This window comes from Bacillus cereus group sp. BceL220, from assembly GCF_051776965.1.
Classification (GTDB): domain Bacteria; phylum Bacillota; class Bacilli; order Bacillales; family Bacillaceae_G; genus Bacillus_A; species Bacillus_A cereus.
In genome coordinates, this window is the sequence record NZ_JBPWBC010000010.1 from 1 (window position 1) to 57,671 (window position 57,671).

Sequence of the window (57,671 nt, forward strand, 5' to 3'; positions counted from 1 at the left end):
AAAATATAATTAAAATACCCATGAAAATCAATAATAAAATTATTTTTTGAAAAATTTCTAATAATTAACCAAGTAAATATTTATTTTAATTTTCTAATTATTGATTTATACTAAGTTAGTATTATTATATTTATATATAAGGAGTGCATTCGTATGGAGAAGATTAGTAAAAGCGATATTATTCGTACTGTTCCGCAAAGCGGTTTTTTCGGACACCCTAAGGGGCTGTTTACCCTATTCTTTACAGAGTTTTGGGAGCGATTCTCTTACTATGGGATGAGAGCAATATTACTTTACTATATGTATTATTCAATCTCACAAGGTGGTTTAGGGATGGATCATGCGACCGCAGCGTCAATTATGGCCATCTATGGATCTCTCGTTTACATGTCTGGCATTATTGGTGGCTGGATTGCAGATCGTCTACTAGGTTCAAGTAGAACAATTTTTTGGGGTGGAGTTTTAATTATGATAGGTCACCTGATTTTAGCACTACCAGGAACTATAAGTACTTTATTCATATCTATGGTGTTTTTAGTACTTGGTACAGGTTTATTAAAACCTAATGTATCTAGCATTGTTGGTGATTTATATAGTGAAACAGATACTCGACGTGACTCAGGTTTCAGTATTTTCTATATGGGTATTAATTTAGGTGCACTTTTATCCCCTTTTGTTATAGGAACACTTGGTCAAAAGTATAACTTCCACCTAGGTTTTGGTGTCGCTGCAATTGGTATGCTATTAGGCTTAATTATTTTCGTTCTTACAAAAAAGAAAAACCTTGGTTTAGCAGGAACACAAGTACCTAATCCTTTAACAGACATCGAAAGAAAAAAAGTTATTATACAGTTTAGTATTGGTACAATAGCTATAGTACTATTTTGTATTTTAACGATACCAACAGGTATTTTAACTATTAATCGATTCACTTTATTAGTAAGTATCTTAGGTATTCTCATTCCAACTGGTTACTTTATTTTTATGTATCGTAGTCCGAAAACTACAAAAATTGAAAAGTCTCGTTTAATTGCTTACATACCATTATTTATCGCTGCTACAATGTTTTGGGCCATTCAAGAACAAGGAGCTATCATTTTAGCTTCATATGCTGATCAGCGTACTCAATTAAAGTTGGCCGGTTTTGAACTTCAATCTTCATGGTTTCAATCATTAAACCCTATTTATATTGTTTTGTTAGCACCAGTATTTGCTTGGTTATGGGTAAAGCTTAATTCACGTCAACCAAGTACAGCTAATAAATTTGCTATTGGTTTATTATTTGCTGGTTTATCCTTCTTAGTTATGATTATCCCTGCATATATACATGGTACAGAATCCCTTGTAAGCCCTATGTGGTTAGCGATTAGCTTCCTGTTAGTAGTAATCGGGGAACTTTGTTTATCGCCTGTAGGTTTATCAATTACAACAAAATTAGCACCAGCTGCGTTCTCTGCTCAAACAATGAGTCTGTGGTTCTTAACTAGTGCAGCTGCACAAGCTATAAATGCTCAAATAGTTCGATTATATAATCCTGAAACAGAAATTATTTATTTCGGTGTAATTGGTGGCCTTTCAATCATTTTAAGTGTAATTTTATATTTTATGGCCCCAAAGATTCAAGTTTTAATGAAAGGCATAAAATAAAAAAAATTGTGCTAAAAACTTGTTATAATGCAAGTTTTTATGCACAGTTTTTTTGAATAACCATTAATTATTTATATATTTTTTGTATGCTAGTTCATAATCATATTGATTATGTAAATAGCTTATCTAATAACTTTGAACGTCCTCTACTGTATATTCTATCCTTTTATTTACTTTTGAGAGAGAAAAAATTAACCGAGAACTCACTATAAATTAAGCTCGTCACTTGAATTATAAAGATGAGATTATATCCTATAATTTTTTCAGACTATTTCATATTCCATTTCTGAAAAAAGTGCTCTGCTTTACTGAAAGTGTTTGTAAAAAAAATCACCTTTTTATTTATGACAAAATAAATTTTTTATATAAAAGACACACAACCAAACAAACATAACTACATATGATATATTGTATCCTCTCTTTTTAGATTGTATAGTCGTTACAAAAGAGCACTTTTCTAAGTGCTCTTCAAATTACTTACCAAATAGTGTTTTGTTTAAAGTATAAAAATAAAAACATATTTAGTTAAACCACTCATATACTTTTATAGTGTTGTTATTGGCGTCATGGAGTGCTCTTCAGGCACTCCTATTTTTATGCTTACTAAATAACTACTTTGTTAAAATCAATATTTACTTACTTTATTTTTTGCATATAAAAGGTTAAGGAGTTGCATATATTCATCTTCTTGTCCAATATCAAATCGTTTCCCTTTAATCATTTTTCCATATACTTTTTTAGTCATAATTAAAGAATGTATCGCATCTGTTAATTGATATTCCCCCCCAACACCAGGTTGAAGATTTTTTAATAATGGAAAGATATCCGGTGTGAAAACATATCTACCTATTACTGCAAGATTAGATGGAGGATTTACTTTTGGTTTTTCAACAATATTTGTAACATCTATACAATCTCCTTTTACAATATCCCCTGCAATAATACCATACTTTTCTACACATTCATTTGGTACCCTATGAATGCCTATTACACTATTTTTCTTCTCTTTATAAATTTTAATTAACTGGCTTAAAGCGGTTTCTTTATCAGAAACTACAATATCATCTGGTAAGAGTACAGCAAAAGGTTCATTACCAATAAATGTTTCACCTAATTTTATCGCTTCACCAAGCCCTTTCGCATATGGCTGTCTTATATAATGAATTTGAATTTTAGGGACAGTAAGCTCTTTTAACAGATGCGATTTTTTCTCTTTTTCCAAAAAAGCCTCCAATTCTAATGATTGATCAAAGTAATCAACTATTAAATCCTTTCTGCTAGAAAGTACAATTAATATTTGCTCAACACCTGACTTCACAGCCTCTTCCACAATATAATGAATTGCCGGTTTATTACCTATAGGAAACATTTCTTTTGGAATTACCTTTGTAATTGGAAGGCTCCTCGTGCCGTAACCAGCTGCTGGAATAATTGCTTTTTTAATCACTAATCTTCTCTCCTTCAACTGTTTATAACAATGTATTCAGCACCCTCTGTACCTGCGCATAATGAAATTAAAAGAGGCCTTTACCTTCTGCCTACTTTCATTGCTTATATGAATAGGCCCTTTTACTTGTCACCAATTTAACTTGTCCATCAATATACTGTTACAACTAGTACTAAGTTTAGAAAGGTGATTAGCATATGAAGATATGTATTATAGGCTCTGGTTATGTTGGTATTACATCAGCAGCAGTATTAGCAGACTTAGGTCATGATGTGATATGCGTAGATAAAGATCAAGATAAAATTTACTCTCTCCAAAAGGGAGAATGCCCCATTTATGAACCAGATTTAAAAGAACTTATTCATAAAAATCGAAAACGATTACAATTTAGTTGTGATATTGATAGTACTATTCGACAATCGTCCATTATTTTTATTGCTGTAGGGACTCCTTCTACATCAAGTGGAAAGACGGATTTAAAATATATCTATTCTGTTATCGATCTACTAGTTCCAGCTATAACATCATATAAAACTATTATTACCAAAAGTACAGTTCCACCAGGTACAAATCAGCAAATATGTGAAAAGCTTATTAAATCTGGTGTTTCATCATCCCTATTCAATATTGTTTCTAATCCTGAATTTCTTCGTGAAGGTTCTGCTGTTCGTGATATGCTCAACCCAGATAGAACTATTATAGGAACCCAAAAAGGTGACAAAAAGTCGTTAAAAATTATGCAGAATATATATAAAGGAATTAGTGCTCCTTTCGTTTGTACTGGTCTAAATGAAGCAGAGATGATTAAATATACATCCAATGCATTTTTAGCTACAAAAATATCATTTATAAATGAAATCGCTCGGATTTGTGATGCATATAACATTGACATTGTTGAGGTGGCAAAAGGAATTGGCCATGACTTTCGAATTAACCCTCATTTTCTTCAGGCGGGAATGGGATATGGAGGATCATGCTTTCCAAAAGATTTACATTCACTCATCTATACAGCAAGTGATAAGCACGTAGCGGTTCCTATTTTACAAGCTGTACAATCCATTAACTCCACACAAATAGATCTCTATGTTGAAAAGATTCAAAAAGCTATAAAAAATCCCTTTTCAAAAAAAATAACGGTGTTAGGAATTGCATTTAAGCCAAATACGGATGATATTCGTAGCTCCCTTGCCGTAATACTTCTTGAAAAATTAATTCCTCATGGCTATGATCTACATGCTTATGACCCCAAAGCTCTTCTTCCTCCACATTTAAAAAGACAAGTTACACAGCATGATAACCTAGAATCTTCAATCACAAATTCCGATTGCATTATTATCGCAACGGAATGGGATGAATTTAAAACACTTAATTGGAAACAAGTCAAACAAGTTATGAAGGGACGCACAATCGTAGATGGACGCAATTGCATTGAAAAAGATGAAATAGAAAAATACGGATTACAATATATTGGAGTGGGTCGGTCATGAAAATACTTGTAACAGGAGCCGCTGGTTTCATTGGCTCACATTTGTGTCAAGCGTTACTTAAAAATAGTGCATATCATGTAGTTGGAATTGATCATTTCATCGGTCCTACTCCAGCCACTTTAAAGACAGATAATATACAATCTCTCGAATTGAATTCACGTTTTCAATTCATACAAGAAGATATTTTAAATATAGATTTATCAAAACTATTACAAGATATAGATGTTGTTTATCATCTAGCTGCTATTCCTGGTGTGAGAACAAGTTGGGGAAAAGATTTTCAGTCTTATGTTTCAAATAATATAATAGTTACACAGCAGTTGCTAGAATCCTGTAAACACATAAAATTAGATAAATTTATTCATATATCAACATCTTCTGTTTATGGTGAAAAATCTGGCGCAGTTTCTGAAGATTTATTACCTACCCCCCTATCTCCATACGGTGTTACCAAATTAAGTGGTGAACACTTATGTCATGTTTATCGCAAAAATTTTCATATACCAATTGTTATTTTAAGATATTTCACAGTTTATGGGCCAAGACAACGTCCTGATATGGCATTTCATAGATTAATTAAACAACTGTTAGAAGATAAACCTCTCACAATATTTGGTGATGGAACACAAACACGCGATTTCACCTATATTGATGACTGTATACGAGGAACGGTGGCAGCTTTAGAGACAAAAAAAAGTATAATAGGTGAAGTTATCAATATCGGTGGAAAAGAACAAGCTTCCATTTTAGACATCATTTCTATTTTAGAAAAAATATCAGGAAAATCAGCAACCAAAAAATTTCTAAAATCAGTTCCTGGGGAACCGAAGCAAACATGGGCAGATATATCTAAGGCCAATACATTACTGCAATATTCTCCAACAGTTTCTCTATCCGATGGGTTGGAAGCAGAATTTCATTATGTAAAACAACTATACAAAGGAGATTAGTTTATGAAAATTGCATATATATGTACAGAAAAATTACCATCTCCAGCAATTAAAGGTGGAGCAATTCAAATGATGATTGATGGGGTGTCCCCCTATATAAGTCAAGATTATGAACTTACTATTTTTTCTATTTCAGATCCAAATCTTCCAAATCAAAAAACACAAGATAATGTCAATTACGTGTATTTACCTCAAAAAGAATATGAACAACATGTTATAAGAACACTCCAAACCAATACCTTTGATATTATACATGTCTTTAATCGACCTAAAAATATTCCTCTATATAAACAAGCTTCCCCACACAGTAAATTTGTATTAGGTCTTCATAACGATATGTTTGCTGAGCATAAACTATCCATTTATGAAGGCAATCTTATTCTTGAAATGGTTACCGCCATTGTGACCGTTAGCAATTATATTAAACAAACTGTGATTGAAAGATTTCCACAAGCTGAAGAAAAGATTTCTATTGTCTACTCTGGTGTAAATTTAAAACAATCCCCCTCCATCTGGACACCAACAGGACAAAAGATAAGAAATGCATATCGTACAAAATACGGTATCCAAGATAAAAAGGTAATTCTATTTGTTGGCCGATTATGCAAAAATAAAGGACCTGACTTACTTATTCATGCTATGAAGAAAATTATTCAAACACATAAGGATACGGTACTTGTAATTGTTGGTGGTAAATGGTTTAGTGATAACCGAGTAAATAAATATGTTAAAAGGCTATATAAAATGGCTAGGCCAATTAAAGAACACGTAATTTTCACCAAATTTATTCCTGCAGATCAAATTCATAATATTTTTCTAATGGGGGATATATTTATATGTAGCTCACAATGGAACGAACCATTGGCACGTGTTCATTATGAAGCAATGGCTGCTGGAATCCCAATTATTACAACAAACCGTGGGGGAAATGCTGAAGTTATAACAGATGAATATAACGGCTGCCTAATAGAACAGTATAATAATCCAATGGAGTTTTCCAGACTTGTCCACGCTTTGCTATCCCAACGAGAATTTGCAAAATGGATTGCTGAAAACGGAAGAAAGGTTGTAGAAGAAAACTTTACATTTAAACATACAGCCACAAAACTTGATCAGGTATATAAACAAGTCGCAGAATCTACAAATCAACCTTCTAAAAACTTATTACGCCCTCTCAAAATTCAAATCATTTAAAATACGATTATTATCCATTTTGTGCAGGTCTACAAAATTTAGACATAGAGCTAAATAGAATTAAATATTTTTGATACAAATACAATTTTCTTTCCGTACAAAATTTTTTATAGGATAAACTCGACGGAGTAAGAATGCTGCGTTAATCTTTTCCTCGTTTCTTTAACGAGATGATTTAATATAGCAAGGAAACAATTAAATACAAAATGACTACAAATAATTGTTCTCGCAATTAAGATTTTTTATCCTTGATTCGGCCAAATGCAAATTTCTATACCTTATCGATTAATATGGATTGCATCTCGTTTCTTTGTGAAATTTCTGTACTATAAAATAAAAATATAGGCTAATACCTACCTAGGGTCAACCTATTCCTATATTTAGAAGTTCACATTTTCACCTATTATATATGTAGAGAGCAAAAAACGCTTGGGGAAACCAAGCGTTTTTAAGTATCAATTATTTTATGCGTCTTCTTCTTCGCCCTCCTCGTCTTCTTCGTCTTCATCTTCTTCGTCTTCATCTTCTTCGTCTTCTTCATCTTCTTCGTCTTCTTCATCTTCTTCGTCTTCTTCGTCTTCTTCGTCTTCTTCGTCTTCTTCGTCTTCTTCGTCTTCTTCATCTTCTTCGTCTTCTTCGTCTTCTTCATCTTCTTCGTCTTCTTCGTCTTCTTCGTCTTCTTCGTCTTCTTCTTCGCCCTCCTCGTCTTCTTCGTCTTCTTCGTCTTCTTCGTCTTCTTCGTCTTCTTCATCTTCTTCGTCTTCTTCGTCTTCTTCGTCTTCTTCGTCTTCTTCGTCTTCTTCATCTTCTTCGTCTTCTTCGTCTTCTTCGTCTTCTTCGTCTTCTTCATCTTCTTCGTCTTCTTCATCTTCTTCTTCTTCTTCTTCGTCTTCTTCGTCTTCTTCGTCTTCTTCTTCTTCTTCTTCGTCTTCTTCGTCTTCTTCTTCGCCTTCTTCTTCGTCTTCTTCTTCTTCTTCTTCTTCGTCTTCTTCTTCCTCTTCTTCTTCGGCTTCTTCTTCCTCTTCTTCTTCGGCTTCTTCTTCCTCTTCTTCGTCGCCTTCTTCTTCCTCTTCTTCGTCGCCTTCTTCTTCCTCTTCTTCTTCGCCTTCTTCTTCCTCTTCTTCGTCTGTAAAAGTAATTTCTGTTTCATCAACATATTGAATTTCAACCTCTACACCATTATGCGTGCCTGATTGTATTACTTCAGCTAGAGACTTTAGAACTTCTTGTAAATCATCACCAGGATTAACACTAAAGCCATTCTCAACATCTAGTTTTATTTTTGCTCTTTTCACATCAGCCATTTACCTAACTCCTTTCATATAGATTTATATATACTATGTTGAAAGAGTATAAAAAGATTAATATATTTGCGGAAGTTTCATTAACCGTTCCCCTTAGCATTATTTACCAATTTTGATACCCATGGACCTTTTAATGGATGATCCGGAGTAATAATAGTGACTTTTATTTTTGGCTTTTCTATTTGCGTTAAAACGATCTCATTTAATTCCTCAATTTGTTCTTCCAGCTCTATTACATCTTGAATCTCTTTATCTTGTACTTCATCAATCATTGTAGTTTTTGGTGGTAACTTCTCTTCTAAATCTAGCAATCCGATTTTGGGTAACTCCTCTAATTCCACTTCCTTAATAATCGCTAAATTCTCTAGCACCGAAGATTCATTTAGTACAATATTTTTTTGCTGCTCATACTCTGACAATTCCCATCCCATTGGCCCAGGTGGAGAAAATACAAATTTCTCTAAATCTAAAATAGGGATTACTATCTCTTCTTGTTCTGAACCCATTTTATTTCCCCCCACTATTGCTCTTGATTTCATGATAAATATCAGAAAAATTTCGTAAAAATTCTTCCTTAGAATCTTCAAGTGCAATAATATTTTGCAATGCCCAAATATACTTTTCGTCAGACCACGAACGCTTTTGTCCTAAATAGTATTTATGTGCAATTGAACAGAATAAGTGAGGAAACGATAAATCAGTCCAAAGAACACGAAATTGTTTTTCTGAAAAGGAATTTTCCGAATTATATGCACTCAACATATGAATAGCTAAATTAGTATCCCAAACTGACATTTTTTTCATTACTTTATTTAAAATAATACGTAGGTCCCTCACTGGTAAATCACTTGTAATAGAATGTAGCTCTTTCATAAACATAGTATCATCTATTTCTGTAAACCTCGCTAAGGTAAAATCTTGCTGACAAAAACTATTAGATGCAATAACTTCTTTTGTCCATTGATCATAATATGGATCATTTAGTTCTTGTAATGCTTTCTTTCCACGTGCTAACATCTTATCAACATACTCTAAAAACATAGTTGAAAATACATCATCTGGAAATGAAAGTGCAATTCTTTTGTTTCCTTCTAACTCTTGTAATTTCCATCTGTATAATTTATGCCATTTTCCCAATCGACTCCGAATTTTACTTTCTTTCATCGGAATATACCCCTCCGATGCTTGATGGAATTTACCTGCATATATTAGTACCTTCTCTAATTGTTCTTTATTATAATAAATGACTTCTTTTCCTTGATACTTATCATATAGTACATATGCATACTCATTAGATCCAATACAAAAGCCACCTCTTTTTGTTTTATGAATCTTTGTAATTGGCAATCCATTTTGAAGGAGATGTAAATGTGCTCCAGCAATAAATAGCATCCTTTTGGGGTGCATTTGTGCTTGTTTTAATATTTTTAATCCTTCTTCTGTTTCAACTTCCCACATTGTTCTCCCGCTTCTGCTTGATTGTAAAGAAATATTACTTATTTCAAATGGATAAAAGCTAAGGACCTTTTTTAAATGTTCACTCTCTAATCCAGTTGTTTCTTCCACCTTTGATCATCCCCTTCTTAAAATTTATAAGGTTTCCCTATACACTTTCATTAAATCCATAGCAACTCGGTTCCAATTAAATTCTTTTTCAACCTTACTACGTCCATATTTCCCTAACTGTTTTCTTTTATTTTCGTTATTTAAAAGATTAATTATCTTTTCTGCATATGCATCAGGGTTTTCAAAGTCATTGACAATATATCCATTTTTTCCTTCTTCAATTACTTCAGGATTGCCACCTCGGTTACTCGTAATTATTGGTAAACCTGCTGCCATTGCTTCGTAATGCACCCTAGCAAGGGGCTCTTGCCACTGTGAAGAGCAAACAAAAATATCTGACATAGCATAAAGTGTTGAAATATCCTTTGGCTTAACAAATTTAATAAAGACTACATGTTCTGGGAACATAGCGCCTAAGGTATATAAGTGTTTTACATAATTATTTACATTGTTATCTCCAAACCATTTTGAACCAATAAAAACCATTACAATGTCTGGATTTTCCTCAATTATTTTAGGAAGAGCTTGTAGCAAAATATGAGGACCTTTTACTTTACTCAAGCGTCCAACAAATAAAACTATTTTTTTATTTTGTAAATCCAACTGTTTTTGCACATGACTTTTAACTTTTGTTCCATTCACAGTCCACGAAGGATAGTACTCATTTACATCTACACCAGAATATACTGTTCTCGTCTTTGCTTTTGCAGCTTGAAAGCGCGAGGTAATTGTTCTACCTATATAATCACTAACTGTTACAATTTTTGAAACAGCTGCAATACATGCTTCTCCCTCTTCATCACTTATCTTTTCATATGCAAACATTTCATTATGCACACTTAACACGAATTTCGTCTGTGGTGCTGCCTCACTTAAAATGGTAATCCAATTTGGACGATTGCATAAATGAACTACATCATATCTTTCCTGTTTCAAATGTTTAATAACATAAGGGAGATATTCCTCTTCTGGAAACCGTATATACCTTACGCCTTTGTTTTTTTCTTCTGGTTTCAAATTTGGATCTGTTATAGAAATAACTGTCACATTTTTTCCATTTGAAGCAATAATGGAAGCAACAGAATCTATATAAATTTGAATAGCTCCACCTCGTACAGCTGGTACAGGTAGCTTTTCAGTCGAAATTATGGCTATTTTCATTAAAGCGCCTCCCTGTTTCATAAAAATACAACCTTCTTCATATGTTACGAAAAAAACTTTGTGTTTGTGATTTATCGACCATTTTTTCATCCTTTATTATGAAAATTAGTCAATAGTACTTTTTCTTCTTAAAGGCAAATGGCTAGAACAAAAATGGTCATGTACCATACAGTAATAAGAGAGTATAAAAGGATGGTGATATATGTGGAGAATAATAACGAAGAAGCGGTGTATACATTATCGCCCGAAGAGGAACAAAAACTAGTAGAATTGGCAGCGACAATGATTCAGCATTGGGATATTCAAGCAACTACAATCGAATTAATACAAGGTGGACAACTGGCCTTAGTATGGAAAATTCAAACTGCAGATGGACCATTTTGCTTAAAGAGAATTCATCGCCCCGAAAAAAAAGCTCTATTTTCCATTCATGCTCAAGATTATCTAGCCAACAAAGGCATGCGTGTTCCGAGCATAATCCCAAGCAAATTGAATCAGTTGTATACAAAGCACGGTCCATTTTTATTTGTTGTTTATGATTGGATTGAGGGAAGACCATTTGAGCTTACAATGCAAGAAGATCTTGAAATGATTATGAAAGGATTAGCAGATTTCCATGTAGCCTCTATTGGCTATAAGCCCCCACCAGGCATACCTATATTTACCAAACTAGGACGTTGGCCCAATCATTACATTAAAAGATTTCAACAGATGGAGATTTGGAAAACTTTATCCGCAACTATGCCAGATGATCCATTTTCACAGCTATATTTGGCCGAAATTGATGCGTTTATTTTAGAAGCAAAACAAACGCACCAAAGACTATTGGAATCTGAATATACTAAATGGACTGATGAATTACAAACATCCCCCAATTTATGTCATCAAGATTATGGAACAGGAAATTCCTTATTAGACCCAAGTAATCAAATTTGGGTAATTGATTTAGATACGGTTTCTTACGATTTACCTATTCGAGACTTGCGTAAAATGATTATTCCTCTATTAGATACAACTGGTGTTTGGAATGAAAACCAATTTAAAATTATGATTAACGCATATGAGTCAGTTTCTCCTTTAACAGCTGAGCAGAAGAAAATTATGTTTATTGATATGTTATTTCCATACGAATTGTATGATGTAATTCGCGAAAGATATGTTAGAAAGTCGCCTTTACTTGCTGATGAACTTGCTGGGGCTATGGAATATGAAAGAATTAAGTCAAAAGCTTTAAATATATTAATAGAGGAACTTTAATACGCAATACCAAGAGTTCTAGTGTGAAAATTACCATTATTATTAATAAAGAAAATAGTTTTGTTGCATGCATCATTTTATAGTGACATAGAACTTATAAAGACGGTTCTGGTGCAAAAAGAAAATAAAGCGCATAGATTCCTAACGTTGTTCTTAACTCTTTCGGAAGAACAATCCGCCCTAATTCATCTATTCTTCTTGTAACACCTGTTGACTTCATGTTAATACCATCCTTTTATTTTTAGTTACTACTCACATATGAACAAGCGGATTAAATGATGTTTTTCCGGTATCATCTGCATGCAATACTACAATTAAGCCTTTGTGTAACACATGGAACCAAATCACGCTATAAGCATTAGCGGACATTAAAAACGGCGAAAATGACTAAAATTATATAGATTTTTGGGTACACAAATGATTTTTGACCGCACGCTTCTCGTTTTTTGATTTCAGAATGTCCTATAAGTATCATTAGCGGACATCATAACACTCAAAATCGGTCTTTTATATCCACTAATATACGAAATGAATATTCGCTAATACTTAATGTAAGTTTTGGTTCCGTTGCTACACAGACAACTATATCCTATCTAATGACTGTGGTTGCAATGTCAAACACTGAAATTATAATATCCATTTATATCGTTTTAATAATTTAATTTCCTCGTATTCCCTCATTCTCTTGTAAAATGTCGCTTTCTTCATGCCCGCCTTGTCCATGTACTCAACAGCGTTGATCTTTCCTACCTTTCATTCCTTGCTATCCTCTTGCATGTACCAAACATTAGAATTGAAATCTTTGAGATTACTGTTTCCTTAACTACAAAGAAAACGCTAAACTTCATATATACTTCTGAGGATGTTATGTAATACTAATTGGTTTTTATGATAATTATTCGTAAGTGGATAATTCACTACGTGCCTCGTCTATTGTATCCCTAGCAATTCTTAACGCTTTTAAACATTTTCCTAATTTCGCTAAATCTGTTTGGCTCGCAGCATTTCCATAGGTTGTCTATAACAAATTGCAAGTTATCCATCGCCTTTAAAATAGATGAATGTAGACTCTTTAATTCTGTTGGGGGTTCTACATATCGTACACTTGAGATGAGATAAGACATTTTATAGAAAACATCGCCTACATCTAAAACCCATGATTGGTTTATAGTACGCTTAATTTCTGCATCAGCCTCTAACATGCTAAATCGGGTCGCCACATCAGATAGGTCCTTTAAATAATCATCCATTACCCATGCATAATGCTGCTTGTCTAAATGTTTATAATCACTTGTTTCGGCTCCTTGCTTTACTTCCTTTTGATTTCCTATATTTTTTTATCTGCGGTTAATTCCTCAACTGCTGCTGTAATAGCCTTTATGCCTTTTTTGCTACCAACAAGAGCGTCGATAATTAAAATACTACAGATAAAAATCACAAGAATGGCAATCCACTTAGCTCATTTCGGCACAAAAAAAACTCCTTATTTGGTATATTTCTCCTAAATTACAAAACAGGATTAACGACCATTATAAACACTATGTCCCTTTACCTAATACCTTACCTTCTTTTTCCAAAAATCGGCATCTATTAATAGTGTATTTTGTTACATATCACCTTTACATCCGGCACAGGAGAGTTTGTTCAGTATTAATTGCATCATGAGTATACACACGTTATAATAGGCACCTAATTACATATAAAGAGGTGCAAAAAATGAATAAGACAGAACTAACAAAAGTAGTAGCAGAAAAAGCAGAACTTACACAAAAGGATGCAGCTGCAGCAACACAAGCCGTATTAGATACAATAACAAGTGCACTAACTAATGAAGAGAAAGTACAAATCCTTGGATTTGGTACATTTGAAGTACGCGAAAGATCTGCTCGTACAGGACGTAACCCACAAACAGGTGAAGAAATGCAAATTGCGGCTTCAAAAGCACCTGCTTTTAAGGCTGGAAAAGAATTAAAAGAGGCAGTGAAATAATTATAGATAGTCAAAAGGGTTTGATATTCTTATCAGCCCTTTTTCAATATCCTTGTTATGCATAAAACAAAAAAGTATCAATCGAAAAATACATCCGAATACACATAAATCATTATATATAAGCAATCGAATTAACGTTATACTAAAATTAACCTAGAAGCATCCAACGATCTTTGATTAATCACTACATTTTCTTTAGGGATATATCAACATAAAAGAAGAGACACTGTATAGTGTCTCTTCTTTTATGTTTCGTACCTTTAATCAATAATAAGAGGATATATATCTATTCCCTCTTATTGCTGATTGGTGTTAGAATTGCTGCTCCCACAAGCAGCATATCTGAAAAACACTCGTAGGGGTAGCACCACACCGCTATCAAGCTAAGAAAATACAACTACCCCTGAACAAGATTTTGTGCTAATTTGTAATAAAAAAGCTCATTTTTTCGTTTTGGGGCTGTTTTAATTTCTTAAGTTGATGGGCATGCGGACAAACATCCAAACTGATTTTTTTGGATTGAATATAAATAATTATATCTATTCCAAAAAAGGAAGTGAATTATTTTGGACCATTTTTTTAAATCGAAGAGTTGCGGTTGTTGTGATAAGTTCCTCCCTCCTGCACCTGTTATTCACCCAACTATGGTGTTTTCACCAGCTTATCGTAACTTCTGGCAAAATACATTTGTAACCATACCTAACGGACAAGACATCCCATTTAATAACCAAAGTGTAGCCGAAGCAGGAGGAATTGTTTTATTGCCCCCTGCGACGATATTCATTCCGCTAGCTGGAGATTATGAAATTAGCTATGTAATTACAAGCGTTGTTTTTGAAACAGCAAATCAAGAACAGCAAGTAACTGCTATTCTAAATGGGAATCCAGTTCCTGGTTTCCAAACATCTTTTGGAGTAAGAACTGCGACAGGGGAATCGTGTGACCAATTTTCAGGAACGGCTATTTTAAGAATACCTGCTAAATCAACTTTTTCACTAAGAAATACAAGCCTCTTTGGAAATTCTATATCTTTGTGTAATCTAGTTGAAAGTGGTGCAGCACTAATCATTAAAAAATTAAGTTAAAAGCATTAGAAAAAAGGACAAGGTGTCTTACCTTGTCCTTTTAAGTTTAAGTGTGTGAAATTGTGAATTATTTATAGGACAAACTAACCAATCATTTGTTTTTGCCAAGAATATTATGTAGTGATTATAACTGCAATGCTTTGTGCAATGCAATTCCAAGCAGTTTAGCTTTAGGTAACGCGCTAAATACGGCTGGAGAAAACTTTCACCTACAATTAAATTATAATTTGAGCCCAACTGACACAGTAATACTTGTCGTTAAAAGTGTTAATCTTCAGACTTTCACAAATCAAGGAACAGAGCTAGGAACTACAAATAATATAACAGTAAGCTGTGATTTTGCATTTGCTAATTTTGTAGACTTGCAAGTAACTTCTGAACCAACCCTATAATACTAACTAAAAAGACCGTCCCCCACCCTCGTTTTACAATTAATACTCCTTAGTAACTTTTTATTAAAAGAGTATATTGCAACAATTTTTCATTTGGAAATTAATTTATCAATGACTAGGTAAAGATAATTTCTCTATAATTTCTCTCCACTCAAACTCATAAGCCTCTGGACTTCTTATAACATTAATTGGAATGTTTATACTATTCATATTTTTAATATTAAAAGTAAATCTTATAACGTTTAATGGTAACAATTTATTATCAATACTTTTCATTATTTCTTGTATAGAAAAATCCGGAAACTCAATCGTAATATACTCTAAGTTTGGAGTATATTCTTCTTTTGTTATCTTTTTATATCCATACTTGCTATCATACACATTAATAATTGAATGTAAAAATGAGATAGCTTCTTCCTTTTTCTTAGAATTCATATCATATAAATAATAGACTTGATTATCTATATAAACCCTTGCAAGATACTTCTGTTCTAATAAATTTTCTCCAGTAAAATAAAAATTTGGGTTATTTTTTAAATCACTTATTAACTCCTCACATTTAGGAATCTGATGAAGCCAAGAACTACATACTACAATACTCTCATCGATTATTTGCGCAGTAATATTCATACAGCGTAATTTATTTAATGCCAAGATACGATGTGTTCCATCTAAAACAAGATATTTGTTTGATTCAATTCTCATAACAATTGGTAGGTTACTCAAGGCTTTTTGAGCATCAATATTACTTTTAATTTTAATTAATTGTTCCTCATTATATTCTTCAAAAAAAATTAATTCTTCATATGGAATAAATTTGATTTCATAGACCATGATTTTAGCACCTCTCTTAATTTCCTAAACTTCAATGTTTGTTATCAACGATAAAAATCTTATTTTTAGGGGATACAATATTAAAGCCAAACTTCTAAGCAAGTATTAATCAAATAAAGGAACTGTAATTAAGACCGTTTACAGTTCCTCTTGATAAAAAAGCTTAATATAAGCTTAGCACTTTTCCTAATCCCTCTTGTTTCGCCTTCTCATAAATGGCATGAGCACATGCAATATCTTCAATAGCCATTCCCATAGGATTTAATATAATAATTTCTTCATCGGTCACTCTTCCTAATTTTTTACCAGTTATAATATCGCCAAGTTCTGCATGGAGCATTTCTTTTGAGAATTTCCCTTCTACAACAAGCTGATTAATTACCTTCTTTTCTCTATTTGCTTGATCCCAATCATCTACAATTACCTTATCAGCCTTTAAAAAAGCTTCTTTTTCTATATCCATTATAGAGATATTACTTACAAAAGTTCCTTTTTGTATCCAATCTGCTTCTATATATGGAGTGTCTGCTACCGTGCATGTTACAAGTACCTCAGCTTGTTCTACCGCATTTTTTGCTGATTCTTTTACCTGAAAATCGACATGACTATAACGTTCTTTCATTTCTTGAGCAAAAGCTTTCGCTTTTACATTATCCAAATCAAATAGATTAATTTGTCTAATATGATTAAACTGTTCTAGTAAAGAATTTATGTGCATTTTAGAAATTAATCCGCAACCGATAATTGATACATTTTGAAATCCTTTTTTCGCCAAATATTTTGCTGCAACTACAGTAACAGCTGCTGTTCTCATAGAACTAATAACACTACCTTCTAAAATGGCAATTGGAAAATTTGTTTCTGGATCATTTAAAATAATTAGTGCACTAGCTCTTTCCATATTTTTTTTGGTGGGATTATCAAACTTACTTCCGATCCATTTAATCCCTGAAATAGAAGGTTCTCCAAGATACGCTGGCATAGCAATAATTCTATCTGCGATATGCTCTCCTTCTTTATTAGTCTTTAAATAAGGCTTTAAAGGTTGACTAAAGTTCCTTTCTGAATGTAATGTTAGTGCTTGTGTAATAGCTTGCACATAAATGTTGGCCTTATAACCACCTAAATCAATAATATTCTGTTTACTAAGATAAATTAATTCTGGTTTTGTTTCTAATAACATAATTAACACTCCCTTAAAATAATATCTATTTTTTTTAAACTAAAATGGAATCATTAATTGATTGTGGTAATTCAATATCATGTTCAACTAACCATTCATCTGAAAATATAGTATTATAATATCGATCACCTCTATCTGGTAATATCGCTAATACTTTTTTAGACTTTGGTAGTTTATCTATTAGTCTTAGAGCAGCACATACAACTGCACCAGAAGATCCACCAACTAATATCCCTTCTTTTGATACAAGCTCTCGTGTTATAAAAAAGGCATCTGCATCATTAACGTAACTTAGATCATCATAAAGACTTCGATTCACATTTCCAGGGACAATCGCATTTCCTATCCCCAAAAGCCTTCTTACCCCAGGCTTTCCTCCGAATATAACTGATCCCACAGCATCGACAGCCATAACTTTTACAGATGGATTTAATTTTTTCATTCCTTTTGCAACACCCGTAATTAATCCAGCAGTACCTACAGGACATACAATCCAATCTAAAGTATCATTAAAATCATCATAAATTTCTTGAACTAAAGTATGCACGTAGGCCTCCGGATTTTCAGGATTGTTATATTGATTAGGCCAATAAGCTCCATCAATAGAATTCGCTAAATCTTGTGCTATTACGAGTCTTGCTTTTAAGTAGTTTCCGTGTTCATCTGATACATCAACCATATGGACTTGGGCACCATATGATTTAATAAGATTCAGATTCACTTTACTTATTTTAGGGTCAACTACACAAATCATTTTATATCCTTTCATCTTTGCTACTAACGCTAAACCAATTGCAAGATTCCCAGAAGAGGATTCAACAATTGTTCCTCCTGGCTTTAACTGTCCACTATTTTCAGCATATTCAATTACTCGCTTTGCAACTCTATCTTTCGAACTTCCTCCAGGATTAAATCCTTCTAATTTTACATATAGTTGAGCACTCTCAGGTGGGACCAGCTTATTAATTTTTACAATAGGTGTATCTCCTATTAATGAAAGAACGTCATCATGAATCATGTTTTTGCCCCTTTTCACATTAATTAGCTCATTTAATTTTTATAAAAAACCAATACCCTTATTCCAATCTTTTTTAACTTAAACTTCACATAATAAGACGGGATCAGTATACAACCTGATTGATTTTCCCCATAATTCCAACAGTTCATTCCAATCCTCCTCTACAAAATCTTCTCGGATTAGAAAACTTAACGGAATGTTTAAATTCAAAATACGTCCACAATTTAATTTAAATTTAGTTACACCTGCAGGTAGTAGTAAATTCGACTCTACTAATTGTTTGATTTGATACAACTCTAGCAAAGTATAGCTAAACACTATGCCGTCTGAAGGAATTAATTCGTCATTTGTTATTCTAGTAAACGGATATTTATTTGTATAAGCATTAACAATTTCTTTCCAAATTCTAATTTTTATTTCCATATCTTTTTCCATTTCTGGATTAATTGCTAGATCATACTTTATTCCATTAACAAACACTGTTGCAATTAAATTTTCACTTTCAATATTTTCACTTAAAAAAATATTAGAATTACTTTTTAATACCTCTAATACTCCCTCACTATCTGATATATGATGTGACCATGCTCCAATTGATAAATAATCTGCTTTAACGACCTGAACAACCATCCTTTTACAATTTAATTGCTTCAAAGATAACGTCCTATGTGCTCCATCAAGGATTAGATATTTATCTTCAGCTAATTGTAAAGCGATTGGGGGATTCTTTAAAACCTGTTCATTTTTAATCTTATGACTTAACTTTTTTAACCTTTCATGTTCATATTCTTCATGTAAATATATTTGCTCCGTTGGAATAACTTTTAAGTCATTTAGCATACCATTTCCTCCTGGAAACTATTATCATCATTTAAGATAAAGTTTTATATAAATCTATTAATTTTTTAAGAAGAATTTCTTTAATACTAAATGTATATTTTTTATTTTTTGAACATTTTAAAGCAACTGAGACAATATAATCAGGATCTAATAAAAAGGAATTATATAAAAAATCACCTCCTTTAATAATCCCGCTATTTTCTGATACAGAAATAGATACAGGATGTGTGTAAAACCCTGTTCCTTTGGCTTTTAACACAGCTTCCTTCCTTGTCCAAATTCTAAAAAACATCTCTTTCTTATCTGTAGACTTTATCTGATCTAATACTAATTTAATTTCTCTTTCACAAAAAACTACATCCATAACATCTAAATAATTTCTATTGGTCTTTTCAACATCTATCCCAATATATTTTTCTTTAGCAATTCCACAAACAATCATCTGGCTTGTATGTAATAAATTAAAATACATAGAATTTTGTTGTTTATTGAACTCCCAATTTACATATGGCTTTCCAAAACTATTTTTTTTCAACAAAATATCATTTACTAACAAATTTAATTTTTGTGCAAATAGAGACTTCACCAGCAACCTTCCAAGTAAGAACTCAAGTTTTTTATGCTCTACCAGAGAACTGTAAAATTCTACCTGTTATTCTACATCTAAAACATTCAAACACTAATTAAAATCTGATATTTTTATATTTTCAGGTATTTTCAAATATAAAACGGATACTCTTTCTTGCATTATTCTTCCTCACAATAATATTTCATTTATCATCCATATTTTTAAATAAATTCATTTATTTGTTTTCTAATAATTCCTTAGAAATTAAATATAGCAACTCTTTTTCAACTTCTTTTAAATAGAAATGATTTCCTGGTAACATCTGAACTTTAAATGCTTTACTAGTGTGTTTCTCCCACTGTTTTAGATGCTCTAAACGAACTCTACTATCCTCTGTTCCACCATACGCCACAATAGGACAATTTAATTTATTTCTTTCTTTATATACATACTTTTCACACACTTCAAAGTCCGCACGTATAGTAGGTATAATTAATTCCATTAACTCTTGATTACTTAATATTTCTTCAGATGTTCCTCCCATTTCTTTTAATTTCTCAATAAATATAGGTACAGATAAATCATGTATATTATTTGTTATTGGCGATAGATGCGGTGCCCTAAAACTCGAAATAATTAACTTTTCTGGAGATGTTGAAAAATTTTCTTTTAGATACCATGACATTTCATAACTTAATAATGCCCCCATACTATGTCCAAAAAATACATAAGGCTTATCTAATAAAGGAAGAATCTCTACTGCTAATTCACATATAATAGATTGGATATTATTGAATGGTTTCTCCATAATTCTATTTTCTCTACCTGGTAATTGAACAGCAATTACCTCAACCTGTTCCGGTAATTTAGTTGCCCATTTTTTAAAATTACTGGCACTTCCTCCTGCATAATGAAAACAAAATAATCTCATACTAGTTGGAAAAGAATTTACCTTATTATATTTTTTGAAATATAGCGATGGTGAATAAATATTATTCATATCAAACACACCTTTAAAAATTAATTTAAATTAGAACTAGAATTGTATAATTTTTTACTTATCTCTTCTAAGAATATATCAATATGATATGCAATATCTTCAGCATGCGCAGACTGCATCATACTATAATGAGTTGCGTTTAGTTCTATAACTTTTAATTCTTTTTGCACATATTTCCCCCAAAATAAGGTATCATCTTCTGCATGATTATTTTCTTTATGTGAATGATTTGCAGTAAAAAGCAATATATCTTGATCCAATTTTTCCGGTTGATAACTCCGATAAGCATTAAGATTTGTTTGAAATACCTGAATCATCTTTTCTAGATCTTCAACTTGTATATCTTGCTTAAACTTTGAATGATTTTTCAAATAACTTATTACATAGCGAATACGTTCATCTTGCATACTTAAATTTTTGTATCCTAATATTAATTCTTCGGATACTTCTAGGTTATATTGCTTCATTAAATCATTCATAAATACGGCTAAGTCATCCCATTCTGATGAATCATTATATATATCTGGTGCCCATGTATCTAGCAATATAATGGCTTCAACCTTTATTCCTTTCTCAACTAATTGTCTCGCCATTTCAAAAGCTACAACCCCACCAAAAGACCATCCACCAATAATATAAGGACCCTCTTCCTGAACATTCTGCATTTCCTTAATATAAAAATTAGCCATTTCTTTTATATTTGTTAATATTGTTTCTTCACTCTCTAATCCTAGCGACTGAAAAGCATAAAAAGGACGCTTAACCCCTAAATATTTAGCTAATTCAAAATAACTTATAATATGTCCACCAATAGGATGAACAAAGAAAATAGGTCTCTTATTCCCCTTTGGTTGAAGAGGTACTATTGAATTATTAACTTTATAAATTTTATTTCTATCTATTTGTTTCGCTAATGCAGCAATTGTTCCACTTTGAAAAATAACAGTTAACGGAATTTTCACATTAAAAGTCTTTTTAATTTTTGACATTAATTGAACAGCCAATAGAGAGTGCCCACCAATTCCGAAAAAATTGTCATATACAGAAATCCCAGAATAACCTAGTAGCTCTTCCCAGATTTCAACTAATTTTTTTTCAATATCTGTTTTGGGTTCGATATATTCTGTTCGTTTAATTAAGGACATATCTGGAGCAGGCAATGCCTCCTTGTCTACTTTTCCATTAATTGTTAAAGGTATTTTTTCTAACAACACAAAAGCACTCGGTACCATGTAATCCGGCAACTGCTCTGACATATAATTGCTAAGTTTCTCAACCTCATCAGCTGTAAGATCATCTCCAATAATGTACCCAACTAGTCTTTTGTCACCTGGAATGTCTTCTCGAACTAAAACAATACCCTCACGTATTTTAGAATATTGATTAAGTATAGTTTCAATCTCTCCTAATTCAATTCTAAATCCTCTCAATTTAACTTGTTGATCTATGCGGTCAATATACTCAAGATTTCCATTTGGTAAATAACGTACTATATCTCCAGTTTTATACAATTCCTGTTCCTCATTACTATCGAATGGAGAATTAATAAATCTTTCCGCAGTTAATTCCGGGCGTTTATAATACCCTTTTGCTAATCCCACTCCTCCAATATACAGTTCTCCATGAACACCAATAGGTACGGGTTGTAAAGAGGTATCTAATACATACATTTCAGTATTAAAAATAGGCTTTCCTATAGGTATGGATTTACTATAATTCTCTCCTGGTTTTACTATATAATTAGTACATCCAACTACTGCTTCAGTCGGTCCATATTCATTTATTATGACTGTATTTGGAGCATGCTTTACCCAAAAATCAACATGTTTTGCGAGTAGAGGCTCCCCTCCTACTACAAAAGTATCTGTACAAAAAGCAGCATCTTCTTCAGAAACTTGATGAGATAATAACTCTAAATGAGCTGGTGTTAGCTTTATAACACTATATTTTCTTTTCCGAACCCATCTTCCTAATTCTTCTAAATCTAATCCCTCAGGAAATAAAACTACTGTTTCTCCTATACATAATGGAGAAAGCATCCCTGTAATTGTTAAGTCAAAAGATATTGATGACAGAACTAATGAACCTTGTCCACCATTCCCTTTATAATAATTTTGAGTGCACCAATTTAAATAATTTGTTAATCCTCGATGTGGGACCATGACTCCTTTTGGTTTTCCAGTAGATCCTGAAGTATAAATTACATAAGCTAGATTATGCACTTGAACTTCCCCTATTAAATCCGAAGTCCTCATTTTTTCAATTTCATTCCAATCCGTATCTAAACAAATAACCTTCACTTTATCTTTATGAATTCTATTAGATAAGCCCTGATGGGAAAGAACAATTGGTACCATAGAGTCTTCTAACATATAATGAATTCTTGCTGATGGAGCATTTGGATCAATTGGTACATATGCTCCACCTGCCTTTAAAACCCCAAAAATTCCTATAATTAGATCTAAAGAACGTTCCATGGAAATACCTACCATAACTTCTGGACCTACCCCTTGACCTTTTAAATAATGAGCTAACTGATTAGATTTTTTATTTAATTCATCATAAGTTAATGAAGCATCCCCATATTGTACTGCTATATTGTTCGGTACTTTTTTGACCTGTTCTTCAAATAGTTCAGGTAGAGTAGTATCTATCTGTAAATTATTTATTACATTATGTTTTCTTTTAATTATTTGATTCAATTCTTCTTTGTTTATTAATGATAATTGGTTTAATTTTATGTTGGGATTTTCAATTACCTGTTCTAATATAGACAGATAATGTTTAGAAATACGTTGAATGGTACTTTTTCTAAATAAACTAGTGTTGTAGTTAAAAGTTCCAGATACCTTATCTTCCTCCTCAATCATAGATAAGGTCAAATCAAACTTTGCAACATTAATATTTAATTTCTCAGGCCTAACTTTTACACCTGACATTTCAATTATATTTTGTGTTTGTTTCTCTAAAGCAAAAACAGTTTGAAAAAGTACAGAGCTATTACTCTGACGTTCTGGTACAATTTCTGCAACAATATTTTCAAATGGAATATCTTGATTCGAATATGCTCCTAGGCATGTTTGTTTTACTTCTTGTAATAGTTCCCTAAAACACATATCTTTTCTCACTCTAGTACGCAATGCTAACGTATTTACAAAAAAACCTATTAATGGTTCAATTTCTAAATGATTTCGATTTGCAATTGGTGTACCCACAATAATATCTTCTTGTTTACTATATTTATATAACAAAATATTATACGCCGCTAATAACAGCATATACAATGTACCACCCTCCTGTTGGGATAAGGTTCTTAATTTCTCTACTAATCCTTTAGGAATTGTGATATATTCTTCGTCTCCATTATATGTTGCTTTATTAGGTCTTGAAAAATCTCTTGGTAAATCAAGCACAGGTAGATTGTCACTCAATTGTTTTTTCCAATAATTCAATTGTTCTTGTTGCTTGGAACCTTTTAACCATCCCTTTTGCCAAATAGAAAAATCAGCATATTGCATTGTTAATGGTAATAAAGGAGAATTGTCTCCTTTTATAAATGCATTATAAACTTTCGAAATTTCTTGGATTAAAATTCCAACAGACCATCCATCTCCAACAATATGATGCATATTTAGCAACATCCAATATTCTTTTCCTTCTACTTGCCAAATATTTGCACGTACAAGGGGACCTATCTCAAGATTAAAAGGTTTTTTTGCAAACTTTTTTATCTGTTCATCAGACATTTTTTGTCTTTCCTCTTTAGAATACGCCCGTAGATCAACATATTTAACTTTTATTGATAAATTCGGATTTACAATTTGGATTGGCTGCTCGTCCATTAATAAAAAAGTAGTGCGTAAAATTTCATGTCTTTGTATAATTTCATTTAAACTTTTTTCAAAAATATCAATATCAAAGTCTCCTACTATATTCAGAAGAAACGGCATATTATACGTTGAAGAACCGGGTTCTAATTGATCAAAAAACCAAAGTCTTTGCTGAGCAAATGATAGAACAGGAAGGTCACTTTCCCTCCTCTTTTTCATAATATTTTTAGGACTATTCCGTTTTAATCGATCCATTAAAAATTTTTTCTTCTCTGGGGATAATGATTCTAATTTTGCAAGTAGATCTTCCTCTCTTTCCATAAACGCACCTCCATTATTAAAAAGTATATTTCGTAATATAAAACTCTTCTGAAATTAATAAATTATCTACTCTTGATGATTTATTAATATTGATAATACTTTATCTGACATCATTTCATCTGTATCCTCTAAATCTTTTAGTAAATCTATCAACTCTTTATCTTGCTCCAGCTCTAGTTCTTGTTTCACAATCAAAACAAATTCCTCTAAGGTAGTAACTTCAAATATTATCTTTAATGGTAATTCTATTTTCAATTTGTTTCTTACTAGCGAAATAAATTTTGTTGCTAGTAAAGATTCCCCACCACTTTTAAAGAAATTATCTTTCATGCTAACCTTCTTATATCCCAATACTTCGCCCCAAATCATTGCAATTTCTTTCTCCAAATCAGTTATTGGTTCTACAAATTTCTGGTCATCCCCACTAAATATTGGTTTTGGTAATCGTCTTCTATCAATTTTCCCATTTGGAGTTAATGGAAGTTTTTCTAATACTACAAACTTTGCTGGTATCATATAATCTGGTACATGTTTTTTCATATATTCATAAAGAAAATCCCATTGCATCATGTGTTTATATTTTGGTACAACATATGCTATTAATTTTTTATTCTCATTTTCCTCATAAACATTAACAACTACACTTGAAATTGCATCGTGATTACTTAAAATACTTTCAATTTCTCCTAATTCAATTCTAAATCCTCTCAATTTAACTTGTTGATCTATGCGTTCAATATACTCAAGATTTCCATTTGGTAAATAACGCACTATATCTCCAGTTTTATACAATTTTTGTTCCTCATTACTATTGAATGGAGAAGTAATAAATCTTTCCGCAGTTAATTCTGGTCGTTTATAATACCCTTTTGCTAATCCCTCTCCTCCAATATATAGTTCTCCATGAACACCAATAGGTACAGGTTGTAAAGAGGTATCTAATACATACATTTCAGTATTAAAAATAGGCTTTCCTATAGGTATGGATTTACTATAATTCTCTCCTGGTTTTACTATATAATTAGTACATCCAACTACTGCTTCAGTCGGTCCATATTCATTTATTATGACTGTATTTGGAGCATGCTTTACCCAAAAATCAACATGTTTTGCGAGTAGAGGCTCTCCTCCTACTACAAAAGTATCTGTACAAAAAGCAGCATCTTCTTCAGAAACTTGATGAGATAATAACTCTAAATGGGCTGGTGTTAGCTTTATAACACTATATTTTCTTTTCCGAACCCATCTTCCTAATTCTTCTAAATCTAATCCCTCAGGAAATAAAACTACTGTTTCTCCTATACATAATGGAGAAAGCATTCCCGTAATTGTTAAGTCAAAAGATATTGATGACAGAACTAATGAACCTTGTCCACCATTCCCTTTATAATAATTTTGAGTGCACCAATTTAAATAATTTGTTAATCCTCGATGTGGAACCATGACTCCTTTTGGCTTTCCGGTAGAACCAGAAGTATAAATCATATATGCTAAATCATCTAAATCTACAAAATGGTCAAGATTTATAGTATCTTCCTCACTAAACTCTTGATTTCCATCCATTTGCACTACATTATCAACTCTAAATTCATTAAACTTAGACATAAAACTTTTCTGAGTAAGTAATATATCAAGTTGAGATTCTTCTAATATGTAAGACAGCCTTTCCATTGGATAAGAAGGGTCTAACGGGATATAAGCTCCCCCAGCTTTAAGTATTCCCAATATTGAAATCATTAACTCCGAACAACGCTCTAAGCAAATTCCAACATATCTTCCCGAACTGACTCCATTTCTCCGCAAGTAATGCGCAACTTGATTTGCTCTATTATTTAATTCACGATAAGTTAATGATTCATTTTCACAGATTAAAGCTATAGCATCAGGGGTTTTTGTTACTTGTAATTCAAATTTTTCTTGTATACACATACTACTTAAGTTTTCTTTATTGTTATTCCACCCATTTAAAATTTTTCTTTTTTCTTCATCATCTAATAATGAAATTTCACTTAATTGAACATTCGGATTTTCTATAATAACTTTTAATATAGTTACAAAATGTTTTGCCATCTGTTGTATACTGCTTTTCATAAATAAATCTGTACTATAGTTAAACGTGCAAATAAGTTCATCATCATGTTCATTAATTATTAAACTTAAATGGAATTTTGCTGTATCGGTTTCGAATCTTTCAAAATCCATATTTACATTTGCAAGATTGAGAGATTTTTTAATATTCTGTTCTAGTGAAAACATCGTTTGAAACAAAACTGAATTATTTGCTGTTCGTTCTGAATTTAATTCACCCACAATCGCTTCAAAAGGTATATCTTGATTTGAATATGCTCCTAAGCATATTTCTTTTACTTTATTAATCAGTTCACGAAAAGCTACATCTCTTTTTGAATTAATACGTAAAGCTAATGTATTTACAAAAAATCCAATGAGAGGCTCTATCTCTCTATGATTCCTATTTGCAATTGGTGATCCTATGATAATATCTTCCTGATTGGTATACTTTAGAAGAAGGGTATAATATGCTGCAAGCAAAGTCATATATAATGTACAACCTTCACTTTTACCTAATTCTTTTAATCTCTGCACAGTTTCATATGAAATTTTAACAAGTTCATTACTACCCTTGTATGATAATTTACTTGGTCTGGAAAAATCAGTGGGTAAATCTAGTACTGGTAAGACATCTTTAAATTGTTTCTTCCAATAGTCTAATTGTGTTTGAAATTTAGAACCTGTTAACCAATTCTTTTGCCAAATTGAGAAATCTGCATATTGTATCTTCAAAGGTGATAAATTAGCACCATCCGCTTTCAAAAAATTATTATATAAAATAGATAGTTCCTCAATTAATATAGCCATTGACCAACCATCCCCAATAATATGATGCATATTTACTAAAACCAAAAATTCATCGTCTGTTATCTGCCAAATACTTGTATGTAGTAACGGACCCATTTCCAAATTAAAAGGTTCGATTGCTTTCCTTTTCATTTGTGACGAACAAATATCTTCAGCAGTGTCCTTGGAATAGGAACACAAATTATGAACTTCAAAATCTATTTCCATAAATGGATGTATTTTTTGACGTAAATTTCCATCTAACGATAAAAATGTAGTACGAAGAATTTCATGCCTGCATATAATTTCATTTAAACAACGTTTAAAGACACTAATATTAAATTCTCCCTTTATTTTCACTAAAAACGGCATATTGTATATAGAAGACCCAGGCTCTAATTGTTCAAGAAACCACATTCTTTGTTGTGCAAATGATAAAATTGTAGGTTCATTAGTTTTTCGAGAAGGAATTATACTTGATTCATTTTTATTCAATTGTTTCTCTAAAAATATTCTTTGTTCAGGAGATAATTTAGCTAACCTAGCCATAAGCTTTTCTTTACTCATTTTTTCTGATCCTCCTAATATCATAAATTGGTGGTGGGAATAGACTTTTAATATTCCCACCTACCTCATTATTTACAACTTATTATTGACCATCTTTTAAAATTAAATTTATTTCCTCTTCAGATAGTCCTTGAAGATCACTAATTAAATCTTGAATTTCCTGATTCTGTTTTAAATCTAATTCAGATTTAACAGCTAAAACTAATCCTTCTACAGTTGTTACCTCAAAAAGAGTACGTAACGACATATCTATTTGAAATTCTTTTCTAATTAAAGAAATCAATCTTGTTGCAATTAAAGATTCTCCCCCATTTTCAAAAAAGTCATCTCTCATACTAACCGATTGATATCCAAGTACATTTCCCCAAATCTTTGCAATTTTTTTCTCTAAATCTGTTTTAGGTTCAACAAAATTATCCTCATTAAGATTAAACATAGGATCAGGTAGATTTTTTCTATCTAACTTTCCAGTTGAAGTAATTGGGAATTCATCTAAAAAGACAAAGAAAGAAGGAATCATATGAGCTGGAACTAGTTCCTTCATATAATTACGTAATTCTTTTGTTGTTAAATTTGAATTCTTTTCAAGTGTTAAATAAGCTATTAATCTTTTATTCCCTGAAGAATCCGTATGCGCTAAAGCAACGACTTGTATAATATCTGGGTGTTTACTTAATATTGCCTCTACTTCGCCTAGCTCAATTCGGAAACCACGAATTTTCACTTGATAATCTATGCGCCCTAAAAATTCAACTGCACCATCATTACGTAAACGAACTAAATCTCCAGTCTTATATAGACGTTCATTTTTATCATTAGTAAACGGGTTTTTCCTAAAAGATTTTTCAGTTTTTTCTTTATCATTAAGATAACCACGTCCTACACAAACACCACCATAACATAATTCCCCAGGTACCCCTATAGGTACTGGATTCATAAATTGATCTAAAATATATACCGTACAATTCGGAATTACCTTTCCTATTGATATAAAGTTTTCTTCTAAAGCTGGCGGCTCTAAAATATAATGATGATTAACATCATCTGAACTCTCCGTTGCTCCACAAGCATTAATCATCGGAATATCTGGATAATACTTAAACCATTGACGGCAAAGTTCAGGTGGTAAAGTTTCCCCATTTAACACTACCCATCGTAAGGAACTAAAGCTCGGTCTTTTTTCTTCATTTAAAGAAATTCTTTCTAAGGTTGATTGAAGTACCGTAGGTACAGTTTCAAATACTGTTAAATTTGCTTTTTCCATTTCATTCAGTTGCACTTCTGGATCAAGTTCAGCTTCATCAGGTAATATATATGTCTGTCCGCCAACTAATAATGCGGATAGTAATTGCCAAACTGATACATCAAAACATTGAGTAGCATTTTGTGCTACTATATCTGATTCTTTAATATCAATTACATCTATTTTTGCAAATAAATGATTAATCATACCTTTATGCTCCACCATTACACCTTTAGGAACTCCTGTAGAACCTGAGGTATAAATGATATATGCTAAATCATTTAAAGTTACTTCATTATGTTGATATAATATATTTTGACTTTCAATTTGCTCCCTACTACTATCTAAGGAAACTATTTTTAATTTATCTTTTGGTATTCTATCAGTAAATTTTTCATATGTTAGTAATACATCCATACCTGAATGTTCAATCAAATACTCAATACGACTTTCAGGATATTTAGGGTCTAGAGGTATATAAACTGCACCAGCTTTAAAAATACCAATCACTGTTATAGCCCAATCTATATTTCTTTCTCCAAAGTAACCAACAAACATACCTGGTTTAACATCAATGGACTTCAAATAATTAGCCAAGCAATTAGAACGTTTTTGAAGCTCTTGATAAGTAATTACCTGATTTTGAAATACTATTGCTTTATTATCTGGTGTTTTCTTCACTTGCTTATCAAAAAGGATATGGAAGCACTCATCAACGCTAAAGTCTACCTCATCATCATTTTTTAAAGTTACTTGGTCGATTTCTTCATTTGATAATAAACAATTTTCATGATGATTAACTGAGGAGCCTTGAGCTATTAATTCTAAAGTTTTTACATAATAACCTGATATATAATTAATTTGTTCCTCATTTATATCTTCTGGATAATAGTCTAATACACACATCAACTGAGATGTTTGAGGATCAATAGAAAATTGTACTGTAAGTGGTACATAAGCTGATTCACGATGCTCTCCATTCAATATTTCAATACCAGCTTTTTTTCCAATATCTTGATAAGCATGGAAATGAGTATAGTTAAAAATAGTTTCAAACATACGTTTTCCGCCACTATACTTTCTTTGTAAATCTACTAATGGATAGCGACGGTATGGATGAGCTTCCCTCTCTGCGTCAAAAGTTTTACAAACCAACTCTTCCCAAGAACAGTTACCAATATCTAAACGAAACGGCATCGTATTTATCATCGAACCAAGTACTTTTTCTGCATCTGGTTCCTCTGGCCTTCCACCGGCTACTACCCCTGTAACAACATCAGTTTGACCAGTAAGTAAGCTAACCACTTTTAAATGTGCTGCTAATACTACATCTTTAAGAGGTACCGATACTTTTCTAGAAAGGCGTATTAGTCCTTCAGAAACTTGCTGCGAAATTGGAAGCATCAACCTATTGTTTTCAGTTACTTTCGAAGCAGACGTTTTTAACCAACGTGGTACCTGCATAGTCGATACATCCTGTAGTTTGCTCTCCCAGAATTCATTGGCTTCTTTCGATTCTTTTGTCTGTTGTTCTAATTGTACATAGCGATTGAATTTAGCATTTAATTTTTTAGATTCTAATGTATTAGGGTTTTCTGTCAAATCCCTATAATTGGTTAACAGTTCTGTAACCGTCGATGCAACACTCCAACCATCCAGTATAGGCTCACACATTGTAAATTGGAAAATTTCATCAGATAATAAGTGAACATGAAAACGGAATAATCCTGGTTTAGACCAATCAAATTTTGTGTGTTCCTCCTTACTCACAAAATCTTTTAAATACTTTTCTTGTTCTTCTCCATTCATATGACGAAGGTCTTGGACATTTAATTTTAATTCTGTATTCTCATGAACTAATTGTAGTGGTTTACTATAACTAGAAATATCAAATGAAGTTCTAAAAATTTCATGTCTTTTTACTAATCGATTAATTGCTTCGTTAAAAATCTCTTCATTAAAATCAGCACGTAAACGATACGTTTCTAGATAAGATCTATACACTTCATTAACTTCACTGTGATAATAAATTGTCATTTGTATTGCTGGGATAGGATATGCATCCTCAATTCCATTAGGAATTATCCTTCTATCTTCTTCTGAGATTAACGAAAACGGTGGGACTGTTACGTCCTTATCTTCTATGCTGTTCTGCATATCTACTACTTTAGATAAATCTCTAATTGTTTGATATTTAAAAATTTGTTCTAAAGAAATATTTAGCCCTCTTTCTTTTGCAAGCGAACATATTTTAATACTTCTAATAGAGTCACCACCAATTAAAAAGAAATTATCATCTATTCCTATCTCTTGTATCCCCAATACTTCTTCCCAAGTATCAGCTAAAATTTTCTCTATTTGTGTTTCAGGTTCAATATATTTCGCTCTTTCAACCGCAAACATGTCTGGAGCAGGTAATACCTTTTTATCTACTTTTCCGTTAATTGTTAATGGGAATTTATCCAATAATACAAAAGCACTTGGTACCATATACTCTGGTAGCTGTCCTGACATATAATTTCTTAGCTCGCCAATTGCAGTAGGCATCAAATTATCTCCAACAATGTAAGCTATTAGTTTTTTATCACCAGGAACATCTTCACGAACTAACACTATACCTTCACGAACTTTCGAGTATTGATTCAGAATAGCCTCAATCTCACCTAGTTCAATCCTAAATCCACGAATTTTTACTTGATCATCAATACGCCCTAAGTACTCAATATCTCCATTTGGTAAATAACGTGCTAAATCACCTGATTTGTATACTAGCCCTGCTTGCTCTAAAGATGGTATTTTCACAAAACGTTCTTCAGTTAACTCTTGTTTATTTAAATATCCTCTTGCAACTCCTGCTCCACCTATATACATTTCTCCAATTACTCCAATAGGTACATGCTGCAAATCTTGATTTAATATATATACCTGAAGATCGGGAATCGCTGTACCAATTACACTTGCTTGACTATCTAAATCAGCCTTTGATAAAGCTCGATATGTGACATGAACTGTTGTCTCTGTGATTCCATACATATTTATTAATTGAGGTTTTGCATCTCCATGTCTCTCAAACCATCCACCTAGACTCTGAATTTCTAATGCTTCTCCACCAAATATTACATATCGTAAATTTAATTCATGTGGCATATTTACTTTTTCATCTACGTGTATTAATTGACGAAATGCTGATGGTGTCTGATTTAAAACTGTTACTTTTTCTTTAATTAACAATTCATAAAATTGCTCTGGATCACGACTCACATAATATGGAACAACGATGAGTTTTCCTCCATATAATAAAGCTCCCCAAATTTCCCATACAGAAAAATCAAATGCATATGAATGGAACATCGTCCATATGTCCTTTTCATTAAAATTAAAATGGTTATCCGCTGCTTTAAACAATCGGACTACGTTCTTATGCGGTATTAAAACACCTTTAGGGTTACCAGTAGAGCCAGATGTATAAATAACATAAGCTAAGTTATCTTCTGTAATGTCTGAAATTAGATTGGTATCTTCCATCTCTCTAATCTCTTGCCAATTTGTATCCAAACAAACAATTTTTGTTAGGTCATTTTGTACATTATTAACTAAATTTTTTTGTGTAAGAACAATTGGCACATTTGAGTCTTCTAACATATACTGGATTCTTCCAGCAGGTGCATGTGGATCAAGTGGAATATATGCTCCGCCTGCTTTTAAAACACCTAGAATACCCACAATTAAATCTATGGAACGTTCCATGGCGATACCAACCATTACTTCAGGACCTACTCCCAAATTTGTTAAATATCTTGCTAATTGATTGGCACGTTTATTTAACTCTTCATAAGTTAAACTTTGATTCATATATCTCACAGCAACAGCATTACCATGTAAGTTAACTTGCTTCTCGAACAGTTGCGGTATTGATAAATGTGTAGAATACTCTACTCTTTTTTTACTCCAATCATTTAACTGTAGTAGCTCTTTCTCAGTTAAAATAGGTATTAAATTTATAGAATTATCTGAGTTTTTTATTATACTGTCTATTAATATTTCAAAATGATTTAACATACGTTTTACTGTGAACTCTTTAAACAACTCTGTATTATACTGGAAATTAAAAATTAATCCCTCATCAGATTCTGCAACTGTTGTAGTAATATCAAATAACGATGAATTATCCTCAAGTGGAAATAGGCTTAAACTAGCGTTATCGAAATCAATCTTTGTAGTTTCACACCCTACAGTGAAAGGGGCGAGAGTTTTATTATAAACACCCACATTTTGCATTACGAAAGCAGTTTGAAAAACCGGTGGTCTGCTTGAATCTCTATCAATTTTTAAATTTTTTATTAATGATTCAAAAGGATAATCCTGATTACGATAAGCTCCAATTACTTTATGATTTGTTCGCTCAATCATTTCATTAAATGTTGGATTCCCTGATAGGTTTAATCGTATTGGAACAGCATTAGTTAAATATCCTACTAAATTAGCAAACTCTTTCTTCACTCGCCCTGCCATATAAGAACCAATGATAATATCATCTTGATTTGTATAACGATACATTAAAACACCATATGCTGAAAGTAACGTATTATATAATGTTACTCCTCTATTTTTAGAAATCTCTTTTAGCTTGTTGTGTATGGATTTATTTAAACGTAACCTTAAGTTTGCTCCTCTATTCGATTGTACTGGTGGACGTTTATAATCAATTGGTAAGTTTAAAATTGGTAACTCACCCGATAGTTCCTCTTCCCAATATTCCAATTTACTTGCACCTTCTGAACTATTAAGCATTGCATTCTGCCAATTTACATATGAGCTATAATCATAATCATTGGTTCTTAATGTACTTACATCCCCTACTATTATTCTTGTATATAATGTCTTCAACTCATTAAATAAAACATCGATTGACCAATAATCAATTACGATATGATGGAAAGACCACAACATTACATATTGGGATTCATTACGTTTAAGAACATATACACGCATAGTATCACCTTGTTCTAAAGTGAAATTACGACTAGATTCAACATTCAAAAACTCATTCAACTTTTCGGTTTTCCAATTACTTACATCCATTAATTGAAAAGATACATCCTTTTGCTTTGCTATATTTTGAATTAATTCACCCTCATATTCATAAAAAGATGACCTTAATATACAATGCCTATTAACTAATTCTTGAAAACTCTTCTGTAGGGATGTTATATCTATCTTTCCTTCAATATTAAAAGCACGTGATACATTATAAGCAGAGCTATTTGGAGCTAATTTATATAAAAACCATAATCCTTGTTGTCCACGAGACATCGGTATTTCTCCACTTTTTATCTGATCAATTTCTAGTTTAGTAGTCAAATATTTTTCTCTATACAATTGATTATTCATCTCTTGTGCTATTTGTAATATACTCGGACCTTCTAATAAAAAAGTTGGTTCTAGTACAATTTCTAAATCTGTCTCTATATGACTCTGTAATTGTATTGCTGTTATTGAATCTAAACCTAAACTATTTAGTGACTGATTTACACTAATATTAGTAACAGGTATCTTTAAAGATACACCTACTTTCTGAAGTAAGTATTTTTCTAATTTAATTTGCCTTTCTTCTTGAGTTAACTTTACTAGCTCTTGTCTATTAAAAAGAATTTCTTCAATTTCAAATTCTATATCTAACCCACTTGTTTTTTGTACAACATCTTCCCCAATTAATTTAAGTTCTTCGTTTAAATATCCGTTACGACAAGCGTGTCTTTGGATCTTTCCACTAGATGTTTTAGGTATACTTCCAAACTGTAGAAGCAATACTGAATGTACTTGTATTCCGTGCTCCGCAGTTACTGCTTGTCTAATTGCACTAGCAACCTCTTGAACATTAACATTACGGTATTGGCGACTAATTTCTTGTGCCACAATTAACCGTTCTTCACCTTCTTCTATAACAGAAAACGCAGCGGTTGCATTTTTCCTTAAACTTTCATGACTGTTCTCTACTATTAATTCGATATCTTGTGGGTAATAATTTCTGCCTCGAATAATAATTAAATCTTTTATACGCCCTGTAATATATAACTCTCCATCATATAAAAAACCTAAATCCCCAGAACGTAAGAATGGTCCTTTTTTATTAGGCAGAAAAGCTTGGAATGTATCAATTGTTTGTTCTTCTCGACCCCAATAACCTGTTGCTGCACTTTCGCCTTTAATCCAAATTTCACCGATTTCATTACTAGAACATTCTTGACCAGTATCTGGATTAACAATACAAATCTCTTGTTCTTCTGCTATAATCCCACTGCTTACAAGATTACGTACCTTCCCATCTTTACTTAAAATGGAAACTACATTCTTTTTCATATCATCAATTGAAAAAGAATGTATTACAGGCTGGCTTTTACTTTTTGCACCAGAAACCAATAATGTATTTTCAGCTAACCCATAGCAAGGATAAAAGGCTTCTTTTCGAAAACCAGATACACTAAATACTTTTGAAAACTCTTCAATAACTTCAGCACGAACAGGTTCTGCACCGTTAAATGCTAGTCTCCAATTACTTAAATCCAACTCAGCTCTTTGCTCCGGTGTTGTCTTTTCAATTAAGAGTTCAAAAGCAAAGTTTGGCCCTCCACTTACAGTAGCTTTATACTTCGATATTGCTTCTAACCAGCGTATTGGTCGCTGCATAAAATCAATTGGTGACATAAATATTACTGGAAACCCTACAGCTAATGGCTGAAGCAATCCTCCAATTAATCCCATATCATGATATGGAGGCAACCATATTACCCCAATATCGTCTTCAGTGGTCTTAAATGACTGCTGAATTAATTTTGAATTGTGCAGTATATTGCCGTGAGTTACCATTACACCTTTTGGTGTAGATGTAGAACCCGATGTATATTGTAGAAACGCAATTGTATTTCTATCTACCTCTGGAAATACCCAATATTCCTCGCAACCTACAGGAACTTCATCTGTATTCAAATACTCTATTGCACAATTATTAAAGTACTCAGATTTTCTCATACGCGCACTAACTTTTGTCTGTGTCAATATATATTTTGCCTCTGCATCTTCTAAAATTACTTTCAAACGTGGCATTAACCTATTTGAAGATGGAGGATATGCTGGTACTGCAATAGCGCCTGCATATAAACATCCAAAAAAGGCAGCTAGATAGTCGATTCCAGGTGGATATAGTAATAAGACTCTTTCATTTTTGGCTCCTCTATCTTGTAACCATGCTCCTATAGCTCTTGCTTTCAAATCTAATTCGCCATAAGTTAATGAGATTTTATCCTCTTCACCATCTCTTAAAAATTGAAATGCTGTTACATCACCTTGTTCTTTAGCACGATATTGCAATAATTCTACAAGTGATGTCATTTCTAAAAGTAATGTATTTTGAAACAATTCCACAATTACTCCACCTTTCACATCGATTTACTTGGTTTAAGTTTCACTTTCATTTTGGAATTCCTATATTGTTCTGGTTTAAACTTTTGAGTTTCTAATTGTTGATTCACATATAGTAAAGATTGATCGTCATACCAATGACTTAAAAAATTACCAGATTGCCCCGGCGCATTAATATCCATTCCCAGACAATCTTTCAAATCTACAACCATTCGCCATGGTGCACCATCAAGAATATGACCAGTTTTCCTATCATACGATGCTAATGCTACCGTCACATAGCTACCTCCAATAGGAATTTTTCCCTGGGGATTTATTAAATTCCCTATAAATTTATTCTTCTTACCAAACGGGTGTTTAGTAATAAAATGATGGAACTCTCCCCACTTCCATTCATAAGGGTTATTTCCCTGTAAATCTATTATAGTAATAATAGATTTTTTAAAGCTTTCTATAATTACTTTCTCAAACCCGCCAGCATTATTAAACCACGTACTATCATTTCCTTGCGCCGCCTTGCGTATAAGCTCGTCAGTTATGTTCATCCGATCAACCATTTTCTCAAATAAAAACGTTCCCATTTTTTCTTTAAAAAGGGTGCAACAAATTTCCCACCACCAAAAATGATAAATTAATGGCGCTGCATTATATGAGGTATCTTTACAATCCCATTTTTGCAAGATCCTAATACATTCCGTTTCTAATTTGTTATGTTTAACAGGATACAATACAGGTAAAAGAATATTTAATAGCTGTACTGCTTGTAAATTTAACGTATCATCTTGCATTATTTTTACATCTTCAATTACTAAAGGTGTATTTTCAGCTATACTTTTTCTTAACATCTGGTTAATTCTTTTTGCACGATATGGGGCATCCCATGAACTTGCAATCATATATGGATAATGATCACCTATAACCTTATTGTTTGCTGAAACAATAAACCCCTGTTTAGGATTGACTACCTCAGGTAATTCTTCAAAAGGTATAAATCCTTTCCATTCAAATTCATCATCGCATCCTGGTACCGGTAATAAACCATTCCCTTTATTACGTATCGGTATTTTACCACCTACTCGATAGGCAATGGTTCCATCTTCTGAAGCAAATAAAAAATTTAAAACCGGTGTACTATATTTACGCAAAGAATTACGAAATTCTTCCCAGTTTTTCGAACGATTAATATCTAATAGAGCTTCTAAATCACATGTAGGATAATTTGCATTCCATTGTAAGGCTAGATTTTCCTTTAACTTTATTTGTTGGTTATTACCAATAACATCTGAAATAATAGGTCCATGGCGTGTAACAACAACCGGAAACGCAACATCTGCTTGGCCCTTAACTTTAATTACTTCTTCTATAACTTCAGCTTCTTCCCATTTCCCTTTATATTGAAATTGATTAGGATTACTAGGATTTCTTTTTTCTATAAACAAATCTTGGACATCTGCACGATTATTTGTTACTCCCCATGCTATTTTGTCATTATGGCCAAGTATGATCCCACATACACCAGGTAATGTTACACCTATTACATCCATATTTTCTGTTTCATTGTTTACTTTTAAATGCGTTTGATACCAAGTAGATGGTGCTTGCATTTCAATATGTGGGTCATTGGCCAGTATTGGTTTTCCTGATTTTGTATGCTTACCAGATATAACCCATCCATTTGAACCCTTAGTTACTTCGCTTGATAAATTCAATAATTCTGCTAAATGATCAGAAAAGAAATCTAAATTATTTATTGTTTTTTCTGATGTTTGTTGTTTTATCTTTACATTCTCACCCATCATATAATCAGGAATAGTAATGGGTCCATCCGAAGGATAATTTGGTTTTATTTCCTCAAATAATTCATCATCAATTTTCTTTTGCAATTCAAATCGAAAAATTTCATTTGTAAAATTATGACTTAAACTATAGGATAATAATCTCCCTATACTTAACATATCTAGAATTGACCAAGGTTCAGGTTCGTAATCTAAAATTGTAAATTCTACTGGTAATCTATTCAGTTTTTTTGCGTGTTCTATATACGTATTTACTCCATCACAATAACTTTGCATCCATTCCAAGGTTTCTTCTGAATAAAGACTAATAGATTTTTGAGCAGATCTAAATAGTGAAAATGAACGAAAAAGTTTATCATTGTTTATTAAATCTGGACCTAATATCTCAGATAATCTTCCATTTACTAAACGTCTACTCATATCCATTTGCCATAATCTATCTGTAGTAGTTATAAAACCTTGTGCTTTATATACATCATTAAAGTTTCTGGCCTCAATGTGTGGAATCCCTCTATTATCCTTATAAATAATTACTTCTTCACTAAGTCCTGAAATAACATATTCCTTTTCCAAAGAAATGAAATGCTCTCGTAATTTCCGATAAACATTTTGATTACACGCTCTAATTGATCCATAAAAAATAACCTTTCCTAAATTCATAGCTCTTTTAATTTTTGGAAAAGGTTTATAAACTCTAGCGATCTTTGCCCTATTATTTTTTTGTGGCTTGTATTGTATATAAAGCACCTACCTTTATAAATAATCTAAAGGGAAAATTATGTATTCTTTATAAAATAATCTGAAATTACTAATCATAATGAATAATCTGAATTTCGAACTTCCCCCTTCTCCATTTGGTATTTCTCATGCTATCTTAAGTTCAATTTTTTGACAATACTTTCAATAAAAGAGAACTTTTATAAATATTATTCAGAATTATCAAAATAAAATACCATAACCAATGTGGTTATGGTATTAGTTCTACATTATCTGACCTAAATGTGTATCTTTTTTTTCTTTTTTATTGTAAATTTGTTTTCCTCTGTAAAAGAAATAAATACCAAGAATTGAGATTAAGGCCATAAATAAGAACATTGTTGTTCCACCGTACACTGCTAAAAGAATTCCACCAAACCATGGGCCTACAAAATTCCCAAATTCCCCCAAACTTTGCGCGCCATAATATGTCCCTCTTAATCCAGATGGCGTAATTTCATCAACTTGAGCATACTCAGCCGGGATTACTAATATCTCTCCTACTGTAAATACAAACATTGAAATTATGAAAGCAACCCACAATGTTGAGAATGCAAAGCCTACTTCTCCTACAGCAAACAAAATACAGCCAAATGCAATTCTTTGAAATAAGCTAAAACGTTCTGCCCATCTGGTTAGTGGTATCTGAATCATAAGCACCGTAAGCCCATTAACACTCATCAATATTGCAAATAATTTAATTCCATCTAAAATATTTTCTTTTAAATATTGCGAAAGTGTAACTGACATCTGCCCATGGACTGTTGTTAATAAAATACCACCAATAACAAAAAACATTAACGGAACGTCGCTACGTACTGCATTCCATATAAGAGACATACTAACTTTTTCATCATTCGTAGAAACATCCCTTTGCTCATTATAATTAGTAACTTTCAACATAATAAATAGTATTATTGCATAAAAAATATAAATAATTGCTGTTAATACAAATGCTATTGTACTACCACCAATTCCAAAGAAAGCTCCCAACATTGGACCAATTGATAATCCTAAATTAAATGCCAGATAACGATTCGCAAACATTCTGTACCTTTTGTCATCTGAGGTTAAATCAGCCATTAAAGCTTTTGAAATAGTTCCAAAGAATGCATTTGAAAGTCCCCTGATAATACTAAAAAGTACTAATAAAACCGGATTAAATGTAGAAATAAATCCTAAAAAAGCAATACTTAATCCAATTAAAGAAAAAATCATTAATTTTTTTCTACCTATAAAATCTGATAATACGCCCCCTAAAAGCCCACAAAATGTACCCGCTAGTGGGCCTATCCCAATAATGAATCCAATCGTTGCAAAATTTAACTCTGAAGAGTTACTTAGATGGATTGCCAAAAATGGCATACTCATTGAACTTGTTAAAGAAATTAAGACAGTACCAAATACTAATACGTGCACAATTGGATGATATTCTCGTATATAAGCTTTAAATTTATTCATGAAAATTTTCTTCCCCCTCAAAAATTGCCACAAATTTATTATTAATTTTAGAAATAGCTTCTTTTCTCAAGCTATAAAATGCGGGAATAGAACTTCCAATAAAATGACTTCTTATAATTCCTTCACGTTTTAATTTTGTAATGTGGTGATGCACCGTACTCTTAGCTAAATTCATGTGTTTATGAATTTCAATTAAAGAACGCGGACCTCGAGATAAAAATATTAAAATATTTAATCTAGTCTCATCTCCCAAACATTGCATAACCTTAACTAACTCTTTTGTTCCATCTTCATAGAAAGTTTTATTGATGGGATATAGGCATGTAGCAATTCCATCAAAATAATCCAATACGGTACTAGGGCTACAGTGATATTGTGGTACCAAAATAACTTTTCTCAAGTTATCCTGCTGTTCAATTCTTAATCCATTAGTAGCAGTTTCTATAATATCTATCGGTCTACTAACACTTAATTTTTCATTCAAAGAAATTGCATCCTGTTTTAATTGCATTTGAATGGTAGGATCTATACTTTTAAAATAATATTCGTTCCATTTGTATAAAATATCTACACTTCTATCCCTAATCACACTTAGGTCATTAGATATAGATTCTACCCAAGGAGCTAATCTTTCATAAATCTCTCCCGCTGACAGATTTTCAAACCAATTTAAAAATTCTGGAATGGAAGATTTTTTTTCACATTGAGAAATTAATAACACTATCCGATGTAATACCTCCCATCTTTCATCTTGTAACTCATTGATAAACCTTTGAGGTAACCGTAATTTAGTCTCTTCTAACCAGTTTCCTTTCAAATGAACTTCCTTCATCTTGTCATTATTTATATAGTTGTACAAGCTGATAATAAGTTCATAAGCAGGAGAATGTTCTATAACTATAGAATATTCTCTATCCATTCGATCACCATCTAACATAATTTAAATTTAACTTTATTGTAAGCTAAAGAATTATTAAAAACAATAATTTTCCGAATTTTTCATCATTATATCTGTATTCCCTTTCATTTTTCTTGATAAATAGAATAAAAAACAATATTTATTACCTGAATTTATACAATACGTGATATATTGCATATTGTATAAATTCTTTTGGAGGGATATAATGAAAAAAAATATACACTGTAAAGTAACTGGTTTTTGTTTAATAGTACTAGGGGCTTTATTGGGAAGTACCTCTGGAGCTCTAGGTCAACAAATTTTTGTCCAGAGTAATCTCTCCGTTGAATCAATTGTTGCAGTAAAATTATTGATATCTGGAATTCTAATTTTATTTATCTCGTGCTTTGGCAATAGACGTCTTGATATACTAAATATTTGGAAGTCAGTCCAAGACGCTAATAAAATCATTCTGTTTGGCACAATTGGTGTACTGGGCACTCACTATACATATTTTTCATCAATTAAAGAGGGAAATGTTGCCGTTGCAACTTTACTACTTTATTCAGCTCCGGTCTTTTTAGGTATATACTTAATTCTGATAAATGTTAATTCTCCTAATAAAAAAGAGTTGTTTTCATATTTAATTTTCATAATTGGAATTTATCTTTTCTTCACAAAAAACTCAATTTACCAACTAAATGTTTCTATACTATCTATACTTTGGGGAATATTATCTGGCATGTCGTTTGCATTTTACATAAATCAATTAGATGATCTATGTAAAAGATGGTCATTACGTATAGTATTAGGATGGGGGATGGTAATTGGAGGCATTGCATTATTAATTTTAAATACGCTTTCGACAAGTGAGTTTATCCTGCTTTCTACTGTTAAAACTCTCTCAATCCACACTTTATTATTACTATTTATTATTGTTTTTGGAACTATTCTTACATCAATTTTTTATGTAAAAGGTACAAATTATATTACTCCTAAAGATATTTGCTTATATTCCTGTATTGAACCATTGACAGCAATTTTAATTTCCGTATTATTTTTTAATATTTCATATACAGCTTCTGAATTAATAGGTGCTTTTTGTCTAATTGGAGTTTTTGTATTATTAACCCAACTTAATCCACCAATTAAAAGAACCTTATCACTGGTTAATGGGCAACAAACAAAACTTAAATAAAAACAGTTTTAATACCTTTTACTTTTCCGTTTTGTTCGAAATTTTAGACATTATAAAAAGAAAGGAAGTGTATTATCCTGCCTATACCTAAAAACCTTAATAAACAAACGAGATTTTCAGCAAAAACTATTGTTTTAAATCAACTACAAGATTGGATCATTGAAGGTGTTTTAAGACCTAATGAGAAAATTAATGATACTGAACTAGCACAAGCTTTAGGGGTAAGTAGAACACCCGTAAGAGAAGCACTTCAAATTCTAGAACTTTCTGGACTCGTCGAAATGGTTCCAGGACAAAAAACTAAAATTTCTCCAATCAACGTAGCAGATGTACCATTAATTTATGAAACTATTGCAAGCATACATACCCTTGCGGGAAAACAAGCTATTAATAATATTAAAACATCTGATATTAAAGCACTTACGTTAATAAATAAAGAATTTAAACAAGCTATTGAGAAAATGGATACTAGAAATGCATTAATACTAGATCTAAAATTCCACAACCTAATTGTTGAAATTTCAAAGAATAAATACATTGAACCATTTTTAGAAAACTTACATCTTCATGCCCTGCGTCTTGAGTATATTTTCTTTCAAAACGTAATTCATGATAGTCGATCTATAGATGAACACACTAATATTATCAAAGCATTAGAAATTGGTGACTCATCATTACTAGAAAATACTATGTCTAATAACTGGTTGCGTCCAATGAAAGATGTTCAAAATATATTAACTTCTAAGAATTTATAATTAATTATGTGAACCACTCACCACCCAGCAAAGTTTGATGTGGAGCTTCTCAGTTCCACGACGAAAGTAACCTTTCGTCTCCTTGAGCGTTACTTCGGGGTGTTCCACCCCTAGATGTCCAACGTTTGGACGCTCTTTTGGTACGGTTGATATTTTATGCAGGAACCGAATGGGTTGGTTTTTACGCTCTGTTTTCTTCCTGCATCCTCCTATACCAAGTTATCAAAGAACTTCATATAACTAGTTCATCAAAAAATTTTGGCTATGCCAAACCGAAATTCATCTACCACCTACTGCTTTTCTATCACCCTCCACACAGTTGATGAAGAAGAATTATTTCGGTAAAAATACTCATTTGAGTAATTTTATATTTAATAAGTAAATTTAACTTATATAACAATTTATCATTATGATAAAATCCAATAAATATATCTAGTGAGTTTTATTTTAAAGTCATCATTTTTAAAGCACGCAATATATTGCATTCAATATATATTTGAAATTCTTTTCTGAAATTTAATGGAGGTGTTTTATTTGAATAAAGTTAATAAGAATCGTATTAAAGGTATGATTATGGTTGTAATAGGTGCTAGCTTATGGGGGCTATCGGGAACCGTCGCTCAACAACTATTCCAGTATAATGGTATTACCACAGAATGGTTGGTTACAATCCGCTTACTGATCTCTGGGGTTACATTGTTACTTATTTCACTTTTTAGTAAAAATAAACTCGAGATTGTTGCAATTTGGAAAAATAAATATGATGCTACTAAACTCATTATTTTTGGGATTTTTGGTATGCTAGGGGTACAATACACTTATTTTGCATCTATTAGTGAAGGGAATGCTGCAGTCGCAACAATTTTACAATATTTAGCTCCAATTTTTATTACTTTTTATCTGATTATCAAATTTAGAGCTTTACCTACTAAAATAGATGTTTTAGCAATAACTTTTGCAACCTTGGGTACTTTCTTATTATTAACCAATGGTTCAATAAATAACCTAACTGTATCAATCCCTGCAATTGTTTGGGGAGTTTTATCTGGATTATCTTTAGCTTTTTATACTCTTTATTCTAAAACTTTATTAGATAAATGGTCTTCCGCAGTTTTAGTTGGTTGGGGTATGATTATTGGCGGAATAGGCGTTACAATAGTTCATTATTTTTCTAAAAAAGAAATAATATTTTTAAAATCAATTGAGAACATTGATCTAAATACGCTATACCTTATTGCCTTTGTAGTTATTTTTGGAACATTAATTGCTTTCTATCTATTTTTAGACAGTATTAGATACATTTCGCCTAAGGAAACTACTTTATTAGGCTGTACTGAACCACTTGCTTCAATCGTTTCATCTGTAGTTATTTTGCATATTCCTTTCTTATTTTTCCAAATCATTGGGGCCATATGTATCATAATTGTAGTGATCTTATTAAGTAGAAAACCTGTAGAAAAACAAAAAAATATTAATGTACTTACTAATGAAAACCTTAATGTCCATCCCAAGTAAAATAATAAAAAATTTTATCATTTTAGCCAAGAAGACTCCTTCCTCAAGGAACGCGAAGTGAGTAGGTGGGAGATGAATTGGCTTCGAACAAGGGATGGCAAGAAGCCATCTTAATTGTTCGACATACATAAAGTGTTACTTCACTATCCATCAAATGTATGTTCGGTATATAATAGTCATATACCGAAATGGAGGTGAATCAAATGATAATTAATAAAGCCTATAAGTTTCGTATCTATCCAAACCAAGGACAAGCAATTCTACTCAACAAAACGATAGGTTGTTCTCGCTTTGTATTCAATCATTTCCTATCCCTATGGGATCACGCATATAAAGAAACTGGGAAAGGTTTAACATATGGTACATGCTCTGCCAAACTTCCTGCCATGAAGAAAGAGTTTGTTTGGCTAAAAGAAGTGGATAGTATTGCGATTCAGTCGTCTGTTCGCAACCTTGCGGATGCGTATACACGCTTTTTCAAAAAACAAAACAGCGCACCGCGCTTTAAATCTAAGAAGAACAACGTACAATCTTATACCACAAAACAAACAAATGAAAACATTGCCGTTGTAGGGAACAAAATAAAGTTGCCAAAACTAGGCCTTGTTCGATTTGCCAAAAGTCGCGAAGTAGAGGGGCGTATTGTCAATGCTACAGTTAGACGGAACCCTTCTGGTAGATATTTTGTGTCACTATTAGTTGAAACAGAAGTACAAGAACTTCCGAAAACACATTCTTACATTGGAATAGATGTAGGACTAAAAGATTTCGCTATTTTGTCAGATGGAACACACTATGAAAATCCGAAGTTTTTCCGATTATTAGAAGATAAATTGGCGAAAGCGCAGCGTGTGCTTTCTAGAAGAATGAAAGGATCTTTTCGCTGGAATAAACAACGAGTAAAGGTAGCTAGAATTCATGAATACATATCAAATACTAGAAAAGATTACTTGGACAAAATTTCAACTGAAATCATCAAAAACCACGATGTTATCGGTATAGAGGATTTGCAAGTATCAAATATGTTAAAGAATCATAAGTTAGCAAAAGCAATTAGTGAGGTGTCTTGGTCGCAATTTCGATCCATGTTGGAATACAAAGCAAAATGGTATGGCAAACAAGTCATTGTCGTATCGAAAACATTTGCTTCCAGCCAATTATGTTCGTGTTGTGGATATCAAAATAAAGACGTTAAAAATCTAAACCTACGTGAATGGGACTGTCCTTCTTGTCGTACACACCATGATAGGGATATTAACGCAAGTATCAATCTAAAGAATGAAGCGATAAGGCTTCTAACCGCAAGGACTGCGGGGTTAGCCTAATCAATTAGAGTTCGATAGAACTCTTTACTTAGAAATCCCTCACTTCTAAACGAAGTGAAAGTGGGGGTAGTTCAATAACTTATCTATATCTTGACTTAAACTTAGCACCTGCTGATGTCTAAATCCATATTTATTTACAAGTTTAATTAATTCTACTTTCTTGTCTTCAATTAGTTTTTGTAAGTTTCTCATCTCCATATCTATTAGAACTCCTTTTTTACGATTTAGCAGTTAAATTATAGTATAGATATAAAAATAAAGAAACTGGAATTTTTGGAAATCGAAAGAAAGAAATTCAGATGCGTCTAAAATACAATAAAATTATATATATGCATAAATGCATTTAAATTCTTCTATGTTAATGTTATAATAGAATTAACCAAGAAGCATCCAACAAATTAAGATTAATCACTACATTTTCTTTCAGAACTAGTCAACATATAAAAAGACACTATGTATATTATAGTGTCTTTTTATATACCCTATAATATTAATTGAACATAAATATGTTTATGCAAAGTAAATTACTAAAAAAACTTTAACAAAGGGTTGTACCACATCCCTTTGTAGCTAAGAAAAGAAAAATACACAAAAGGATATATCTTACCATATATGATGGAAACGACATATCCTTTTGTTAAAACCCTACTCTTATCGATTTCTGTTATCATTAAGTTTTAATTAAACTTAATACCACACTCTAATCGATCACTGTTATCCTTAGGATTTAATGTAATTGGCTTTACAATGTACTCCATTATATTCACCTCCTTTCACTGAAAGTATATTTCAACTCTCTTATTAACTAGATTGTTTAATAACCTCACTTTCCGGTACTTTTTGTTTATCGATAGGATTTTTTATGTAATATCTATATAATCGATCTTTAATATTATATTTTAATTGATCACATTCAAAATCTTGTTTTTCTAAACTCAGTTCAGGGCATCTTCCTTTACAAAGAGGCATAATATGACATGTCTTGCATTTGTTTGGCAATTCCCAATTCATCCATTTTGTTAAGGTTTGTAACGAAGTAATGCCTTCTGCTAAATTCCCTACTCTTAATTTTTTATTTCCAACTTCATGCCAGCATTTAAATAAATCACCGTAGGCATCCACAACAAAAGAGTTATTATCTACAGCTTGACAAACCCAACCACCACGATTTTTAGGATAAAGATTTCCCATATTGAAGCCAATCTTATCAGCGTATTCAATCAAATCTGTCTCCCATTTTGCAAACTCCCTTGTTACTAGACAGGATTCACTAATAGATTGACAAACGTCATTGTATGCCCCTACTGGAGCAAAATACACGGAAACTTTGTTGTTTAATCCTTGATTCATTAGAATAGGAAAAAGCTTATACACATCTGCAACGTTTTCTTTTGAAACATTTACACGAATTCCGACTTGTATAATATCTTGTATTTCTTTAATATTATTTAAAATTTTATTGAAAGAACCTTGCTTATTTCTTAAGATTCTAGTCACATCATGCGTCTCTGGGCCACCGTCCAATGTGATTTGTACATATTTAACGTTATTCTCTTGGACCAAATGTTCTGCAATTTTTCTATTAAGTAAATATCCATTTGAAACCATTTTAGCTCTAAATTGAATATTTTTTTCTTTGCATATTGTTAATATATACTTTGACATTCTATCTATAAGATCTTTTTTTAATAATGGTTCACCACCATACCACGTAACAGAAAATTCAGTCTTATTTCTTAAGTTATTTTGAATGAATTTTTTCAAATCTTCTTCTTTTTGTCCCTCAATATATTCATCTACATGATTTTCATAACAATATGGACATCGAAAATTGCATTGTAATGTAGTTGCTATGGTTAAACCTAAATATTCACTTCCAAAACGGCTTTTATTAGTTAAATAATGGTAAACACCGTATTCATCTAAAGAAGTTTCTACTATAAAACCAGCCCTAGTTAATTCTTCTAAATGTAAATTAGGAATCTCATTATAGTCTCTTTTGCTAATTTTTTTTATAGTATCCTTATATTCATCAGAAATTTTAACAAACGCTCCTGTATGGCTATTATATAGAAAATTAATATTATCTTTTTTGAAAGGTACATTAAATTGTGATACCTTATACAAAATTATTCCTCCATTCTATTCATATCCATATTACTAAAGTGATACAATTCCTTATGTCTTGTAATATTAATTAATTGTTAAAATCTATTTTTCACTAATAACTTAACACAGGAATAATAGCAATTGAATTGAGAATATATATACTGAATGTTTAGTATAGATATATAAACCTATTATGATAGTGTAAATAATGCGTTTCTATTGGATTATATTGCAAAATTTTTAAAAGCTGCAATTGAAGAAGTTGATCAGAAAAAGAAATAAATTTGTAACTCGAACTACAAGTGAACTCTTTTGAACAAACCAATAGTATAGTAACAGAAGTTATTCAAAAGATAGGAGATAAAAATTACATAGAGCAATTACTCAACTACCATGACCCAACTGGTCTTCCTCATCAAAAAATGGCTGTTCTGAATTGGATGAACTCTTTCGTTATTAATGTAGCGTAAGAACATATGGAAATGGTTTCTAGTGCACAAAATACTTTAGCAATTACATTAACCGCTTTGTTTAAGCCCGGAAACTGCATTGCAACTGGCTTATATATGTATTCAACCTTTATCGATTTAGCAAAAATGCTACATATACAATTAGTTCCTATTCAAGGAGATGAATTTGGAATGCTTCCAGACGAACTTGGTAAACAGTGTAGCCAACTGGACATCCATGGTATATTTCTAATGTCCTCCTGTTCTAATCCTACTACAATTATGATTGCAAATTTTCGTAAGAAAGAATTAGCAGTGATAATTCGAAAACATCATTTAATTTTGATTGAAGATGATATACATGCATTTTTGACCACGGGTATTATTTTTGATTATCAACAACCTATGTCCAATATACTTCTAGAACAAAGTGTTTAGATTTGTGGAACTCCAAAGTGCATTTGTTCAGGTTTAAGAGTTGCTTATATGGTCTTCGGAGAGTCACTATGCAAAGATATTTTACAAGATATTTTTAATATCAATGTTAAAACGTCTTCAGTTGATGCCGAGGTTATAACAGAGGTAATCCTTTCGGAGAAGGCTGATGATATAGTTGATCAAAAGAAGCACCTAGCCCAAACTGCAAATGAACTCTATTCAAAGTATTTTCCTTGTATAATGCCTGTTGGACGCCCTCTGAGCTTTTATCGTTGGCTCCCTATTCTGACTCAATTTGATTCTTTAAGATTAGAAACTGATTTAAAATAGTTTGGTGTTCAAATTTTTCATTCTGATCGCTTTATTAGTGGACCGACTACTCTAAATAAGTATTTACGGATTGCTCTTTCTTCTACAAACTCATTAGATGAATTAGAAATGGGATTAAAAATATTAAAACAATATCTCTATTAACAAGATACTGTACAATTATTTGGGATATGGTAATGTAAATAACGTATGTATCCATCTACGTATTTCCAACTAGCGCAGATGGTATTTTTGTTAGTTCGGATATTCGACTGCCCTACTTTACACCTAATTTTTTCATCTGTATTGTAGCAGCTAAAACATCAGAACCTACTAACTACCGTTAGCTTTGTTTATCATAGCCTAATTTGCGCAAGAAACAGACACGATAATATTTTCGTTTTTTGGAAAGAAATTATGTATGTTTCTTTAATTAATATTTAAATATATATAATAATAGATTTTAATGTGCTAAAATGAAGGAGATATGAAAGATTGCTGATATATTTCCAATTGTAAAAGTAGTGTTAGTAAAATTATATTGGTTCAAATCAAAGAAAAAGACACCTATACAATATAGATGTCTTTTTCTTTGATTTTATGTATTAAGAGGAATGGTCTTACTTAACTAATTGCTGTTGGATTTCCTTAATTAACAGTTTAGCACCTTCAGGACTAAGAACGATTTGACCATTTGCTAATGATATATTTTTTTCTGAAATATCACCTGTTATTGCACAAGCATCATAAGATTTGTATTTTTGTAAAATGATCTTTTCATCTTCTACAAATATTTCTATAGGATCTTTTTCTACAATTCCTAACGTTCTTCTTAACTCTTTCGGAATAACAATTCGCCCTAATTCATCTACTCTTCGTGTAACACCTGTTGATTTCATTTTATCCACCCTTTTTATTTTTTATAAATTTTTATATTTCTAGCTATTAATCTCCTTTGAACAAGCAGATTAAATTATGTTTGTTTAGTATCAACTACATTTAATAGTACAATTATATATCTAAAAAGGGTTTACTAGTAATAATTTGACTGATTGTATTGAAAGTAGCCTTTATGTAGAAATAAGTAGATTATCTAGATTAGGTAATTTTCGTTGTATACAATCAAACTGTAAAAATACAAATTGTGTGATGAACACAATTTTCTTTCTTACTACCATATAGAAATTGTCCCCTAGCTCTTGCTAGGAATTTTTCTATGTATATTATTAATTGCATCATAAGAATAGACACCTTGTAATAGTCACCTAATTACATATGAAGATGTGCTAAAAATGAATAAGACAGAATTAACAAAAGTAATAGCGGAAAAAACAGAACTTACACAAAAAGAGGCAGTTGCAGCAACACAGGCTGTATTAGATACGATAATAAATGCGTTAGCTAATAAAGAAAAAGTACAGATACTCGGATTCAGTACATTTGAAGGGTGTGAATGATCTGCACGTGCAGGACGTAACTCATAAACAGGTGAAGAAATGCAAATCACTGTATGAAAAGAATTAAATGAGACAGTGAAATAAATGCATATAGTGAAAAGGATTTGATATTTTTAACACCCTTTTTTTAATAGCCTTTTTGTTCATAAAACAAAAAAGTATCAACCAAAACATATATTGGATGATACCCCTTTATTTATAGACATATTATTTCTAAGTACACTTCATGCAAAATTCATATAAATAATTTAGATTCTCCAAAGAATGTAACCAACTTGTGTCACGATAAACATTTTTTATCGAAAAAAGACTTGCATAAATGCAAGTCAAATATACATTATGGACTTTCTATATATAAAATTACAGAAAAAAATTTCATATCACTTATGCGTTTGGAGATGGAAATCTTGCAGCTTCAAAATGCGTACTATTTTCCACATTAGAAATAACTCCAGCTACGCTACTTTGTGCAAAAATCTCGACTATATCCCCTGCATTTAACTGAATAATTGATGAAACAGCAACAACATTAGCAAAGTTTATTGGACCAAAAAAATCATTATCTATTGCAATTGCCGGATTTCCATTAACTCGAATTTCTACCCGCGCTCTATAATTTGTGTTTAGATTATTAGGAATGAACGCAATAGTCCCAATAACAGAATAAACACCTCTTGTCTTTGGAATAAAAATTGATGTAGCTGGATTATACTCATTCGCTAAATCAAATTGTTCATTTTGAAATAAGACCTTAACAAATGTATTTGCTGGTAAATTTTGATTTACTGTGCTCACAGCTCTAAAAGCAGATGCTCTTACAAGATTATATTGATAATCATCAGAACAACAATTTACTTTTACATTAACCCAAGGTTTTTCCTCATGCTTTTTATCACATTTTTCATAACCCTTACTGCTTCTATGACAATCATGATATTTCTTTTTGTAATCCTTACAATGATTACAGTAGTAATAAGACATACTAAATTCCTCCTTTTAATTTATTACTACATGCTATGTAAGATAGATTAGTAAAGTTTGGACAATCTGTTACTAATTTTAATAGAATTAAAATTAGTCCTATCAAAAAGTAGGTCAGTGAAACAATATAACATGTAAAGCAGAAAAACTTCATTTGAACCTATCTATATCAACACCACAAAATTCTAGAATTCCATTTCTGTTACTTTAAAACCAAGTTCATGTTATTCCCAAATCCATAGTTATCAGCTCAATTGCACTTTTTCCTCTGATAAAATGGATCACGTTTGTACTTATCATCCCTTAGCACTAATCCATCGATGGACACATACCATACAAATAAAAATGAATAAGGAGGAATTTCATTTGTATCAACTAAATCGATACCCTTATGTAAATGAATATCAATACTCTTATGTAAATCCATATCCTTATGAATACCAACACTCTTATGCAAATAATTACCTATGCCTACGACTATGTCATTGTCATCTGAAACGCTATGCGATCGTTTAAGGACAACATACGAAGAAAATAGTACCAAACTTATCGGGTTATACTACCAATGGAATCACGCAACATCTCAAGAAGCAAAAAATGCAATTAACGAACGAATTAACGAATTAGAGGCACAGCAATCTACTATACAAGGTCAATTGTCATATTTAGGTTGTCCTTAAGCTTTAAACAATATATTTAATACATTAAGAGAATCTTCACTAACGTAAATTAATAGTTGCAACCAACATATGCTTATAGATTAAAATAAGAAAAAAGGACCCACATTACCACCTACACCAACATTCACAATACCTACTGGGCCTACCGGTAACACTGGACCTATTGGTGATACTGGACCTACCGGTGACACTGGACCTACCGGTGACACTGGACCTACCGGTGATATTGGACCTACTGGTGACACCGGACCTACCGGTGACACTGGACCTACCGGTGACACTGGGCCTACCGGTAATACTGGGACAATTATACAATCAGCATTTAGGGCCACTATTAATCAATCACAAACTATAGGTACAACATTTACAAAAGTTTTATTTCCACAAGAACTATTTGATTTAAATAATGAATATAATCCTGCTACTTCTACATTCGTACCAGCTCAAAGAGGAGTTTATCTTGTTCAAGCTACTATATCTATTACTCAATCTGGAGCAACTACTAATGGGACAAATCTAAAAATTTGGGTGAATGGCAATGCTGTAGCTGTAGAAACAGAGTCGGTTCCGATAGACGCACCACTTGTTAATACAATTACGGTTTCTGCTATTCTTAGTTTATTTGGCGGAAATACTGTTGAAATTTTCGCATTTAATCTACCAGTTTCTCTTAATACCTTGAAAGATATTGCGTTTGTGCATTTTGAAGCGGCAAGATTCCCATCTCCAACTGAATAAAACAAACTTATTATTTCTCTTTCCTATATCACTAATCATACGAATGAAAAGTCTCTTCAAAAATTTTGGGGAGACTTTCATGGTCTCAATACATATCAAATACTAGAAGGTGAAGTTACTCCATTAATTAAGCAAATGTTTATTTCCCCATAAAATTTAAATTTTATTAATATCGGCTTGCTTGCCGTTCAAAGTTTTACTTATATAACTCTCTTTAACCAGAAGAATTTTACCAACACCATCAATGGTCCGCTCTCTCCCAAAGTGATTTATCTCCTTTTTTGTCTTGCAACTTCATTTCTCATTCTCCCTTTCTTTCAAATAACGATTTTATTAAAATTTTTTCACCTTTTAACTAGACAAACATATGTTGAAGTATAGTGTTTCATCACTTATATACACTTCCTTTTTCCAAGAGTACATATTCGCTATGTACTCTTTTTGCTTCACTATGAAATAACGATTTTATTAAATTTTGTTCTTAACGCTAATAGTTCATCTTTTATTAACCTATAATTTTCATATTCCATTCCCACTTACCATCTATTTGTAAAGGGTTAATATACTAGGGGCGAATTATGTCAAAAGAAAATTCATTTAATTCGTATGAATTTGTACATGAAGCTGCATTAGATCCAAATTTTATTAGACCTATATTACCACCTACTCTAACATTTACAATACCCACAGGACCGACAGGTAATACTGGGCCTACCGGCTTCACTGGACCAATTGGGTTATTGGCCTATTCTTTTTCTGAACCAATATCCATATTTATGGACCCGCCCCCACTAACAGTCGGCAATGTAGAAACATCAATTACAACTATAGCTATCAACATTCCTCAAAATGCTTTGATTGAATTACGTGGTCTTGTAAACTGGAATACTCGTTACTCCAATGTTCTCGTATTTTGGAGAATTCGTAGGGGTATCGGCGGACCAATCATTTGAGAAGGTCACGATGGTGTTGTAGTCGTTGATGCGGATCAACTAGGATGCATATCTAATATGTTACATGTAGATACCAGTCCTCTATTAGGTAACAATATTTATCAATTGACAGCACAAGTTGATCCCATTATCTCCCCTTTTAGGTCCGCTAACATTACTGAACCCATTGTTTTTTCTGCTACGGCTTATCCATCCTAGAGAACAATCTCACATTTTGAGAATACTAGTCTAGACGAAAAATCAACTATAAGTTAATTCTTGTAATATTGATGATTTCAATGGAAAGTCTTTTCAAATCTCTTGAAGAGACTTTTTTAAATTACTAAATACCTCAAATATTAAAATGGAATTATATTATTAATTCCATTTTAATTTTTAACAAAATTCAAATTTGTTCTTAATATCCGTTTGCTTGGCGTTCAAAGTTTTCCTTTTTTTCTCTTTATAGGGGTACAGCCACATCGCTATCAAGCTAAGCTCATACAACGTCACTTATAGTAGAGGTTATTTCTTTTTTTCTAGAGGATACATGTAGGGAATTTAAAGATTTGCATACGAAATAAACCCTAACGGGTTTCATTTTTTTGAATTAAGCGGCTTGATTATCAGACAGGGTACAATTGTAAACGACACCTAATATATCAAAGACCGTTTTTTTCTCATATCGATGAGATTTCCGCCCGTTTTGCTGTAGGAGATTGAACAAGCGAAGTAACACCTTTGATAGATCTTCAGTGTTTTTTTGTATAGTTTGGAATAGAAGAATAAAATAGTCTTTAATCATATATATGGCTTTATACTCACTAAGCTCTCATTTTTTCTTCATGAGGAGCAATTGGCGCATTTGAAACATGATAGAAGAACAGAGTAGAATGGCAATCAATTGACCATATAAATGGCACTCTAATTGTTCTAGTTTTATCTTTTTACAATGATGAATTTGAAAGAATGACTTCCACGTTTTAAATAAAATTTCGATTTGCCAACGCAAAGAATACCAGTCATGTACCTGTCCCATTGGGACAATATCTATAGGGACGTTTGTCATATACACATTTATACCACTGAGCCGTTTACTACGAGGAGAATATATCATTCCTTTCTTTTTCTCTCGAACAGCTTGAGCTCGTAGACGTTTTTTTTGTTGTTCTTCTGTAAGTCGATGGACGATGACACGAGTTGGTACTTTGTCACTCATCTCTACAAAGCATCTGTTATTTCATAGGTTTGTCCTGAGTGAAGGGAATTCATCAAATTCTCCATATCTAACTGAATGTATTGCGTACTCTTCTTTATTCGTCCATCTTGGAAGTAATCTGGGTTAGGATTTTTCTGATAAATCCGTGTATTGGATTTAATACGAGAGATATAGTAAGCTTTGTTATCGTGTATATGTTGAAGATCTTTGAGGTGAAAATAGCCTAAATCCCGGATACACAAATCATTCGCTTTCAAAGTCGGGACGCACAAAGAACCGTAGGTTCGATCATGTTGTTTACCTGGTCCTGTATGAATGTGGAGGAACTGTCCACTTAAAAGGTCATATTCAAGTTGAATTTTTATACCAGCCTTATGGCTACAACCTCCTGCACCTGGATAAACTGATGAAAATACATCTGGAAGTTGAAATGCAGTTGAATCTAAGATGCGAATGCTCTTGAAAATAGAAGTATAGGGAGAAGAAAACAACCTAGATGAAGATAATTTTTGGTTCAAAAGTTTAGCTAATATTTGTTGTAGGAACTGCACGGCTGCGGCGTTAAACCGTTGATTCAGTCCTTCAGGACTGATGAGTACTTCTGTTGATGCTTCTAAACGGCTACATAGCTGGGTTAAGGAAGTTTTTGCTACACTTTGGCTTATCCATACGCATAAAGCTATTAAATCTTGCGCTTGATACTTACTTGTTCGCTGTACAAACCCAACATCTCTAGCTAGATTCTGTAGGGTATTTGGAGATAAAAGACTCTGAATCTCCTGTGCAAATAGTTGTAGTTCGTCAGATACAGAAATAGACATAAAAACACGCCATCCTTTCCTATTGGAGTGAACCCTGAGAATGAGACGATAAAAAACACCTCTCTAAATCGTAAGTATCAGTTATGATTTTAATGGAGGTGTTTTTCGTATGGGGAAAAAGGCGCATTATCCCGCCGAAATAAAGTGGAAAGTAGTTGAAATGAAACACCAAGGATTTAAAAATAAAGAAATTATGGATGCCTTAGGAATTAGACATGTGGCTCAAATTAAAACTTGGATGAAATGGTATCGTGAAGGCGAAACCTATCGGTTTGAACAATCTATCGGAAGACAATCTACACATGGAAAAGGCTTAAAAAGGTGAACAGAACTTGAACAAAAAGAATTAGAAATACGTTATTTAAAGGCAAAGATTATATTGCTGGAAAAGTGCCAAGAAATCTTAAGGAGGTGGGAGGAAAAGAAGAAATAATGAAAATGATAAAGGAATGGCAATCAATTTTTACAATTGCAGAACTGTGTTCCATATTTAATATTTCACGTGCTACTTATTATCGGTGGAAAAAGCAGGAGAAAACAATAAATAATCATGAAGAAAAAACCGTAATAGAAATATGTCAACATCATAAATATCGGTATGGATATCGTCGGGTTACAGCTTGCCTACGTGATCAATTTAACATCGTAATGAATCATAAAAAAGTATTACGTATCA

General features: G+C 32.1%; 36 protein-coding genes and 7 pseudogenes (1 of these 43 running past the window's edge). 17 read left to right on the forward strand and 26 right to left on the reverse strand.

The features are described from left to right. Positions 1–153: 153 nt before the first annotated feature. On the forward strand, positions 154–1,647 hold the full coding sequence (locus tag ACS2FK_RS22025; RefSeq protein WP_000411727.1) for a peptide MFS transporter: 1,494 nt from the start codon (positions 154–156) through the stop codon (positions 1,645–1,647). Positions 1,648–1,776: 129 nt separating this feature from the next. On the opposite strand, the pseudogene ACS2FK_RS22030 reads toward ACS2FK_RS22025, so the two are convergent. Together ACS2FK_RS22030 and ACS2FK_RS22035 are read right to left on the reverse strand one after the other, a co-directional pair. Further along, positions 1,777–1,860 (reverse strand): annotated as a pseudogene (locus ACS2FK_RS22030) (GNAT family N-acetyltransferase); the annotation flags it as partial. A gap of 412 nt (positions 1,861–2,272) precedes the next feature. Further along, positions 2,273–3,094 (reverse strand): UTP--glucose-1-phosphate uridylyltransferase, encoded by an 822-nt coding sequence (locus ACS2FK_RS22035; RefSeq protein WP_063549448.1) that lies wholly within the window; start codon positions 3,092–3,094, stop codon positions 2,273–2,275. A gap of 197 nt (positions 3,095–3,291) precedes the next feature. On the opposite strand from ACS2FK_RS22035, the gene ACS2FK_RS22040 reads away from it, so the two are divergent. The 3 genes from ACS2FK_RS22040 to ACS2FK_RS22050 are packed head-to-tail and all read left to right on the forward strand — an operon-like array spanning position 3,292 to position 6,725. Next, the gene (locus tag ACS2FK_RS22040) at positions 3,292–4,581 is read left to right on the forward strand and encodes a UDP-glucose dehydrogenase family protein (RefSeq protein ID WP_063549450.1); all 1,290 of its coding nucleotides are present in this window, start codon (positions 3,292–3,294) and stop codon (positions 4,579–4,581) included. Next, positions 4,578–5,531, forward strand: a complete 954-nt coding sequence (locus tag ACS2FK_RS22045; protein ID WP_063549452.1) for an NAD-dependent epimerase/dehydratase family protein — start codon at positions 4,578–4,580, stop codon at positions 5,529–5,531. Before ACS2FK_RS22040 ends, ACS2FK_RS22045 begins: the two co-directional genes overlap by 4 nt. Before the next feature lie 3 nt (positions 5,532–5,534). Further along, positions 5,535–6,725 (forward strand): glycosyltransferase family 4 protein, encoded by a 1,191-nt coding sequence (locus ACS2FK_RS22050; protein WP_063549454.1) that lies wholly within the window; start codon positions 5,535–5,537, stop codon positions 6,723–6,725. 464 nt (positions 6,726–7,189) lie between these two features. On the opposite strand, the gene ACS2FK_RS22055 is transcribed toward ACS2FK_RS22050, so the two are convergent. The 4 genes from ACS2FK_RS22055 to ACS2FK_RS22070 form a co-directional block, all read right to left on the reverse strand. Beyond that, positions 7,190–8,029, reverse strand: coding sequence for a hypothetical protein (locus tag ACS2FK_RS22055; protein WP_063553423.1), 840 nt, complete (start codon positions 8,027–8,029; stop codon positions 7,190–7,192). 80 nt (positions 8,030–8,109) lie between these two features. Continuing rightward, a complete protein-coding gene (locus tag ACS2FK_RS22060; RefSeq protein ID WP_063549456.1) occupies positions 8,110–8,535 on the reverse strand; it encodes a hypothetical protein in 426 nt (141 codons plus the stop codon). Between the two features lies 1 nt (position 8,536). Beyond that, entirely contained in the window at positions 8,537–9,595 is a 1,059-nt protein-coding gene (cotS, locus tag ACS2FK_RS22065) for a spore coat putative kinase CotS (RefSeq protein ID WP_063549458.1), read from the reverse strand. A 24-nt stretch (positions 9,596–9,619) separates the two neighbouring features. Further along, on the reverse strand, positions 9,620–10,756 hold the full coding sequence (locus ACS2FK_RS22070; RefSeq protein ID WP_063549460.1) for a glycosyltransferase family 4 protein: 1,137 nt from the start codon (positions 10,754–10,756) through the stop codon (positions 9,620–9,622). Between the two features lie 153 nt (positions 10,757–10,909). Between ACS2FK_RS22070 and ACS2FK_RS22075 the strand changes: the two genes are divergently transcribed. Further along, positions 10,910–12,013: a CotS family spore coat protein gene (locus ACS2FK_RS22075; RefSeq protein ID WP_024927939.1), complete on the forward strand. Its 1,104-nt coding sequence runs from the start codon at positions 10,910–10,912 to the stop codon at positions 12,011–12,013. A 136-nt stretch (positions 12,014–12,149) separates the two neighbouring features. Here ACS2FK_RS22075 and ACS2FK_RS22080 read toward each other — a convergent pair. After that, a pseudogene (locus tag ACS2FK_RS22080) lies at positions 12,150–12,233 on the reverse strand (sporulation protein); the annotation flags it as partial. Positions 12,234–13,729: 1,496 nt separating this feature from the next. Between ACS2FK_RS22080 and ACS2FK_RS22085 the strand changes: the two are divergent. Then, the gene (locus ACS2FK_RS22085; protein ID WP_063549462.1) at positions 13,730–14,002 is read left to right on the forward strand and encodes an HU family DNA-binding protein; all 273 of its coding nucleotides are present in this window, start codon (positions 13,730–13,732) and stop codon (positions 14,000–14,002) included. 644 nt (positions 14,003–14,646) lie between these two features. Beyond that, positions 14,647–15,087 carry a BclA C-terminal domain-containing protein gene (locus tag ACS2FK_RS22090; RefSeq protein ID WP_003275510.1) on the forward strand — a complete coding sequence of 147 codons (441 nt, stop codon included), beginning with the start codon at positions 14,647–14,649 and terminating at the stop codon, positions 15,085–15,087. Positions 15,088–15,587: 500 nt separating this feature from the next. On the opposite strand, the gene ACS2FK_RS22095 is transcribed toward ACS2FK_RS22090, so the two are convergent. The 12 genes from ACS2FK_RS22095 to ACS2FK_RS22150 all read right to left on the reverse strand — a co-directional run bounded on the left by ACS2FK_RS22095 (position 15,588) and on the right by ACS2FK_RS22150 (position 42,090). Next, positions 15,588–16,313 carry a hypothetical protein gene (locus tag ACS2FK_RS22095; protein ID WP_063549467.1) on the reverse strand — a complete coding sequence of 242 codons (726 nt, stop codon included), beginning with the start codon at positions 16,311–16,313 and terminating at the stop codon, positions 15,588–15,590. A 163-nt stretch (positions 16,314–16,476) separates the two neighbouring features. Continuing rightward, complete coding sequence (gene sbnB / locus ACS2FK_RS22100) at positions 16,477–17,496, reverse strand: 2,3-diaminopropionate biosynthesis protein SbnB (RefSeq protein ID WP_063549469.1); 1,020 nt, start codon at positions 17,494–17,496, stop codon at positions 16,477–16,479. A 34-nt stretch (positions 17,497–17,530) separates the two neighbouring features. Further along, positions 17,531–18,514: a 2,3-diaminopropionate biosynthesis protein SbnA gene (gene sbnA / locus ACS2FK_RS22105; protein WP_000580988.1), complete on the reverse strand. Its 984-nt coding sequence runs from the start codon at positions 18,512–18,514 to the stop codon at positions 17,531–17,533. A gap of 78 nt (positions 18,515–18,592) precedes the next feature. Then, complete coding sequence (locus ACS2FK_RS22110) at positions 18,593–19,354, reverse strand: ParB N-terminal domain-containing protein (protein WP_000930877.1); 762 nt, start codon at positions 19,352–19,354, stop codon at positions 18,593–18,595. A 31-nt stretch (positions 19,355–19,385) separates the two neighbouring features. Next, positions 19,386–19,940 carry a 4'-phosphopantetheinyl transferase family protein gene (locus ACS2FK_RS22115; protein WP_230387363.1) on the reverse strand — a complete coding sequence of 185 codons (555 nt, stop codon included), beginning with the start codon at positions 19,938–19,940 and terminating at the stop codon, positions 19,386–19,388. 217 nt (positions 19,941–20,157) lie between these two features. Further along, positions 20,158–20,922 carry a thioesterase II family protein gene (locus tag ACS2FK_RS22120; RefSeq protein WP_063549471.1) on the reverse strand — a complete coding sequence of 255 codons (765 nt, stop codon included), beginning with the start codon at positions 20,920–20,922 and terminating at the stop codon, positions 20,158–20,160. Between the two features lie 20 nt (positions 20,923–20,942). Continuing rightward, positions 20,943–25,073, reverse strand: a complete 4,131-nt coding sequence (locus ACS2FK_RS22125) for a non-ribosomal peptide synthetase (protein ID WP_063549473.1) — start codon at positions 25,071–25,073, stop codon at positions 20,943–20,945. A 66-nt stretch (positions 25,074–25,139) separates the two neighbouring features. After that, the gene (locus ACS2FK_RS22130) at positions 25,140–28,496 is read right to left on the reverse strand and encodes a non-ribosomal peptide synthetase (protein ID WP_063549475.1); all 3,357 of its coding nucleotides are present in this window, start codon (positions 28,494–28,496) and stop codon (positions 25,140–25,142) included. Positions 28,497–28,578: 82 nt separating this feature from the next. Beyond that, positions 28,579–37,161 (reverse strand): non-ribosomal peptide synthetase, encoded by an 8,583-nt coding sequence (locus tag ACS2FK_RS22135; RefSeq protein ID WP_230387362.1) that lies wholly within the window; start codon positions 37,159–37,161, stop codon positions 28,579–28,581. A 14-nt stretch (positions 37,162–37,175) separates the two neighbouring features. Next, entirely contained in the window at positions 37,176–39,614 is a 2,439-nt protein-coding gene (locus ACS2FK_RS22140) for a penicillin acylase family protein (RefSeq protein WP_230387361.1), read from the reverse strand. Positions 39,615–39,935: 321 nt separating this feature from the next. Further along, positions 39,936–41,171, reverse strand: coding sequence for an MDR family MFS transporter (locus ACS2FK_RS22145; RefSeq protein ID WP_063549481.1), 1,236 nt, complete (start codon positions 41,169–41,171; stop codon positions 39,936–39,938). Then, positions 41,164–42,090, reverse strand: coding sequence for an ArsR/SmtB family transcription factor (locus ACS2FK_RS22150; protein WP_230387360.1), 927 nt, complete (start codon positions 42,088–42,090; stop codon positions 41,164–41,166). Before ACS2FK_RS22150 ends, ACS2FK_RS22145 begins: the two co-directional genes overlap by 8 nt. 205 nt (positions 42,091–42,295) lie before the next feature. Between ACS2FK_RS22150 and ACS2FK_RS22155 the strand changes: the two genes are divergently transcribed. The 4 genes from ACS2FK_RS22155 (at position 42,296) to tnpB (ending at position 46,862) form a co-directional block, all read left to right on the forward strand. Then, positions 42,296–43,267: a DMT family transporter gene (locus ACS2FK_RS22155; protein ID WP_063549485.1), complete on the forward strand. Its 972-nt coding sequence runs from the start codon at positions 42,296–42,298 to the stop codon at positions 43,265–43,267. 77 nt (positions 43,268–43,344) lie between these two features. Continuing rightward, positions 43,345–44,022 carry a GntR family transcriptional regulator gene (locus ACS2FK_RS22160; RefSeq protein ID WP_063549487.1) on the forward strand — a complete coding sequence of 226 codons (678 nt, stop codon included), beginning with the start codon at positions 43,345–43,347 and terminating at the stop codon, positions 44,020–44,022. Between the two features lie 519 nt (positions 44,023–44,541). Continuing rightward, entirely contained in the window at positions 44,542–45,537 is a 996-nt protein-coding gene (locus ACS2FK_RS22165) for a DMT family transporter (protein ID WP_003275049.1), read from the forward strand. Between the two features lie 203 nt (positions 45,538–45,740). Further along, positions 45,741–46,862 (forward strand): IS200/IS605 family element RNA-guided endonuclease TnpB, encoded by a 1,122-nt coding sequence (gene tnpB, locus ACS2FK_RS22170; RefSeq protein ID WP_063549489.1) that lies wholly within the window; start codon positions 45,741–45,743, stop codon positions 46,860–46,862. A gap of 45 nt (positions 46,863–46,907) precedes the next feature. Here the strand turns inward: tnpB and ACS2FK_RS22175 are convergent, their stop codons facing one another. Together ACS2FK_RS22175 and ACS2FK_RS22180 are read right to left on the reverse strand one after the other, a co-directional pair. Continuing rightward, complete coding sequence (locus tag ACS2FK_RS22175; protein WP_000425967.1) at positions 46,908–47,060, reverse strand: aspartyl-phosphate phosphatase Spo0E family protein; 153 nt, start codon at positions 47,058–47,060, stop codon at positions 46,908–46,910. 603 nt (positions 47,061–47,663) lie between these two features. Further along, the gene (locus tag ACS2FK_RS22180; protein WP_063549491.1) at positions 47,664–48,989 is read right to left on the reverse strand and encodes a radical SAM/SPASM domain-containing protein; all 1,326 of its coding nucleotides are present in this window, start codon (positions 48,987–48,989) and stop codon (positions 47,664–47,666) included. A gap of 284 nt (positions 48,990–49,273) precedes the next feature. Between ACS2FK_RS22180 and ACS2FK_RS22185 the strand changes: the two are divergent. Beyond that, positions 49,274–50,332 (forward strand): annotated as a pseudogene (locus ACS2FK_RS22185) (aminotransferase class I/II-fold pyridoxal phosphate-dependent enzyme); the annotation flags it as partial. A gap of 455 nt (positions 50,333–50,787) precedes the next feature. Here ACS2FK_RS22185 and ACS2FK_RS22190 read toward each other — a convergent pair. Further along, positions 50,788–51,066 carry an AbrB/MazE/SpoVT family DNA-binding domain-containing protein gene (locus ACS2FK_RS22190; protein ID WP_000843063.1) on the reverse strand — a complete coding sequence of 93 codons (279 nt, stop codon included), beginning with the start codon at positions 51,064–51,066 and terminating at the stop codon, positions 50,788–50,790. A 393-nt stretch (positions 51,067–51,459) separates the two neighbouring features. On the opposite strand from ACS2FK_RS22190, the pseudogene ACS2FK_RS22195 reads away from it, so the two are divergent. After that, a pseudogene (locus tag ACS2FK_RS22195) lies at positions 51,460–51,621 on the forward strand (HU family DNA-binding protein); the annotation flags it as partial. Positions 51,622–52,008: 387 nt separating this feature from the next. Here the strand turns inward: ACS2FK_RS22195 and ACS2FK_RS22200 are convergent. Continuing rightward, complete coding sequence (locus ACS2FK_RS22200) at positions 52,009–52,605, reverse strand: hypothetical protein (protein WP_063549497.1); 597 nt, start codon at positions 52,603–52,605, stop codon at positions 52,009–52,011. Between the two features lie 467 nt (positions 52,606–53,072). Between ACS2FK_RS22200 and ACS2FK_RS22205 the strand changes: the two genes are divergently transcribed. Next, positions 53,073–53,285 carry a hypothetical protein gene (locus ACS2FK_RS22205; RefSeq protein WP_230387358.1) on the forward strand — a complete coding sequence of 71 codons (213 nt, stop codon included), beginning with the start codon at positions 53,073–53,075 and terminating at the stop codon, positions 53,283–53,285. Between the two features lie 80 nt (positions 53,286–53,365). Here ACS2FK_RS22205 and ACS2FK_RS22210 read toward each other — a convergent pair whose 3' ends face one another. Continuing rightward, positions 53,366–53,617: a hypothetical protein gene (locus tag ACS2FK_RS22210; RefSeq protein WP_196213904.1), complete on the reverse strand. Its 252-nt coding sequence runs from the start codon at positions 53,615–53,617 to the stop codon at positions 53,366–53,368. Positions 53,618–53,636: 19 nt separating this feature from the next. Here ACS2FK_RS22210 and ACS2FK_RS22215 point away from each other — a divergent pair. Next, positions 53,637–53,864: pseudogene (locus ACS2FK_RS22215) on the forward strand (hypothetical protein); the annotation flags it as partial. On the opposite strand, the gene ACS2FK_RS22220 reads toward ACS2FK_RS22215, so the two are convergent. Continuing rightward, positions 53,771–54,028 (reverse strand): hypothetical protein, encoded by a 258-nt coding sequence (locus tag ACS2FK_RS22220; RefSeq protein ID WP_063549499.1) that lies wholly within the window; start codon positions 54,026–54,028, stop codon positions 53,771–53,773. The pseudogene ACS2FK_RS22215 and the gene ACS2FK_RS22220 overlap by 94 nt on opposite strands. Before the next feature lie 573 nt (positions 54,029–54,601). Between ACS2FK_RS22220 and ACS2FK_RS22225 the strand changes: the two genes are divergently transcribed. Further along, positions 54,602–54,976: an exosporium leader peptide-containing protein gene (locus ACS2FK_RS22225; RefSeq protein ID WP_230387384.1), complete on the forward strand. Its 375-nt coding sequence runs from the start codon at positions 54,602–54,604 to the stop codon at positions 54,974–54,976. 589 nt (positions 54,977–55,565) lie between these two features. Here the strand turns inward: ACS2FK_RS22225 and ACS2FK_RS22230 are convergent. Then, a pseudogene (locus tag ACS2FK_RS22230) lies at positions 55,566–56,995 on the reverse strand (IS4 family transposase). A 109-nt stretch (positions 56,996–57,104) separates the two neighbouring features. On the opposite strand from ACS2FK_RS22230, the pseudogene ACS2FK_RS22235 reads away from it, so the two are divergent. Next, positions 57,105–57,671: pseudogene (locus ACS2FK_RS22235) on the forward strand (IS3 family transposase); it runs 596 nt beyond the window's last position.

Bases quoted from the DNA above. Each gene is read 5' to 3' on its own strand.
- ACS2FK_RS22025 (WP_000411727.1), top strand. From the start codon at position 154: ATGGAGAAGATTAGTAAAAGCGATATTATTCGTACTGTTCCGCAAAGC.
- ACS2FK_RS22040 (WP_063549450.1), top strand. From the start codon at position 3,292: ATGAAGATATGTATTATAGGCTCTGGTTATGTTGGTATTACATCAGCA.
- ACS2FK_RS22045 (WP_063549452.1), top strand. From the start codon at position 4,578: ATGAAAATACTTGTAACAGGAGCCGCTGGTTTCATTGGCTCACATTTG.
- ACS2FK_RS22050 (WP_063549454.1), top strand. From the start codon at position 5,535: ATGAAAATTGCATATATATGTACAGAAAAATTACCATCTCCAGCAATT.
- ACS2FK_RS22055 (WP_063553423.1), bottom strand. From the start codon at position 8,029: ATGGCTGATGTGAAAAGAGCAAAAATAAAACTAGATGTTGAGAATGGC.
- ACS2FK_RS22060 (WP_063549456.1), bottom strand. From the start codon at position 8,535: ATGGGTTCAGAACAAGAAGAGATAGTAATCCCTATTTTAGATTTAGAG.
- ACS2FK_RS22070 (WP_063549460.1), bottom strand. From the start codon at position 10,756: ATGAAAATAGCCATAATTTCGACTGAAAAGCTACCTGTACCAGCTGTA.
- ACS2FK_RS22075 (WP_024927939.1), top strand. From the start codon at position 10,910: ATGGTCATGTACCATACAGTAATAAGAGAGTATAAAAGGATGGTGATA.
- ACS2FK_RS22085 (WP_063549462.1), top strand. From the start codon at position 13,730: ATGAATAAGACAGAACTAACAAAAGTAGTAGCAGAAAAAGCAGAACTT.
- ACS2FK_RS22090 (WP_003275510.1), top strand. From the start codon at position 14,647: ATGGTGTTTTCACCAGCTTATCGTAACTTCTGGCAAAATACATTTGTA.
- ACS2FK_RS22095 (WP_063549467.1), bottom strand. From the start codon at position 16,313: ATGGTCTATGAAATCAAATTTATTCCATATGAAGAATTAATTTTTTTT.
- sbnB (WP_063549469.1), bottom strand. From the start codon at position 17,496: ATGTTATTAGAAACAAAACCAGAATTAATTTATCTTAGTAAACAGAAT.
- sbnA (WP_000580988.1), bottom strand. From the start codon at position 18,514: ATGATTCATGATGACGTTCTTTCATTAATAGGAGATACACCTATTGTA.
- ACS2FK_RS22110 (WP_000930877.1), bottom strand. From the start codon at position 19,354: ATGCTAAATGACTTAAAAGTTATTCCAACGGAGCAAATATATTTACAT.
- ACS2FK_RS22120 (WP_063549471.1), bottom strand. From the start codon at position 20,922: ATGAATAATATTTATTCACCATCGCTATATTTCAAAAAATATAATAAG.
- ACS2FK_RS22125 (WP_063549473.1), bottom strand. From the start codon at position 25,073: ATGGAAAGAGAGGAAGATCTACTTGCAAAATTAGAATCATTATCCCCA.
- ACS2FK_RS22130 (WP_063549475.1), bottom strand. From the start codon at position 28,496: ATGAGTAAAGAAAAGCTTATGGCTAGGTTAGCTAAATTATCTCCTGAA.
- ACS2FK_RS22140 (WP_230387361.1), bottom strand. From the start codon at position 39,614: ATGAATTTAGGAAAGGTTATTTTTTATGGATCAATTAGAGCGTGTAAT.
- ACS2FK_RS22145 (WP_063549481.1), bottom strand. From the start codon at position 41,171: ATGAATAAATTTAAAGCTTATATACGAGAATATCATCCAATTGTGCAC.
- ACS2FK_RS22150 (WP_230387360.1), bottom strand. From the start codon at position 42,090: ATGGATAGAGAATATTCTATAGTTATAGAACATTCTCCTGCTTATGAA.
- ACS2FK_RS22155 (WP_063549485.1), top strand. From the start codon at position 42,296: ATGAAAAAAAATATACACTGTAAAGTAACTGGTTTTTGTTTAATAGTA.
- ACS2FK_RS22165 (WP_003275049.1), top strand. From the start codon at position 44,542: ATGGAGGTGTTTTATTTGAATAAAGTTAATAAGAATCGTATTAAAGGT.
- tnpB (WP_063549489.1), top strand. From the start codon at position 45,741: ATGATAATTAATAAAGCCTATAAGTTTCGTATCTATCCAAACCAAGGA.
- ACS2FK_RS22175 (WP_000425967.1), bottom strand. From the start codon at position 47,060: ATGGAGATGAGAAACTTACAAAAACTAATTGAAGACAAGAAAGTAGAA.
- ACS2FK_RS22190 (WP_000843063.1), bottom strand. From the start codon at position 51,066: ATGAAATCAACAGGTGTTACACGAAGAGTAGATGAATTAGGGCGAATT.
- ACS2FK_RS22200 (WP_063549497.1), bottom strand. From the start codon at position 52,605: ATGTCTTATTACTACTGTAATCATTGTAAGGATTACAAAAAGAAATAT.
- ACS2FK_RS22205 (WP_230387358.1), top strand. From the start codon at position 53,073: ATGCCTACGACTATGTCATTGTCATCTGAAACGCTATGCGATCGTTTA.
- ACS2FK_RS22225 (WP_230387384.1), top strand. From the start codon at position 54,602: ATGTCAAAAGAAAATTCATTTAATTCGTATGAATTTGTACATGAAGCT.